We start from the raw sequence: 57,433 nt of genomic DNA on the forward strand, positions 1-57,433 counted from the left end.
ATAGGCCAACATAGAGCTGAATACTCGAAAACAACAAAGCGACCCCAGTCACTAAACTAATCACAAGCATAGCAAGAGCAAGCGGTTTTTTACTCGGTTGAAACAGATAGCTGATGATCCATAAGCCTGCTAGGTTCATCAGAAGGTGCGAGTAGTTGGTATGTGAAAAGTTTCCTGTTAGGATTCGCCACCATTGCCCCTCGGCAATCGCATTGCTATCCCAAACGACCCAAGCTTGTATTGGCTCAAATTGGAATAAGACGCATAAAAGTGAAGTGAAAATTAATACAGGGTACACATTAAATCCATGTCTCGTTATTGCCCCCAATGCAGCAAGGCTTTGAAAGCTTGTATTTGTCAGTGGGTTACACCACTCGAATCAAATGTTGAGCTTATCATTCTTCAACACCCATCAGAAGAGCATCGTCCGATGGGAACTGCGCGTATCCTCTCGTTATCTCTAAATAACAGTGTGACGTTTGTCGGTGAAGACTTTTCTAACAACGAGCAACTGAACATATTGCTGGCCGATGAACATTATCAGCACGTGATTTTATACCCGAGTGAACATTCTGTTCCTGTTAAGTCGGTAACTTATTCAAATAAAAAGCTACGTGTAATTTTATTGGATGGGACGTGGAAGAAGGCGTTCAAAATGTGGCAGGTATCGAGTAACTTGCATGCGTTAAAAACGGTTCACTTGCCGAAAGACCTCAAGGGTAACTATCGAATTCGCAAAGCACCCAGTGAAAACAGTCTATCCACAGTAGAAGCGGGTTATCATCTGTTGCGCTTGTTAGAAAATGACCGAGACTTTAGCCCTCTGTTAACGGCATTTGACCAAATGATTCAGTTTCAAATCAATCAAATGCCACCAGGTGTCTTCGAGAAAAACTATTTAGATTAAGCTGTTCCCCCGATATTTAAGTGATTGAGCACTTAAAACTCTGTATGAGCTGAAAATAATTGCTGATGCATTTTCTGCGCAAGATCATCAGTCATTGACGAAATGTAATCGGCAATCACGCGCATCTTTCTTGAATCGTCTTGATGTTGTAGCCATTGCTTCTTGATTGGCAGTGGTAACAAACGTTCAGGGTCAGCACTGAATGCTTCAAACATATCCATGATGATCTGCTGGCCCTTGTATTCGATGACCTGAACCTGAGGCACTTGAATAACGAACTCGCTGACAAAGTGTTTCAGCTTATCGAGCGTGCCGTCCATGCTTGGTTCAAGCACTGCATTGTAAGCCAAAAGTACGTTCTCAAAGCTTTCATCAACGCGTTTAATCGAAATACTGGTCAACAGTGCGTTGACTATCCCACCAATCGCATCTTTTCTACGATACTGTTCGCCCGAGAATAGCATCTCTGTAATTGAATCTAAGTGCTTACAAATCCAAGGGTCAGCCATTTCTCTGAGCTGAGGGTATGCAGAATCGACCCATTGAGCTTTAGTCACTGAACCTAGCACAATCGCATCTTCCAAATCGTGTACGCCATATGCGATGTCGTCAGCTAACTCCATGATGGAACAGTCGAGCGACTTATATTTAGTCTTGTTGTGCTCAAGTGGCTCGGTGTGCGACTTTCTTTTTTGCTTTATAAGCTGTCGGTCGTTACTCGAAAGTGGCTCAAGTACCCAGTTGAATAACTCTTCATCGTGGTCATAAATACCTTTTGCTGGCATCCAATCTCGCGCTCGGAGCTGTCGTTGGTGTTTAACAGGTTGAGATTGAGTCTTGGCTTGAACTTCGCTAAGCAGTGAAGGGTATTTGATCAACCCCAGCAAAGTGCGTCGAGATAGGTTCATACCGTGATGTTCGGTATAAGGTTCTAACTGAGTGACAATGCGAAACGTTTGGGCATTACCCTCAAAACCACCGTGGTCGCGCATCATGTAGTTGAGTGCGACTTCACCGCCATGCCCATAAGGTGGGTGGCCAATATCGTGCGCCAAACACAGTGAGTCAATCAAACTGTCCGAGGGTAATAGAACTCGAAACTCTGGCTGCTTTTTCTTCAGTTGAGCGACGATACCTGTCCCAAGCTGAGCGGCCTCAAGAGAGTGAGTAAGGCGAGTGCGGTGGAAGTCGTTGACGGTGGTACCGTGTACCTGAGTTTTGGCTTGTAGGCGACGGAAAGCCGCAGAGTGAAGCACCCGCGCACGATCGCGTTGATACGGACTACGATGGTCATCACGTCTTATTTTATGTTCATCGTCGTTTCGATGTTGCCATTCTTGTTCGAGTTCAAATGGTGGTTCGAGTAGAGAAGTCAAAATAGCACCTATCAATTTGATTTGTTTAGCTAATTACACTCAAGTTATACCTAGCTAGCTGATTTCGTCCAGTGATAATTCAAAACTCGGTGCAAAGGTGGTGAGAAAGTAATCCATTTCTGGGCTTTTACGTTGTTCGAGAGTCTCTTCCAATCTACGTTTAGCTTGCTCGTATTCGTGGTTGCCCGCGCTGAGTTCTTCAAGGCATTTTAGATAAGCACAGATGGTGTCTGCTTGCTTGACGATGCTTTGTTCTTCTTTGCTTGCCGTTCCAGAGATTAAGAAAGGGGCGAAGTCATCTTGGAATTCTTCTGGCAACATCGAAAGCAGTCTTTGCTCTGCTGCTGCTTCTATCTTTTTGTACTCTTGGGCGATGTCCGGGTTGTAGTACTTAACCGGCGTGGGCAAATCACCAGTGAGCACTTCACTGGTATCGTGGTACATGCCAAGCAGTGCAATGTGCTCTGCGTTGAGTTGACCATCAAACTTTTTGTTTTTGATCAATGCCAAGGCGTGCGCGACGAACGCAACCTGTAGGCTATGCTCTGAAATGTTTTCGCTTGAGATTGAACGCATGAGAGGCCAACGCTGGATAAGCTTCATGCGTGCTAGATGGGCAAAGAAATGGCTTTGTTTCATAATCGTCCTTTCTAAACTGTGCTCCACTCGCAATAGTTTTCTCACAAATAGTGCGAGACAGCGGGTACAAAAAAGGCTCCTAAACAGGAGCCTCTTAAGCATAGAAGCGAATGAATACAAATTAAAGTCTTTTAAAACAGTAAATTGTAGTCATTTTTCTTTGGGTTCATTAATCACTAGTGATGTCATCTTGGCTGTAAGTCTGCAAGAAGCGCTCTAGACGACCAATCGCGATTTCTAGATCTTCGATGTGCGGTAGAGTCACGATGCGGAAGTGATCCGGTTTCGGCCAGTTGAAGCCAGTACCTTGAACTAATAGCACCTTCTCTTGCTTAAGGAAATCGAGCACGAATTTCTGATCGTCTTTGATGTTGTACATGTTGGTGTCGATCTTAGGGAACAGGTACATCGCGCCTTTTGGTTTCACACAAGAAACGCCAGGGATTTTGTTGATCAGTTCCCATGCACGATCACGCTGTTCAAGCAATCGACCACCCGGAAGAATCAGTTCGTTGATGCTTTGATAGCCACCTAATGCGGTTTGTATTGCATGCTGCATTGGTACGTTGGCACACAAACGCATAGAGGCGAGCATCTCAAGCCCTTCAACGTAGCCTTTCGCGATGTGTTTTGGACCGGTTAAGAACATCCAACCACCACGGAAACCACATACGCGATAAGCTTTAGATAGGCCGTTGAAAGTGACCATTAATACATCTTCAGCAAGTGTAGCCACTGATGTGTGTACAGCACCGTCGTAAAGTACTTTGTCGTAGATTTCGTCGGCAAAAATAATCAAACCGTGTTCACGAGCAATCTCAACAACTTGTAATAAGAAATCACGACTGTATACCGCGCCCGTTGGGTTGTTCGGGTTGATAAGAACGATACCGCGAGTTTTTGGTGAGATCTTCGCACGCATATCATCTAGGTCTGGATACCAATCGGCATCTTCATCACATAGGTAATGAACCGGTGTACCACCAGAAAGCGCAACAGATGCTGTCCATAGTGGGTAGTCCGGAGCGGGAACTAAGATTTCATCACCATTATCAAGTAGCGCCTGCATAGACATAACGATAAGCTCTGACGCGCCGTTACCAATGTAAACGTCCTCTACATCGAGGTTACGCAGACCTTTTTTTTGATAATGCTGAACAACCGCTTTGCGGGCTGAATAGATGCCTTTTGAGTCGCAGTAACCCTGAGATGTCGGCAGGTTGCGGATAACGTCAACAAGGATTTCATCAGGGGCGTCAAAACCAAATGGGGCGGGGTTACCAATATTAAGCTTCAGTATTTTATGCCCTTCTTCTTCCATGCGCTTAGCATGTTTGAGTACAGGCCCCCTGATTTCGTAGCATACGCTGTTGAGTTTTGACGACATCCCGATATTTTGCATTGCCGATTTCCTGAAATTAATTTAAATACTTTATTAAAGTACCGCAAAATGGGGTTTGATAGAATAAAAATCTGATGAATGTCGCATTTCAGTGTCACGTTTGGTCTTTTTTTTGTCGCTATTATCTAAATTTTAATTAATCGCTTTTGTGGTTGTTCGCTAAGATGAATAAATACGCTGAATCGCTTAGAATCACAGGAATGTTCAAAAGATTTTATACATTCTTGATCTAAGTGGGTGCTGCCCATAAAGTATCAAACTAATATAATAATAATTTAGATGTGAACGAGGTCGATTTGTCACATTTCCAGCAAACTATCTCCGCTTTGATTGAGCGAGTACAAAATGCCCAAGCAAGCGAAGTTCGTTGTGTTGAAGTTCTAACGCAAAAACCATCGTTTGCATTCATTGAATGGCTTCATGCTCAACCGCTCTTTCCTAAGTTCTACTGGCAGTCGCGTGACACTCGTGAAGAGGTCGTCGCACTCGGTCAACTGCATACTTTTTCCGATCCCGCTCCGGCATACGCTATTCTTGGCGAAGACCAACGAATTTGGGGCGGACGTTCGTTTGATGGACATACCGCAAAGAACCGTCGTTGTATGGAATCGTTTTTCTTCCTTCCTCAGGTTGAATTGATCCGTTTTGACGATACATGGTCGTTAGCCGTTAATTTGTCTCCTGATCGTGTCGCTGCTATTAATGCTTTGAACAAGCTTTCGGTTGAAGCGGCGATATTGGCTCCTTTATCTGCGCATATCGAACAGATTCAACATGTTCCAGAAAGAGAACAGTGGGACAGCTTGGTCGATAAAGTCCTGAAGGGCATCAGCGATGAAGAGTACAAGAAAGTCGTTTTGGCTCGTAAAACCACGTTGCAGCTTGATGCGCCGATTTGTGCTGCGCAATTACTTAAAGCCAGTTATCTGCAGAATCATCACAGCTTTCACTTTATGTTGGTGTTGGATTCGAAACACAGCTTTATCGGTTCGACGCCAGAGCGTTTATATAGCCGACATGGTACGGAGCTTGATACCGAAGCACTTGCTGGAACTATTGGTCGTGGGGAGAACGCAACCGAGGATATGGAGCTAGCCAATTGGCTTTCTCAAGACAGCAAAAACCTCAATGAAAACCAATATGTAGTCGACGATATCATTGAGCGTTTGACGCCTCATTCCCAAACGGTGCATGTTGAAAAAGATGCCCGTCTTGTGCGTCTGCGTAAGGTGCAGCATTTGAAGCGTAATATTCACGCTCAACTTAATAATGGTATCAACGGTGTGCAGTTGCTTGCTGCATTGCAGCCGACTGCGGCGGTTGCTGGTTTACCACGTAAAGAGGCGATGGACTTCATTCTTGAACATGAACCATTTGCGAGGGGTTGGTATGCGGGTTCAGTTGGTTACATCAGCCATCGACGAGCAGAATTTTGTGTCGCGATTCGAAGTGCTTTGGTTGTAAACGATCAAGTACAACTGTTTGCGGGCGCGGGGATCGTGCCAGGATCGGTTGCCGAACATGAGTGGCAAGAGTTGAACAAGAAGATGTCGACTCTCCTGAGTTTGATTTCAGACCACCCACCCTTGGGTGTGGCGTCATGAATCACGACCAAGCCGTATTAAATAGAGTTTGGTGTAACACGCTACTTGAAGAGCTAGCACGCAACGGTGTTGAACATGTTTGTGTTGCGCCGGGCTCTCGCTCAACACCGTTAACTCTCGAAGCTGAAGCTAATCCTAAGTTAACCTTACACACGCATTTTGATGAACGTGGTCTTGGTTTTCTTGCGCTGGGCTTAGCAAAAGCCAGCGATAAGCCAGTTGCAGTGATTGTTACTTCTGGTACTGCTGTTGCAAACTTGCTGCCAGCGACGGCTGAATCTGGGCTGACACGAGAGAAGCTTATTTTGCTGACTTCTGATCGGCCAATTGATTTAGTCGATTGTGGTGCCAACCAAGCTATTCAACAACAGGGGATTTTTTCTTCCCATGTTGAAACGGCCTTAAATCTCCCAAGCCCAACGACACGAATTTCTTTGAATTGGCTTCTGACATCCGTTGATAAAGCACTCGCTAAACAACGCAGTGTCGGCGGAGCCATTCACATCAACTGCCCGTTTCCAGAGCCACTTTATTCAGCCAACAGTGCTGAGATATATGCTGACTACACAAAGAGTGTAGTGGGGTGGAACACTTCAACAAGCCCTTATTCTAATACTTGTCTGCCAAATCATTTTAATGTTCACCCAGTCGCGCCTGGCGATTATGTGACACGCAAAGGTGTCGTGATTATTGGCTCTATTGACAAAAAAGCGGCGAAGAAAGTACAGCAGTTCGCTTCTACTTTGGGATGGCCGGTATTCTGCGACCCTCAATCAGGTATCACAAGTGATTGGAAGCATTATGATCTGTGGATGCAGATTGACGTAGCGAAAGAACAACTTAACCAATGTGATTTCATCCTTCAGTTCGGTGAGCGCATTGTATCCAAGCGGCTCAACCAATGGCTTAAGTGGCAAGCTGTATTGTTCGATGCATCTCAATACATTGTTGTGTCACCAGATACACACCGTATCAATCAAGATCATCTGCCTCAAACTCACATTGGTGCAGATATAGAATCGTGGGTGTCCGAGCAGCATTTACCTACCTTGTTAGGTCAACATGCAGGTTGGGCGGCACCTTTGGTAGAAATCGCGAATACCGTTCAACAATTGGCGCTGGCACAGATATCTAACAACGACCAACTGACCGAGCTGAGCGTTGCCGTTGATTTGTCGACTAGACTTAAAGACAGAGAGTTGTTTGTGGGAAACAGCTTGATGGTAAGGCTGGTGGATATGCTGTCATCAATATCTGCGAATCAAGTTTACAGTAATCGTGGTGCATCGGGCATTGATGGCTTGGTGGCCACAGCTGCGGGTGTAGTGAAAGCCAACCAGAATCCCTTATTGATGTTGATTGGTGATACTTCTTTGTTGTATGACCTCAACTCACTGGCTCTGTTGACTCACAATGTAACGCCGATGGTTATTGTTGTGACCAATAATAACGGTGGCGCGATCTTTGACTTGTTGCCCGTTCCTGAGCAACAAAAACAATCTCTATATCAAATGCCTCATGGTTTCGGTTTTGAACATGCCGCTGCGCAATTCCAGCTCGGTTATGCTGCGCCTGAAACCTTGAATGGGTATCAAACAATCATCGAACAACATTTCGAACAAGGTCAAGGTACCTTGATCGTGGAAGTTAAGACGCCTCCCGAACAAGCGTCTACTTTACTGAAACAATTCAGTTCAATGCTCACCGAGGCACTAGCCTAAGGACTTTACATGCTTTACTCCAATTATTACCCAGCTTCAAAAGTATCTTCTGATAAACCTTTGCTTGTTTTTTTACATGGTTTACTCGGAAGCGGGGATGATTGGAGCGCATGTCATCCATTCCTAGAGGACTTTCCTCGTCTTTGCATAGATTTGCCCGGGCACGGACAAAGTCGCTTTATCGACCCGGTAGGCTTTGACCATTGCTGCAAGAAAATCGTTCAATGCATTACTTCTCAGCTTGCTCTTAACGATCTTCCTGCTGACTATCCTATCGTGGTTATTGGTTACTCGATGGGAGGTAGGCTCGCTATGTATGGGGTGACAAGCCCTTGCTTTGAAACACTTAACCTAGAAAAAGTTATCATCGAAGGTGGCAATTTTGGTTTGGAGTGTGATGAAGAAAGAGCGCAAAGGTTAGTACATGATACGCAATGGGCGGTTCGCTTTGCACAGCAGTCGATTGAAGATGTTTTAGACGATTGGTATCAACAAAGCGTCTTTTCTTCACTAAATCATGAGCAAAGACAAACTTTGGTCATAAAGCGTAGTGGTAACCTTGGAGTATCCGTAGCAAATATGTTGTTATCGACTTCATTAGCTAAGCAACCAGATTTACGTGCCACATTAAAATCTCATGAGCATCAATTGCATTATGTGTGTGGTGAAAAAGATCGTAAATTCATGGAGCTAGCTGATAATAGTGGCTTTGAATATAGTCAGGTTGATTACGCGGGTCATAATGTTCATTTTGAACAACCAGAGCTGTTTTCGAACCTGATTATTGAATGCATCGCCAGTCGTCGCTAATTTGACTGAGCAATTATCTCGTATAAAGCACTATCAAAAGCAAAGCAACACCGTCACGACTATTCGATAGTCGTGGTCTCTAATAGAACAATGGGAATCACCATGGCTAAAACAGTAGGCATCACAGAAGAAGAACTTTACGCAGCCGTTAACTGGCGCGATGAAAGCAGTCAATTTGAAGATATTCAGTACCACAAATCTGACGATGGTATTGCGAAAATCACGATTGCGCGTCCTCAAGTCCACAATGCGTTCCGTCCACAAACCGTAAAAGAGATGATCAATGCACTGGCTGATGCTCGCTATGACGAGAAGGTTGGCGTAATCATTTTGACAGGTCTTGGTGAGAAAGCGTTCTGTTCTGGTGGTGACCAAAGTATCCGTGGTGATTACGGCGGCTATCAAGATGATTCAGGTACTCACCACTTGAACGTATTGGATTTTCAACGCCAAATTCGTACTTGTCCAAAACCGGTTATCGCAGCGGTATCCGGCTGGGCAGTAGGTGGCGGTCACGTTCTTCACATGATGGCAGACCTTACCATTGCAGCTGAAAACGCACAGTTTGGTCAGACGGGTCCTAAAGTAGGCTCTTTCGACGGCGGCTGGGGTGCTTCTTACATGGCTCGTATCGTTGGCCAGAAGAAAGCGCGTGAAATTTGGTTTTTGTGTCGTTTCTACGATGCTCAAGAAGCATTGGACATGGGCCTAGTAAACACAGTTGTACCTGTTGCTGATCTAGAAAAAGAAACCGTTCGTTGGTGTCGTGAAGTACTTCAACACAGCCCAATGGCGCTGCGTTGTCTAAAAGCGGCACTCAATGCGGACTGTGATGGCCAAGCTGGGCTTCAAGAGCTAGCTGGTAACGCAACAATGATGTTTTACATGACAGAGGAAGGTCAAGAAGGCCGAAACGCATTCAACGAGAAACGTCGACCTGATTTCGACAAATTCCCGCGTAATCCATAGTCTTTTCCTCTTCAGAATGAGTCGCTAATAGCGGCTCGTTTTGTTTAATGCTCTCGTTTTTTAGGAAATCTAATGAACTCAGTAAATTCTCAGCGCCAAGCTAAACTCTATCGTTATCAATTGCCTATGGATAGCGGTGTGATACTTCGTGATAATAAGTTGAGCGAAAGAATGGGTTATATCATCCAACTTGAGTGCGATGGTAAATCGGGTTTTGGCGAAGTTGCTCCGTTACCGGGCTTTAGCCAAGAAGATGTCGAACAAGCTGGCATCCAGCTTCAACACGAATTAGAGCTTTGGAGCCACAATAATCCTCAAACGTCGTTTGAAGAGCTATATCCTTCTGTCGCGTTTGGCCTTTCAATGGCGATGATGGAGTTACGCGGTGATCTCAACGCTGAAGGTAACTATCAAGCTGCGCCTTTGTGCACAGGAGATCCGGATGAGCTGATTCCTGTTCTCAATGGGATGAAAGGCGAGAAGGTTGCCAAGGTAAAAGTGGGCCTTTATGAAGCCATTCGTGATGGCATGCTGGTGAGCTTATTCCTTGAATCAATTCCTGACTTAAGTTTGAGGCTAGATGCTAACCGTGCGTGGAAGCCAGAAAAAGCGAAGCAATTTATTAAGTACATTTCGCCGTCGTTGCGTCAACGCATTAGCTTTATTGAAGAGCCTTGCCTGAAACCTGAAGACAGCTTGGCATTTGCTATCGACCATGGTGTGGCAATTGCGTGGGATGAAACACTACAAGAAGCGGTAAGAAGCCCAGAGTTTGATCTAAGTGACCTAACTGGTGTTAAAGCTGTAGTGATCAAGCCAACTCTTATTGGTTCTGTAGAGCGTTGTGTAGCAATCATTGAGCGAGCACAGCAACTTGGGATTAAACCTATATTGAGTTCAAGTATAGAGTCTAGTCTAGGTCTGACGCAGATTGCTCGTTTGGCCCAGCAGTATCTACCAAACGAAGTACCGGGACTTGATACGATTGGCTTGTATCAGCAGCAACTAGAAGTCTCTTGGCCAGGTTGTGAGCTTCCAGTTTCAACTCTTGAGCAGCAGCAATTGATTTGGTCTTCTTAGACAAAGCTATTGTGCGGTACGTTTTACGAGCTAGTTGAATGGCGATTTAATTAGCTCGGTCGGTTCTTCATTTATTTTTCGGTTATTCTATGATGCGCCCACAATCTATTCATCACCCGTTCTGGGTACAGTGGGCGCAACAGAACCCACATCAAACAGCGTTAGTGACTCCTGACCGAAATTGCACTTGGCTGCAAGTATCAACGTTAGTGAGTGAGTACCAACAACAGTTGTCTCAACAAGGCCTATCTAAAGGTGATGTACTGACGATTGCCGGTAAGAACCAAGCTGAAGTGATTCCAGTGTATCTTGCGGCCTTAAATTTAGGTGTGGTTTGTGCGTTTACCATGCCTCAGCCGAAAGCTCGTTTAACGCAGAAGCTTGAATCCCTTTATGGCCAATCAGATAGGCGATACCTGTGGTTATTAGATAGCTGTGGGCTAGATCATTTTGATGCTGTTGAACTCAAGACTATATTGGTAACGTTGCCTTGCTTGAACGAAGTTAAGGTCGATGATGATGACAAACCAAAAACACCGGAAAACGTACACTTTAGTCCTCAATCTTTAGCGAGCATCGTATTCACTTCTGGCTCTACCGGAAACCCGAAAGCGGTGGCGCACACGTTGCAGCAACACTTATGTTCAGCTCAGGGCTTACTCGACGTTTTCCACTTTGAACAAGCTGATACATGGCTACTTAGCTTGCCGATGTACCACGTATCGGGATTAGCGATTGTCCATCGTTGGTTGGCGGCTGGTGGCTGCATCAAAATAGGGTCAGGTAAGCTTGAGTCAGACATCGAAGGTTGCAGTCATGCCTCATTAGTGGCTACTCAGCTACATCGATTACTGAAGAGTAAACAAGCACTTACTTTAACTCATGTGTTGTTAGGTGGGAGCCATATCCCAGAAGCGCTAGGGCTTGAAGCTCAACAAATGGGTATCGAAACTTGGCTTGGATATGGCATGACAGAAGCGGCTTCGACAGTGACCGCGAAACCCATCGATGGCACCAAAACGGCAGGCTTTGTTCTCGACCAACGCCAATTGAAGATTGAAGATCAACGTATCTATATTGGCGGTAATACACTTGCTTCTGGTTATTACTATCAAGGTGACTTAACGCCACTGGTAGATGACCAAGGTTGGTTCGACAGTAAAGATCTTGGTGAGTGGGTTGGCGAACAAGTGTCGATTATTGGCCGTGCAGATAATCAATTTATTTCTGGAGGTGAGAATATTCACTGTGAAGAAATTGAGCGAGCACTTAATCAATTATCTGCAATCAATCAGGCGTTTATCGTTCCAATTGAGGACGATGAATTCGGATTTCGACCTGTCGCTATTGTAGATTGTACGGATTTACCACCCAAAGAATGGTTTGCCGAGCAATTAAATGGCCGTCTTGAACGGTTCAAATTTCCTGTCGAGTACTACCATATGCCAGAGCAAGAACAGCAAGGTATTAAGGTTTCGCGCACAGTGTTGGCACAGTGGTTACAGCAGATACGTTCTAAATAGAACTGAGAACAATAAAATGAAGCGCAATACACGGTGACTAGTCGTAATTGCGCTTCAGGGGGTTGTGACGGTGGTGAAGCCGTCACAAATTCTTAGTATTTCATCTGGTCATTAAGGTTTTTTATCTTTCCATCTGGTTGCTTAACTTAAGCAAGAGCCTTCTTCATTTGTTCAGCGACCTTATCGACCTTACCTAGGCCAATGATAACTTGTAGGCCACCTTTACCAACAGGTACCACACCTGCCGCACCTAGTTTCTTCAGTTTGTCACTATCAGCTGCCCCTGAGTCTTTTACAGTTAAGCGTAGGCGAGTAATACAGTTATCTACTTCTAGAATGTTGTCTGCACCGCCGACGGCTTCAATGTAGCCATTGGTTAGGTTAGCCAGTGCTTCTGGAGTTTCTAGCTCTTTTTCTGCTTCCATCTCTTCACCACGTCCCGGGGTTCGCAGGTTGAATTTAATGATAGCGAAGCGGAAAATGCAGTAGTAAAGCGCGAAGAATACAACACCTTGAACTAAGAGCATGTACCAGTTAGTTGCTAGTGGGTTTTGGCTTGATAGTACTAGGTCAACGAAACCAGCAGAGAAGCCGAACCCTGCCATCCATTCCATACTTGCTGCAATGTAAAGCGATAGACCTGTCAATACTGCGTGCAATAGGAACAATACTGGTGCTAGGAACATGAAACTGAACTCTAGCGGCTCTGTGATACCGGTGAAGAATGAAGCCATGGCCGCTGCAAGCATGATTGCAAATACTTGGTTCTTGTTTTCCGCATCGGAGCAGTGGTACATCGCTAATGCCGCAGCGGGTAAGCCAAACATCATGATTGGGAAGAAGCCCGCTTGGTACATGCCTGTTTTACCCGGAATGCCCGTACCGTTAGCGATAGATTGTGCGCCGCCTAAGAAGGTTGGAATATCATTAATGCCTACAACGTCGAACCAGAACACAGGATAAAGAGCGTGGTGCATACCAACTGATAGGAACAGACGGTTAAAGAAGCCAAATAGACCAGCTCCCACAGCCCCCATACCTTCGAGTTTAATACCCAAAACGATTAAAGAGTCGTACACAGCTGGCCAGATGTATAACAGAGCAAAAGAGAGAGCCATACCTGCGATTGAAGTCAGGATAGGAACCAAACGTTTACCGCTGAAGAAGGCTAATGCTTGAGGAAGTTCTACGGTTGAATAACGATTATAGATTTCAGCAGAAATGATACCAACAACGATGCCCACGAATTGGTTGCTGATTTTGCCAAATGCCGCAGGCACTTCACTGAGTTCAACATTCATTAATTGAGCAACAGAGCCCGGAGCAAGAAGTGTGGTGACGACAAGGAACATCACAAAACCAGATAATGCGGCAGAGCCATTTTTATCTCGACTTAAGCCAAATGCGACACCTACCGCGAATAAAACCGCCATGTTGTCGATGATAGCACCGCCAGATTTGATCAAGAATGCGGCTAAAATACTTTCTGAACCCCATCCCACAGGATCCAACCAATAGCCGATCCCCATAAGGATTGCTGCAGCTGGCAGTGTGGCGACTGGAACCATTAATGCCTTACCTACTTTTTGCATATACCCGAGTATATTCATATGTACCCCTAAGTTTGTAATTAATTTTTTTAATGTTCCTGATCGTCAAAGCGTGGAACCAAATGTTGATCGAAGCAGGATTTTAAGCAACTGTGGGTATTAGAAACTTATTTCTTGATGCAAACAAACGAAACGGGTAGTAGTATGAATTAAAATTTTTAATGCATGAGTTCGTATGGCTAACCATCAATCTTTACTGAGAAACCTTCATACTTTTAATGTCGCTGCCGAGAACATGAGCTTCACACTGGCGGCGAAAAAATTACATCTCACGCAAGGTGCAGTAAGCCATCGGATTAAAGTATTAGAAGGAGAACTCGGTTTTAATTTGTTTGTGCGAGGAACTCGTAAGCTTGCGTTAACTGAAGAAGGTCAGCGTTTTAAACGAACCTTGTCGAAGTCGTTAAGTTCTATTTTTGGTGAGATTGAAGACATTACTAACACAGACTTGTACGGACAGATCAATATTGGTACGAGCCCTGCATTTGCTAACAGTTGGTTATTGCCAAGACTGGCTGATTTTAAACAGAGATACCCTAAGTTTAATCTCAACATTTTCTCGCAAGAGGAGCAGGATTTTCATCAAAACCACTTAGATGTTGCTATTTATTATGGTGCTGAAGACCTCAAAGATATGCACCGACAACGCTTGTTTGGTGAAAAGTACATACCGGTATGTACACCGAGTTATGCTGCTGAACACAATATTTTTGATGATGGAGTAGAGTCGTTACATAGGATTAATTTTATACATGCATTGGGGTCCGATGTTTGGCAACGATGGATTAAGCACAACGGTTTGGATGTTGATCTGTATGATCAGTTTTATTGCGTGAGTCATCGAGATATGGGTGTAAAGAGTGCACTGTACAATATTGGTGTTGCGATGGGACGCTATCACTTTGTTAAGCAATATATAGAGACGGGTGAACTGATCACGCCTTATCCGAGTATGGATACAGACAAAGGATATGATTTAATCTGTCCGTTAGGCACTGAAAAACGGCCTAAGGTCAGAACTTTTATTAAGTGGTTAGAGGGTCAATCGGACTAGTTTAGTTAATTTAGCAATTAGATAGTTCAAAACAGAATTTATTATCTTTATAACCATCCATCATAATAAGCCCTATAAAGAACGGATTATAGAATAAGGTCTTATTATGAAAATCGCCCTCATTGTTGCGGTCTTACTGCAGATAGGCCAAGCAGTAACATCGTCGGGATTGACTCGATCATTAGCTGAGCTTACCGCATTTGTATTGGTTGTAGTGCTTGTTTTGATGAAAAAAGAGAGCAAAAAGAGTGATAAGCCCCTGTTTGATTAGTGACTGCTTCGAGCACAGATACTTAAGTAACATTAGATCCTTAAGCAACAATGGATGCTTAATTAACAACAGGTGCCTAATTAACAAAAGATGTTTAAGCAACCATAGATACTTAGGAAATAAACGATAAAGGCAAAGCCCATTGGAGCTTTGCCTTTTTATTTTTCTCGTTAGCTTGTTGCAAGCTAACCAATAGATAGCGTTTCCCTTCGCATTAGACGAGTGTTAACCACGCTAATGACCCAGTAGAAATCATTACCCACATCGTAATACCAAACATTAACGGTTTTGGTCCTGCTGCTTTGAGCTTCTCAACTGAGATACCACAACCGATCAAGAACAGGCACACTACGAGTGCACGTTTAGATATATCAAAAATTCCCTGGTAGACCATCTCAAATTGCGGCAATAAGTCGCTAACGGCGATAGCGGCACAATAGAAGAAAATGAAATAAGGGACTGTAATTTTCTTTTGATCGTTCTTAAAAATCATTGCACTGATCAGCGCGATTGGGATGATCCAAAGTGCACGAGCTAGCTTGAGTGTTGTTGCTGTCGTGAGTGCCTCTTCGCCATACGCCGATGCTGCACCGACAACCGAAGAAGTATCATGAATTGCGATTGCCGCCCATGTACCGAAAGTTTGCTGGCTTAGCTCAAGAGCATGGCCAATCATAGGGAATAAGAACAGAGCGACTGAGTTCAATACGAACACAGTGGCTAATGCCAAGCCAATTTGCTCATCGTCTGCTTTGATTGCAGGAGCGACCGCTGCGATAGCGCTACCACCACAAATAGCGGTACCAGAAGAGATAAGGTAGCCCGTGGTGCGATCCAATCCCATACGTTTTGCTAAGAACCACCCAATGACCAACGTGCCAATGATCGTTGTGACAATCAAGCCAATGCCATCACCTGTTACCGCCAGTGCCTTTTCAAACTGGATGCCAAAACCTAAACCAACAATCGAGTAGGCCAATAGCTTCTTCGTTAACTTGCCGACTTCTAAGTGCTCAGGTACCAAGCCTAGACTCGCCAATAGGAAGCCAATAACAAGCGCAGTCGGTGAGCTTACCCAAGGGGTTAAGCAAAATAGAGCAGCAATATAAAATGGAACAGACTTTTTTAAATTCATTATATTTAGGTTGTCATTTATGGTTATGGCAGCGTATTGGAAGACTATACGCTTAACTCAATGGTAAGTAAGTCTAAATGAATTGAACAAACGTTAAGTAAAACTTAACGCTTGTTCATGGATATACTCTTCCATCGATATAGATGCGGCTGGATGTTACTCGGTTGGATGCGGCTTCATAAATGTTGTCTAGAGAACTCGTTATTTAGCGATATTAACTATTTAATCATTCAACTAATCGCTGCTTAGTTTACTTAACTTAGCGGTTTGAGCCTCGAAGATCTGTAACAGCCTGGCGGAGTGTCTCGCAATTTGCATCTTTCGGTAGAATAGGTTCGCCAGCTTCTATCTCTAGCTTCGTCCAAAAACGGGTTGGTAAGCCTTTGCACGCTCTTCCTTTGAAACGGCTGAAGTAGCTGCCCCACAATCCTTTAAGTGCCATTGGAATGACAGGGACTGGAGAGCGTCTGATGATGAGTTCCATACCACGCATGAATTCGGCGACTTCTCCGTCTGAAGTAAGCTTTCCTTCTGGGAAAATACAGACGATATGCCCTTCACGCAGTACATCTTCAACATCTTTGAAGGCATTACGCATCGAACTACGATTTGTTGATGAGATAGGAATAACTCCAGCTCGTCTCAAGAAGCGTCGCAATGGTGGAAGCTTTGCATAGTCTTCTTCCATTACAAAACGGATAAGGCGAGGACAAACGGCACTCAATAATAATGCATCCATATAGCTCACATGGTTACATACGATGAGTGCTCCACCTTTCTCTGGTAGGTGATGTAGGTTCTTATGCTTTACACGGTACATGGTGTGAGTGACTACCCATGTGAAAAAACGGAACGCATAGATAGGTACTTGATAGAAAAGGTAAAACACAACTAACGTGTTAAACAGTGCGAGTAATACAAACAGTTGCGGAATCGAAAGTTCAAGAACAGTTAGGCAGATGATACCGAGAACGGCGCTTCCCACCATGAATAGTGAGTTGTAGATGTTGAGCCCTGCGATCACCTGTGCACGCTCGTTTGGTTTGGCACGCAACTGCATTAAGGAATAAAGCGGAACGATGAAGATACCACCTGATATACCTAATAATAAGAGGTGAAAAAATAGTGGCCACAGCTCAGAATACGTCACGAATTGGTGGAAAGAGCTAAAATCAGGCAGTGATTCGGGAATCGATATTGCCATCAACAAGCCAAATATTGAGATACCAAGGCTGCCTATTGGCACGATACCGATTTCAATTCGATGATTAGATAGTTTATCGCAAGCCAAAGACCCTATCGCAATACCTACCGAAAACAGCGCCAGTAAAAACGCAACGGAGCTTTCTGTGCCATTTAAATGCAGCTTGGTGAAATTGGGGAACTGAGTTAGGTAAGCTGCACCAAGGAACCAAAACCAACTAATAGACATTAATGCTTGGAAAGTAGGGCGATCTTTTTTAGCAATAGCCAGTGTGGTGCGAGTTAGTTTCACTGGCTGCCATTTCACTTTTAGATCTGGAGCATTGCTTGGCGCTTCAGGAATAAAGCAGCTTGATACGTACCCAAGAACAGCAAACAAAACAATACACACAGCGGCAATAAGCTTTGAGCTCTCTTCTGACGCGATAACCCCCGCGCCTAGAGTGCCAATCAGGATCGCTAAGAATGTGCCTGTTTCGACTAACGCATTGCCGGTTACTAGTTCTTTTGTCTCTAACTGTTGAGGAAGCAGGGCATATTTCACCGGGCCAAAGAAAGCACTTTGCGTTCCCATTAGAAACAGAAGCAAAAGCAGTATACCGTAGCTTTCGTAGATAAATCCGACCGCACCCAATGACATTATTAGTACTTCAAGGAGCTTAACTTTACGGATAAACCAAGATTTTTCGTATTTATCAGCCAGTACGCCAGCTAAAGCAGAAAATAAGAAGAAGGGCAGAATAAAAAGGCCAGCAGCTAAGTTAATGAATAAATTACTGGAAATAGGAAGAGTGTCTATGCTCGCAAAGGCAACAAACAACAACAGCACATTTTTGAATATGTTGTCATTAAAGGCTCCTAGAAACTGGGTGATAAAATAGGGTAGGAACCTTTTTTGCGTTAACAGCGAAGAGTGGCTGCTGTTGTTCATTGTCTTTCCTTGGATGATTACCAGTTGGTCAAGTAATTTGAGATTAGGTTATTAATCAACTCTTTACCATCAATAGGCTCTGACGCGAAAAACTTGTCATCAACGCTAAGTAGCGTAATTCCATGCACACCTGACCATAATACACGGCTCGCTTTAACCACTTCGCTTTCTGTGTGCTCTGGTGCGATCGCTATAAGTAATTGTTCTAACATACCAGTCATTCGATCGATTCGGTTCGATTGCCACTCAGGAAGGTTTTCGCCATTCATGTTGTGTTCGAAGATAAGCTGCCAGCGGTGAGGGTGCTTTTGTGCGTAGTCGTGATAACAGTAAGCAAGGTTAAACAATGCTTGTTGAGGATTGCTCGATTGTTCTACGACAGATGCGGATTCGGCAGCGAGTTCGTCTAGGGTTTGCGCAACAACATGCAAGAGCAATAGGTTGTAGTTACCAAATACATTAACTAGGGTACTAGGAACGTAGCCAATCATATTGGCAATTTTACGTAGACTTAACTCGTGGTAGGAGTGCTCAGCTAAGAAGTCGGTCACTGTCTTTAAAGTTAATTGCACTAATTGTTCGCGAGTATGATCGTTTCTTCTTGCCATGAGTACTTTCTATAAATGAACATCGTTCAATATTTTAATGCTGCCCCCGATTGCCGTCAATCCCTTCGCTAATTAAGTAACCAATTAATAGCAGCAATATTATGATACATGTGTAAACGCCGTGAATATTTCATTGTTCTTTGTTAACGAGTATGATTAAGGTGTCGAAAGATAAAGAACCCTATAAAGGATAATAATGAAACGATTTTTCTCACTAGTCGCGATCCTGTTGGTAACAGTCGCGGTGACGCCAATCGCGGAAGCGAAAAAGTTTGGTGGTGGTAAGTCATTTGGCAAAAGCTTCAAAACGGCTCCAGCACCAAAACAACAAAACACTAACTCGATCCGACAAGATCAGACGGGTAAGAACACAGCAGCTAACTCTAGCAAGAAAGGCCTTATGGGCGGTCTACTAGGTGGTTTACTTGCCGGTGGTCTTTTAGCTGCATTCTTTGGCGGCGCATTTGAAGGTATCCAGTTTATGGATATTCTGATTATGGGTCTAATCGCTTTCCTAGCGTTTAAATTCCTGCGTGGAATGTTGGGGGCCAAGCAGGGCTCAATGAATCAGCAGAATGGACGTGGCCAACAGCCAGCATTCGGTGGTATGGGTCAGAACAAGTATGAGCAACCTAAGCAACAGCCAAATGTTCATAACTTCGAGCAAGCACAACCTCAATCTCAACCACAAGGTGCTGCTGGCGGCTTTGGCTTTGGTGCTCAAAGCGATGTTCCGCATAATTACCCACCGGGTTTTGATCAAGCGGCCTTCATCAATGGCTCTCGTGAGCACTACCGTACACTGCAAGGTGCATGGAACCACAACGAGCTTAACACGATTGAAGAGTACGTATCTCCAAGCTTATTTGAAGATCTGAAAGCTGAGCGTAACAAGCTAGAGGGTGATCAGCACACAGACGTAATGTACGTTGATGCTGAAATCGTTCGTGCAGACCACGATGGTAGCAAAGCACAGCTAAGCCTTCAGTTTAGTGGTCGTTACCGTGATACAGCGGATGGCATCGAAGAAGATATCACTGATATCTGGCATTTAGAACGCGATCTAACTACTGACAATGCGCCTTGGCTAATTGTTGGTATTCAAGGTTAATCTCGATAGTTAACTAAAAATGAGTTAACTAGATATTACTTTGATTATTGAAAGCCCCTACGGAGAAATCTGTAGGGGCTTTTTTGCGCCTAATAATATGTATCTGTAAGTTGCGTCTGGGAAATTGGCTTTAAGCTTTTTTTGAGGGGGGGAGAGTTTTAGATTCACGGAGCAATACCAATATGACGAAACATGCGGAACAGAGAAATAACATGAGTAGAGGAAGAGTGTCATCAAGACAAATATAAGAGATGTATCTTATTCAAATATTGGATTAACCTGAGACTAACTAACTAACTAACTAACTGATTTCATCTGGATGTAATGAGTAATGACAAAGTTCTTTAAATCCGTATTGGCGCCTGAGATCACGGTGCATCAGAAACAGGACATTGAGAGTAAATGCAAAGAGCAAGTTTCTACAAACTACTTAGGTTGCGCTGCTTATCTGGTTTGTGAGCGTCATGCTTAAGTATGGGAGCACTGATGTCCGAATGAGTCAGACTGATCAAGTTTTTTGTAGTAGTGGGTTAGTGTTTAGGAAGTTGAGGGCAATGTTTAGAAAGATGCGTTTAGAAAGATATAAAGCTCGGAAACGAAAAAAGCCAACTCAATGAGTTGGCTTTTCGATTTTCCAATTAAGGAGAATATGGTGGAGGGAGACGGATTCGAACCATCGAAGGCAGTGCCGGCAGATTTACAGTCTGCTCCCTTTGGCCACTCGGGAACCCCTCCAGGGTGTGTCTTACTCTTCACAAAGTAAGCCTAAATTGATGTTTTCCCATAAGCCCATCAATCAGGTTGTTCTCTTAACTCTAGAAAGAGGTAAGAAGAATATGGTGGAGGGAGACGGATTCGAACCATCGAAGGCAGTGCCGGCAGATTTACAGTCTGCTCCCTTTGGCCACTCGGGAACCCCTCCAGGGTGTGTCTTACTCTTCACAAAGTAAGCCTAAATTGATGTTTTCCCATAAGCCCATCAACTAGGTTGCTCTCTTAACTCTCGAAAGAGGTAAGAAGAATATGGTGGAGGGAGACGGATTCGAACCATCGAAGGCAGTGCCGGCAGATTTACAGTCTGCTCCCTTTGGCCACTCGGGAACCCCTCCAGGGTGTGTCTTACTTTTCACAAAGTAAGCCTAAATTGATGTTTTCCCATAAGCCCATCAACTAGGTTGTTCTCTTAACTCTCGAAAGAGGTAAGAAGAATATGGTGGAGGGAGACGGATTCGAACCATCGAAGGCAGTGCCGGCAGATTTACAGTCTGCTCCCTTTGGCCACTCGGGAACCCCTCCAGGGTGTGTCTTACTCTTTACAAAGTAAGCCTAAATTGATGTTTTCCCATAAGCCCATCAACTAGGTTGTTCTCTTAACTCTTAAAAGAGGTAAGAAGAATATGGTGGAGGGAGACGGATTCGAACCATCGAAGGCAGTGCCGGCAGATTTACAGTCTGCTCCCTTTGGCCACTCGGGAACCCCTCCAGGGTGTGTCTTACTCTTCACAAAGTAAGCCTAAATTGATGTTTTCCCATAAGCCCATCAATTAGGTTGTTCTCTTAACTCTTAAAAGAGGTAAGAAGAATATGGTGGAGGGAGACGGATTCGAACCATCGAAGGCAGTGCCGGCAGATTTACAGTCTGCTCCCTTTGGCCACTCGGGAACCCCTCCAGGGTATGTCTTACTCTTCACAAAGTAAGCCTAAATTGATGTTTTCCCATAAGCCCATCAACTAGGTTGTTCTCTTAACTCTTAAAAGAGGTAAGAAGAATATGGTGGAGGGAGACGGATTCGAACCATCGAAGGCAGTGCCGGCAGATTTACAGTCTGCTCCCTTTGGCCACTCGGGAACCCCTCCAGGGTGTTTTTTCCTAACTCGTAATGGATAGGCTAAAGAGATGTTTTTCCCAACGCATCTCTCAAGTGCGGAGCGCATCATAGCAAACACGTTAAACCTGTAAAGAGTTTTTCTTATGGTTTTGTGTTAAATGCTGCCTTTTTGGGCAAAGATGGCGAAAAGTACGCATATTGCTCGTGAAGTGAACATCTCTATTAAGGTTTGCGTAGTGATAGGTAACACCTTGAGGTAACTGGCTTTCTGTATTGTGTTTGGTTTGTGTAATTTGCGACGAAACGTAAATGGAATTTGACCTAGATTTACACTTCTTGACGTTACAGCATTCATCAGTTGATAGAATATCGTTAATTTCATTTATAGATCTTAAATCTTACTTGCAGACCATTATTATGAAGCATAAATCTGTTTTAACCCTGCTTAGCTTGTCTATTCTTATGGCGTCTCCAGCCGCACTCGCAAAACGCATGGGCCCAAGTACTGTTACTGTTGTTACTGAACAGGTTGATATTCACCAAGTTAGCCAATCTCTCTCGTTGGTCGGTAAGTTAGAAGCCGAACAATCTGTGATTATTACTTCTGAAGTGGCTGGCAGAGTTGATTCTATTAATTTCAAAGCTAATCAAGATGTCACCAAAGGGCAAATGTTGGTTCAGTTAGATGACGACAAAGCTAAAGCTGCGGTTTCAGAAGCGCAAGCATATCTAAAAGATGAGAAACGTAAGCTAGCGGAATTTGAACGCCTAGTGAAACGTAACGCGATCACACAAACCGAAATCGACGCTCAGAAAACCAATGTAGAAATTGCTAATGCTCGACTGGCTGCCGCAAATGCAAACCTAAAAGATCTTCACATTAGCGCACCTTTCTCTGGCACCGTTGGTTTCATCGACTTTAGCCGCGGAAAAATGGTCACTGCAGGCACTGAACTGGTGACATTAGATGACTTGTCTGTGATGCAGTTAGACCTTCAAATTCCTGAGCGTTATCTTTCTAAGCTATCTAAAGGCATGAAAGTAACGGCTCGCACCAGTGCGTGGGGCGATACTCAATTTACAGGTACTGTGGTCGGTATTGATTCTCGTATCAACGCTGAAACCTTGAACTTACGAGTTCGAATCCATTTCGATAACAACAATGATTATCTGAAGCCAGGCATGTTAGTGGCGGCTGATATGGATTTTCCACCAGTAGAAGCGCCGATTATTCCAGTTCAAGCATTGGAGTATTCGGGCACTAAACGTTTTGTTTACGTAATTGATGAAGATAACAAGGCAACTCGAACAGAAGTGTTCCTAGGTGCACGTATCGATAACGAAGTCGTGATTGAGAAAGGTATCGAGATTGGTCAGAAGATCGTGGTGCAAGGTATCGTGAACATGCGCGACGGTGTTTTGGTTCAAGAGCTAGCCGTTAATCGCCCCGCTAAACTTGAGGCCGATACAGCTAATCTTGATGAAAATGCAGCAACACAAGAAGGCGCTAACTAATGTTGTTATCTGATGTTTCTGTAAAGAGACCAGTAGCGGCTATCGTATTGAGCCTGCTTCTGGTTGTGTTTGGTATTGTCTCATTTAACAAGCTTGCCGTTCGTGAGATGCCAGATATTGAAAGTCCAGTGGTGTCGATCAGTACACGTTATGAGGGTGCGTCTGCCACCATCATTGAAAGCCAAATAACTTCCAATCTTGAAGATCAGTTATCCGGTATTAGTGGTATCGATGAGATCGAATCTACAACGCGTAACGGCATGTCGCGTATCACGATTACTTTTGAGCTTGGTTACGACCTCAATACGGGTGTGAGTGATGTGCGTGATGCGGTCGCTCGTGCTCAGCGATCATTGCCTGATGAAGCCGACGACCCGATTGTTTATAAGAACAACGGTAGTGGCGAAGCATCGGTTTATATCAACCTAAGTTCAACCGAGATGGACCGAACGCAGTTAACTGACTACACAGAACGTGTGTTGATTGACCGCTTTAGTTTGATCTCTGGTGTGAGTTCGGTGGATATCTCGGGTGGCTTGTACAAAGTAATGTACGTGAAGCTGAAACCTGCGCAGATGGCGGGTCGTGGCGTTACTACCTCGGACATCACTTCTGCTCTTAACAGTGAGAACATTGAAAGCCCAGGTGGTGAAGTACGTAACGATGCGATTGTAATGTCGGTGCGTACCGCTCGTTCTTACACTGAAGCGGAAGATTTCGAATACCTAGTCGTTAAACGTGCCTCTGATAATACACCTATCTATTTGAAAGACGTAGCGGATGTGTACATTGGCGCAGAAAACGAGAACTCGACCTTTAAAAGTGACGGCGTTGTTAACGTAAGTATGGGTATCGTGCCTCAGTCAGATGCGAACCCACTTGAGGTTGCTGACTTAGTCCATAAAGAAGTCGAAGCAATTCAAAAGTTCTTGCCAGATGGTACTCGTTTGGCTGTCGATTATGACTCAACAGTCTTCATCGACCGTTCGATATCAGAGGTTTACAGCACACTCTTTATTACGGGTGGCTTAGTTATCCTTGTGCTTTACATCTTTATTGGTCAAGCACGTGCAACACTTATTCCCGCGGTAACCGTGCCGGTATCTCTGATCTCGTCGTTTATTGCCGCGTACTACTTCGGTTTCTCTATCAACCTGATTACCCTGATGGCACTTATCCTGTCGATTGGTTTGGTGGTCGATGATGCGATCGTGGTGGTTGAGAACATTTTCCACCATATTGAACGTGGTGAATCGCCACTGCTTGCTGCGTATAAAGGTACTCGTGAAGTAGGCTTTGCGGTAATCGCAACAACGCTTGTATTGGTAATGGTATTCCTACCAATCTCGTTCATGGACGGCATGGTTGGTCTCTTGTTTACCGAGTTCTCTGTATTGCTCGCTATGTCGGTGATCTTCTCGTCGCTAGTCGCATTAACGTTAACGCCAGTGTTAGGCAGTAAAATCCTACAAGCGAACGTTAAACCAAACCGCTTTAACCTGTTTGTCGAGCGCGTATTTGGCAAACTTGAATCTGGATACCGCTCAGTATTGCGCCGTGCTTTAAACTGGCGTTGGGCTGCTCCAATCATCATTATCGCGTGTATGGGCGGTAGTTATGGTTTGATGCAACAAGTGCCGTCGCAACTGACTCCACAAGAAGACCGTGGTGTTATCTTTGCGTTTGTTCGTGGCGCTGATGCAACCAGCTATAATCGTATGTCTGCCAATATGGACATCGTTGAAGAGCGTCTAATGCCGTTGCTTGGTCAGGGCTTCTTGAAGTCATTCAGCATTCAATCACCAGCGTTTGGTGGTAATGCGGGCGACCAAACGGGCTTCGTTATCATGATCTTAGAAGATTGGGATGAACGTGAAGAGACGGCTCAGGAAGCGTTGAGCGAAGTCCGTAAATCGTTGAATGGTATTCCTGATGTGCGTGTATTCCCGTTCATGCCGGGCTTCAAAGGTGGTTCAAGTGAGCCTGTGCAGTTTGTACTGGGTGGCTCTGATTACTCTGAGCTTCAGAAATGGGGCGAACTGTTAAAGCAAGCGGCTGAAGATTCACCAATGATGGAAGGTGCGGACATCGATTACTCGGAGAAAACACCAGAGTTGTTGGTAACCGTAGATAAGCAACGAGCAGCCGAGTTGGGTGTCAGCGTATCAGATATCTCAGACACGCTAGAAATCATGCTTGGTGGGCGCAGCGAAACCACGTTTGTGGACCGTGGCGAAGAATACGATGTTTACCTTCGTGGTGATGAAAATAGCTTCAATAACGCTAACGACTTAAGTCAAATCTATATGCGTACTCAATCTGGTGAGTTAGTGACACTAGATACGCTGACGCATATTGAAGAAGTCGCTTCATCGATTCGTTTGTCGCACTACAACAAGCAGAAATCGGTGACCATTAAAGCGAACTTAATGGAAGGTTATACGTTGGGTGACGCACTCGACTTCCTTGATGAACAAGCGATTGAGCAACTACCGGGTGATATTTCTGTGAGCTACTCTGGAGAGTCAAAAGACTTCAAAGAGAACCAATCGAGTATTTTAGTGGTGTTTGCGTTAGCGATGCTAGTCGCGTACTTGGTATTGGCTGCGCAGTTTGAAAGCTTCATCAACCCGTTAGTGGTGATGTTCACGGTTCCTATGGGTATCTTCGGTGGCTTCTTAGGCCTCGTACTGATGAACCAAGGTCTTAACGTGTACAGCCAAATAGGTATGATCATGTTGATCGGTATGGTAACTAAAAACGGTATTCTGATCGTAGAGTTTGCTAACCAACTTCGTGACCGTGGCATTGAGTTTGAAAAGGCGATCATTGATGCTTCAGCACGACGTTTGCGTCCAATCTTAATGACGGCGTTTACGACGCTAGCCGGTGCAATTCCATTGATTACCTCAACAGGCGCAGGCTATGAAAGCCGAGTAGCAGTGGGTACAGTTATCTTCTTCGGTATGGGCTTCGCGACGTTGGTTACTCTGTTCGTCATCCCTGCGATGTACCGATTGATTTCAGGCACAACACGTTCACCTGGTCATGTGGAAGCGGTTCTAAATAAAGAGCTGAGCCATGACAACGTTGGAAGAAGCAGTCACGGTTAATGAACACGCACGGCCAATGAACATGGAATAGTGTAACAATATAGAAAAGCCTGCGTTTGCTCCTAGCGAATGGCAGGCTTTTTTTGTATAACAACTACAGCTCAACGAATGAATACAAGAAAACAAATACTAAAGGAAAGTAAAGTGGCTGAATTTAAATACAAAGATCTTTCTCAAGAAGAACAAGATAAACTAGACGCAGCAACCTTTCGTCGCCTGTTAGCACATTTAGATAGCAATAAAGATGTGCAAAACATCGACCTAATGATCTTGGCGGGCTTCTGCCGCAACTGTTTCAGTAAATGGTACAAAGCCGAAGCTGAGCAACAAGGCCTAGATTTGGATATCGATGACGCTCGTGAGCGCGTTTATGGCATGACTTACGATGAGTGGAAACAAAACCATCAGCCAAAAGCGACACCTGAGCAACTAGCGGCGTTTGAAGCAAAGCAGAAGCCAGAATAATTTGTCGCATTAGCAGTAAAGAGATAGGAATAAGCGACACTGACTGCAAACTATCTATAGCAAAAAGAGCCCATCATGGGCTCTTTTTTGTTTTGTATTTAGGGCGTGTTGATCTTTCGAGCTGATTTTTGCAGCGAGTTGCAGGGTATTTATACAAGGCAGAGGCTTTGATGTGTAGCTAGCCTACATGAGAAGCCGATAACGCAGTAGAAATGACCAGCAAACGCTGCCCGGAGGGTTCGAGCTGGGCGCCCCCGCAAAAAGCGTTTTACTCTTTGTTGAGGGAGATTTGCTTAGAATGACTAGGCGACTTCCCCCTCGCCGCGATTAAAACGCTTTTGACTAGGCGTCCCCATCCGAACAAAATTTAACCACGAAAGGTCAGCACGCCCTAGTCTTAGCTATGAATGCTAGTTTCGATCTTAAGCCAGCTCACCCGTTTGCGAGAAAGCTTCTAGCTTCGCCGCGTAAGGTTGTAGGTCACCGATATTCAGATTTACCCACTCGTCATTGAAGTAAGTGTCTAGGTAACGTTCACCGCTGTCACATAGCAAAGTCACGATAGAACCTTTCTCTCCACGCGCTTTCATCTCACTGGCTAGCTGAAGCACACCGTACATGTTAGTACCGGTTGATGCGCCAACTTTGCGGCCAAGAATATCAGACAACCAATGTGTCGTTGCGATGCTTGCTGCGTCTGGGATTTTACGCATTTCGTCAACCACACCAGGAATGAAGCTTGGTTCTGCACGTGGGCGACCAATACCTTCAATCTTGCTGAATGTATTGCCTTTCACGTTCGCATTGCCTGTTTGGAAGTATTCGAGGAATACTGAGTTCTCTGGGTCGACAACACAAAGCTTAGTTTCATGCTGTTGGTAGCGAATGAAACGGCCAATAGTCGCTGAAGTACCGCCAGTACCTGGGCTCATTACTACCCATGCTGGAACTGGGTGATCTTCCATCTGCATTTGATTGAAAATCGAGTTCGCGATGTTGTTGTTACCACGCCAGTCGGTTGCGCGCTCAGCGTAAGTAAATTGGTCCATGTAGTGACCATTCAACTCTTCTGCTAAACGGCGAGACTCATCGTAAATCTCATCTGAGCGATCAACAAGGTGCGCTTGGCCGCCGTAGAATTCAATCTGCTCAATCTTCTTCTTCGCTGTGCATTTTGGCATTACCGCAATAAACGGAAGACCAAGTAGGCGAGCAAAGTACGCTTCAGACACCGCCGTACTGCCCGATGAAGATTCAATGATCGTTGTTTCTGGGCCAACCCAACCGTTACAGATAGCGTATAAGAACAGAGAACGCGCTAAACGATGCTTCAAAGAGCCAGTAGGGTGTGTACTTTCATCTTTAAGATAAATATCAATGCCTTCTACGCTAGGTAAATCGAGCTTGATCAGGTGCGTATCCGCTGAGCGTTGGTAATCAGCTTCAATTTTACGAATCGCGTTGTTAATCCATTGATGGTCAGTACACATAGGCATTCTCTTGATACTAAGTAGGAATTATTTGTAATTGGTATGGTTATAATCTAGCGATATCTAAGGAGAAAAACTTTGCCATATTTCCTTTGTTTTGCTTAAATTGTAGAAAATTATTCTCTTTAAAAGTGGTTTGGTGAAATTGTGATAGATGCCGTAGATAAAAAGATATTAAGGCTGTTACAAGAGGACAGCACGCTGTCGTTGAATGACATATCTGAAGCGGTCAACTTGACGACCACGCCTTGTTGGAAAAGGCTTAAGCGACTTGAAGAGAACGGCATTATTGAGAAAAAAGTCGCGTTGTTGAACCCTGAAAAACTCGACCTTTCCTTTACCGCGTTCGTGTTGATTAAAACCAGCGATCACTCTCATGAGTGGTACGGTCGTTTTGTAAACACCGTGTCTGAATTTCCAGAGGTGATGGAGTTCTACCGTATGGCGGGCGAGTATGATTATATGATGAAGGTTCAAGTGAAAGACATGAAGTGCTTTGATGATTTCTACAAACGCTTAGTGAATAGCATTGATGGTATCTCTAACGTGACATCGACTTTTGCGATGGAACCATTGAAGTACACGACAGCATTGCCGCTTTAAGCAGTGTCTGATAAAACACTCACCATCGTCTCAGTTTAGATGTCGCCTCTGCGATAAAGAAAAGGACTATTCATGTTTGCAAAAGTATCTACTGCTATCCAGCTGGTATTGGCGGTCGCCATTTTTTATTTGGGTTACACCATCTACTCATTTACCAATAAAGTCGGTGAAATCGTTGATACTTACCCGCAGGTGATCGAAGACTTATCGGTACTGACCAAGGAACTCAAAGTTGAAGAGTGGTTGGCATTTGCTGAGCATGTTGATGAACTTGCTCCTCAAGTATTAGAGACGGTTGAAGATGTTAGAAAAACCATCGCTCAAGTCAATAACACAGTTTCATCGGTCGATAGAAAAATCCCCGCCATTCTAGATGAAGTTAAGAGTGTTCGAACAGAAGTCGAACAAGTTAGAACCGATGTGATTCCTCCAACATTGACGGAATTAAAGCGATATCGTGTCGATGTGATGCCACCAATGCTTGCTGAGAGTAAATCTTATCGAGAGCAAACCATTCCAGTGATTATTACTGAATCTGAAATGCTAAGAGCGGAAGTACCGGATATTTTGGTACAAGCGAATTTGTTGGCAGATAAGAGTAGAGAATTAGCTCAGGGCGCAGCAGAAGGAGCGGTGAAAGGAGTGGTGCTATCACCATTTAATTTACTGCGAGACGCGGGAGATGGCATTAAAACGCGCGTACAAAGTGAACTCGAGCCGATGCTTGAGGTTGAATAGAGTTTTATTGATTTTTAAGTGACGAGTTTTCTTAAGCGTCATTAAAGAAAGAGGCTAGGTATTATAAACCTAGCCTCTTTTTGTTTGCTCGTACTTATTTGGGGCTTTTAAAACAGCGCTTGATCGCTATTTAGTAAAGCGCATCACACCTTCTTGTACTGCAGTCGCGACTAATTCACCTTTTTGGTTGTAAATTTCACCACGTACTAGGCCGCGAGTATTAGCCGCGGTCGGGCTTTCAATCGCATAAAGTAGCCATTCATCCATCTTAAACGGGCGGTGGAACCAAATAGAGTGGTCAATCGTAGCGACCTGAAAGTTTGGCGTCATAATGGACACTTCATGAGGATGAAGCGCTGTCACTAAGAAGCCCCAATCGGATGCGTAGGCCAACAAATATTGGTGAATAAGCTGATTATCTGGCAACGCGCCATTTGCTCTTACCCACAGATATTGCTTCGCTTCGGCCTTTTTAGGGTTTAGCGGGTTAACAACCGTGACAGGGCGCATCTCAATCGGTTTTTCTCCACAGAAAGTCTTACGCAGTTTCTCAGGTAAGAATTCAGCAATGTGACTTGCCAGTTCAGTTTCTGATGCAAAGTTCTCCGGACCTGGAATATCAGGCATAGGATTTTGGTGCTCGAAGCCTGGAGCATCGCCATGATAAGAAGCCGTGAGATAGAATATAGGGCGGCCATTTTGAATCGCTTTAACACGGCGTGTGCTAAAGCTGCGTCCATCTCTTAAGTTTTCAACATCATAAATAATGGGCTTTTCGGGATCACCTGGGTACAGAAAGTAACTATGGAACGAGTGAACACTTCGGTCATCTTGAACAGTATAGCGAGCAGCAGAAAGCGCTTGTCCCAATACTTGACCGCCATAAACCTGCGGAAGACCTAGGTTTTCACTTTGCCCTCGGAATAAACCTTCTTCCAGCTTTTCAAGCTGAAGTAAACTGAGTAATTCTTGTAAAGGTTGACTCATCGTCAGTATTCCTCTTCGTAAAATGGGTGTCAGATTAGTGTGCTAATGATTTAGCTTAGTCAAATATCTGTCAATAAATCATAGGGTTTCGAGACAGAATATGAAAGCTCTCTTATAATTAGGCCGTAGATTTGTCGATTCCGACAAACATGTTGAGAGAAATTGAATATGAAAAAGGCTCTAATTTTTATTACGTCTTTATTATCGTTTGGCCTACTTGTTGGTTGCCAAGCAACATCAGAAACGAGCGCTTCTCAAGAAGCCGTTGCAGAGAATACTCAAGTGATTTCAGGCACAGTAAGCTATCGCGAAAGAATTGCATTGCCAGAGAATGCCGTGATTACCGTAACGCTAGAAGATATCTCACTTGCTGACGCATCATCAATCGTGATTGCGACTCAAGAGTTCACTGCTGATGGTAAACAAGTCCCTTTCGCATTCGAATTGAGCTACGACAACAACAAAATTCAAGCTAACCACCGTTACAACATGCGTGCAACGATTCATGTAGACGGTAAGTTACGCTTCACGACAGATACAGTTAAGTCTGTGATTACTGATGTAGAAAACACGCAACAAGCAGACCTGCGCTTGGTTGGTGTTCGTTAATTAGAAATGGATGGCAGCCCTAGGGCTGCCATTTGTATATTCTGAGTTTGATCTTTCCTGCATCACTCACTTCAATCCCTTCTTCGACCAGATGCTTCTTTTGGCGATCCAATGAATCCCCTTTCAAAGAGATCTCACCTTTACTGTTAATCACCCTATACCAAGGTAGTTTACTTCCTTCTGGTAAGTTACCTAACGCTTTACCTACATGGCGTGCATAGCCCGGAAAACCTGCAAAACGTGCTATATCTCCATAAGTTGTTACTTTTCCATATGGAATTTGGTGAATCACAGCAAAGATTTGGGCTAAAAATTGGTCCATACTAAAAGTTCCTAGTTCATTAATACCACGGATCGGTAGAAGGAGAGGGCTATGGTATTTTCAACATTTCAGTTCTTGATCACCACATTATTAGCGGTTGTTTGTGCGAGAGCAATCAGTTTAAGTGAAGGTGACATTCCAGTGCTTGCAATGGTCATTCCTGCATTGTGGATATTACCGCAGGGCGGCATTGCAGGATTAGCTTTGCTTGTTTCTATGACCACTTATGGTTTAACGCTTCCTTTACAGCCTATCACGCTATCGGTCAGTGCATGGGTTTTGTTCCCATTGCTGATGGTTGTCTTTTCAAAACGCAGCAGTTTATCCGTTGTCATTATTTCCGGACTGATCGTTACCACTTTACAGGTGGGAATCATGGTTACGCAATCGGCAGGTAAGCTTGATGGTGTTCCATGGGTTACCACACTACAAACATTGTCAATCATCGTTATTTGGTGGGCGGCAAATCACCTTAAGCCAGCCAGCCGACACAGCTGGTGGTCATTGGGTTTGATATTGCCATTATGGATAGCCGACTTGCCATATGCCGCTTTGGTTGCTTTGTGTGTAACGGGCATCATGGCGTCGATGGAAACGCTGACACGCTTGAAGACCTTCCGTTGGAACAAGCTATTATGTTGGACACTGCCTACGGTAGGCTTTGCTGCTCTGGTGATCACGCCAAGCATTGAAGTTCCAAATCCGGTATTTGTGGTTTGGTTGTGCTTGCTAGGCACAGCATGGATGACTGATTACATCATTCGTACCGAAGATAACGAAGACATCGATATCTAGCCTTAAAGATGCTCAAATCCTTCGAACGTAGGTAAATGGTGAATTTACCTACGATTTTCTAGTGGTTTGAATAAAGGATAAGCACTTAGACCGCAATTGTTCAAAAATAGGGTCGAAGAGCTTGCAATGGTTGCTGCGATGCTTAATAATCCAATCACTCTTTGAGGCAAGCCTCTTAGAAAAAGAATCTATGGAGGCTCTGGTCCTCCCGCAACACTAACTTGTGAACTCGGTCAGGCCTGGAAGGGAGCAGCCGCAGCAGGCGACGTGTGTGCCGGGATGTGGCTGGGGCTTCCACCCATAAAAAAAGCCGCTCTTAATGAGCGGCTTTTTGCTATCTGTAGCTTTAAAAAAGTGAACAATACTTGTAAGTAGTGAAGTTCACTTTTTACTCTAGTCTATTCGTAAATGCTGTACGAAAAGTATTTGCTCGCAATTTTTTGGTGCTGACCATTGTCAATCAGCCTTTGTAGCCCGCTATCGATAAGATCTTTCAATTCGTTATCTTGTTTTCTAACAGCGACGCCAATACCTCGACCAAACCACTTCTCTTCTGTAAATTTAGGGCCGGTAAAATGGTAGTCCTTGCCTTGTTCCGTTTCAAGGAAGCCTGTGTTGAGTCCCATTGAGCCACCAAACACAGTATCAAGGCGACCGTTCAGTAAATCAGTAAAGGCTTCATCGAATGAGCCATAACGTTTAATGTCTACATCTGGGTATATCTCAGAAAGATATTTATCACCAATCGTTGCCCGCTGAACCCCAATAGTCAGGTTATTCAAGCTGTCATCATCCATGTTGATCTCTCTGCCTTTTTTCATCACAAAGCGAGTAGGTACTTTGGCATATGGGATGGTGAAGTTAACTTTCTTTTCACGTTCTTCGGTGATTGTCATTGCTGCGATTATCGCATCATTCTTACGACTTAAGAGTGACGGGATAATACCGTCCCAATCTGTTTTTGAGATAATACATTTGACACCCAACTCAATACACAACGCGTTGGCTAAATCGACCTCGAACCCTTCAAGCTGACCATCTTGTGTTGTCCAACTAAATGGTGGGTAAGCCCCTTCAACAGTAAAACGAATCTGTTTCCAATCTTTTGCGTATGTGAACACAGAGAAAACACTGACGAATGCAACTAATATCCATTTCATTTTCATTTCCTTATAGTAGTAATGGATATCGATAGTTAACTACTTGTTAATATTTATCAATATAAATGTGGGTAAATTTGTAATAAGGCTCAAATATGCAGATGAGTTGGTATAAGTACAGTGTGTAACTTCGTTGAATCGCCTTTTAATATGCAACTGATTTTATTTATCCTAATTAGCTGGCAGCACAACAGCAGAAGCTTCTTCCACTGAATCTTCTTTGTGTTCTATTTGCCCCGCAAACCAATCTACTGTCTTTGTGAAATACAGTTTGTTGGTTTCGGTATCGCACCAATTTTTTGACAACCCTCTTCGATTAAACTCGCTGCCAATTGCGGCGAGTGTTTGGTTACTTGAGCGCCCGTAATATAAAGTATCGCACAGTTGAAAGTTGGACATCGACTGTGGGTAGGTATTGACTGATTGTGCGTGCATCCTGTCAGGTTTAACAGAAATAAAATAATCAAGGTTGGTGTTGGTTTCATGGCTTTTTAAGAGAACTAACGGAGTTTGGTGTCGATTATGAGGATGGATGACGTTAAAAATTGTCAATTTTAATTCAATCCATGACGCAATGAGATCTTTGTACCAACTAAGTGGTAGGTTGTTGTGTTCTGTTGTTTCTTGACCTTCTTGTTAAACGACCAAATGCGCAATTTTGTACAAAAGTTGCGAGAGCCTATAGAGTAGACTGATAAGTCGCTCGATAATTAACAGGCTTGGGGATGGTTATGGATAACAAAAAGCGTTCTAAAGAGAAAGCCGAATACAAGATCACAGAAGAGCTCGGTGGCCTTGAAATCCTCAATGCAGAATATGAAAAGCAGAACTTCTCACGTCATAGCCATGAAGGTTACACACTCGGTGTGATTGAGCAGGGGGCTCAGCGCTTCTATCGAACCGGAGGGCATCATGTCGCGCCTCAAGATGCGATCATTCTGGTCAATGCTGATGAAGTTCATAGCGGTCATTCTGCTACCGAAGGTGGCTGGGCGTATCGTGCAATGTATCCACTGCCAGAACAACTTGCCAAAATCACGCAGGAACTCAATCTGCCGAATTATGGGGCTCCTTACTTTCCTAGAGCGGTGGTTGAAGACCCTGAACTCGCCAATCAACTCAGATTAGTTTTCAACACGATTGATGAATCAGATAATCGCCTGCTAAGAGAAACCTTGATGTACGGGATGTTGGTTAAACTGATTAGCCGACATGGGAAGTCGAGCCTTAAGCCTCTGTTAGATGGAAAAACTCAACGCCAACTTGTTCTAGTGAAAGAGTTTTTAGACGATTTTCCACAAGCAGATGTGTCATTGGAAGAATTGTCGAAGCTTGCGGCTTTAAGTCCATTTCACTTGGTGCGCTCCTTTCAAAAAGAATTTGGTCTTCCGCCACATGCATATCAAATTCAATCCCGACTCAGGCTTTCGCGTAAATTGTTAAAGCAAGGGCATTCGATCTCGGATACCGCGCAAGAGTGTGGTTTTCACGATCAAAGTCATTTTCATAGGCACTTTAAGAAAGCCAACGGTTACACTCCAGGTCAGTACATTAAGATGCGTTGATTTAATTTGATTGCTTTGACTTGGTACCTTAGCTTTTGTGACAAAGCAACTTTGTACAATCGAATAAGTGAGCGCTCTTTTACAGTGGAAAACCAATGTAACGAGAACTAAGAGAATATGGATAACAACACAATGGATAAACGTACGCAGTTATGGAAAGGCGTTATGGCAGCGATGCCGTTAAGTATTGCCGTCATACCGTGGGGCATATTAGCAGGCTCGTATGCGATAGATGCTGGACTGAATCAGCTTCAAGCTCAGGCTATGTCTGCCATTTTATTTGCGGGCTCAGCTCAGCTAGTGGCTGCGGGTATGTTTAAAGCGGGTATTGGTTTAGGGACTATGTTGTTAACTACGCTGTTTATTACGTCAAGACACTTTCTTTATAGTGTCTCTATGCGTGACAAAATTAGTCACCTTCCTGCACGTTGGCGTTTACTGCTTGGTTTTTGGCTCACTGATGAACTGTTCGCGATTTGCAGTGGGCAATCCCAACAAGAGTTTAATCGTTGGTATGCCGCGGGCGTGGGTGGCGGATTTTACCTCGTTTGGAATATTGCCAGCTTTGTCGGCATTGTCGCAGGTAGTCAAATTCCATCACTTAACGAAATTGGCCTCGATTTCGCGGTCGCCGCAACTTTCATTGCTTTGGTTTTTCCTTTGATTCGAACACTGCCAACGGTGGTGTGTGTTGTGGTGTCATTGGTGACCTCTGTGGCAATGGCGGTCAATCAGGTTGAAGGGGGGCTGATGATTGCTGCGATTTCAGGTATGTTGGCGGGCTTCATTAGTGAATCATTTGTTGAACGACACAATGGTCAGAAACAAGCGAATGAAGGAGAATCAGCGTGATTTGGTTATCGATATTGCTCATGACAGCGATTGTTTTTTTTAGTCGGTATGTGTTTCTAGAGCCTTCAATTCCTCTTCGGCTGAATAGTACGGCAAGGCGCCTACTGCGATATTCAAGCCCCGCTGTATTAACGGCTATTTGGGGGCCGATTGTATTCGCTCCTGAGCAATCATTCTGGCCAAGCCTCGAAAACCCATATTTAATCGGCGCTCTTGTGACTGGGTTACTGATATGGAAAACAGGAAATGTGCTGTTAACGATTGGAGTCAGTATGGCCGTGTTTTTGTTCTATAACTTAGTCGCAGTTGAGTTTCTTTTCCTTTAATTTCCTGCTTAAAAGACATGGTATGTCTAAAACACAGTGATCTTTTGAAACGAGCTGCTTTCAGTGATGTCCTTCGTATATTTTCGTAATGGTGCGGTTTAAGATTAGATGCATTTGATTACATATGCTTTCGTGTGGTTTAATCTGTTTTAATTATGAATTGCAAGTAAGTAAATTTATAGTTAATTCAAAAGGTTGATATGTAATTTGTGTTGAGCCACACAATCACTTAGTGATAAATCGAACGAATCTTTTCTCTAATATAAATCGCCCAAAGGACTTAATAATGCACAAACTTCTCGCCATTTTCTTTCTGCTAGTTCCGCTACAATTGTCAGCTGCACAGGACACGAAGCAAGCGTTAGTAAAAGAGCTTCTTCAGATCATGGATGTCGATTCCACGTTGGACGCGGTATTCCTTCAAATGGATAGCATGATGGCTGATATGTCTAAAGAACTCGAGGTTTCAGACTCAGAACGAGATATTTTTGATGAATACTATCACAGCATGAATGACTTGATGAAAGAAGAGATGAGTTGGAAAAAGCTAGAGCCAACAATTGTAACGATCTACAGTGAGCAGTTCACTGAAGCTGAGGTCGAGGCTATGATCGATTTCTACAAAACAGAACATGGTAAGAGTATTCTGAAAAAGATGCCAACTGTGACAACAGAGTCAATGATTATGACTCAGTCGGTAATGCAGCAAGTTATACCTAAGATTCAAACTTTAACTTCCAAATTAAAACAGGATCTTAAGGAACATAGAGGCTCCTAATTAGATGGATGCTTTCAGGTTGTGATTAAAATTAGCGCTCTATACTTGATTGACAACGCATCTATTCTCACAACACAGTGTGCCTTCTATGTAATGATTTATGTGTTGCGAACATAATCAGGCATAATAATATCCCCACAGCAGAATCATTTTGGTGTGGGGATCGTGTTTTAAGGTTCTGGTAAGGAGTTAGTTTGGCTAAGAAATATTATGTGGTTTGGAAAGGTCGTACACCGGGTATTTTTACCACTTGGAATGAATGTAAATCGCAAGTTGATGGTTTTGCCGGTGCGAGATACAAATCGTTTCCCACATTAGGTGAAGCTGAATCTGCTTTCGGTGGTAAAAAGTCGTCTGTGTCTGCTCCAACTTATAATTTTACATCCGTAAAACCAAGTGCTACAAGTAAGGCGAGCAAAGCTAAAACTCCGCCGCTTTCGGAGCAGCAAATCACTGATATGCCTTTTGACATCAAGATCTTTACTGATGGTGCTTGTGAGCCAAACCCTGGAGAGGCCGGTACAGGTTTAGCGGTTTATCTAAATAATGAGTTAACGGAATTGTGGTATGGCTTGTACCAAGCTACGGGCACCAACAATACCGCAGAGCTACAAGGTTTGAAGCAAGCATTTATACTCGCCAAAGAAAAACTGCAAGCTGGATTGTCTGTTGCGATTTATTGTGACTCAAAATACTCAATTGACTGCATTACCAAGTGGGCTTCAGGTTGGGAGAAAAAGGGCTGGACGAAGTCGGGTGGTGAGATTAAAAACCTCGATATCATCATGCCAGCCTATGCAATGTACCAAGAGATCGCTTCTCAAATCACTATCTATCATGTTAACGGTCACGTTGGTATTGAAGGTAATGAACTTGCAGACCGAATGTCTATCGTTGCGATTGCATCGAAAGAACAAGGCCTGAGTCAATATACAGAGACGGACGATCTTACTGAGATTTTAGCGTTGCGAGCGGGTTAAGAGCACACGACAAACTGTTTTAGTCAAAGGAATCATTATAGCCCAGCGTTATTGGGCTACTTCTATTCAGACTCATGGTGTATAGAACTAAAGCGTTACAGTGTGTATCAATGTGACGCTATGGTTTTTTGTTTAGCTTCTAATCCATTGCACACCTATTTGCGTGTTTATAGACAATCTTAAACTGGATTCTCTATCCAGTGAGACAGCTGCTGAGCTTGTTTAAGAGAGTTGAAGCGTTTCTCTACTCTTGTTCTTGCCATCATGCCCATCTCTATTTTGTCATTACTACTTAATTGCGCAAAACGCTCAATGCTTTCTCTTAACTCGTCGACGTTTTTTTCATTCACTAAAAAGCCAGTATCAGGTGTGACAATCTCCTTACAGCCCATAATGTTGGTTGTAATCACGGGGGTTCCGACAGCCATAGCTTCTTTTAGTACTAACGGCCCAGTATCAACACAACCTGTTTCTGAAAAACAGAAAGGAGCGACTAAACAATCGTAATGCGGAAGGTTTTCTTTTACCCATTCATGAGGCTTTGAGCCCAGAAAGGTGACATTTCGAGTTAACCCTTGTTGCTCTACTTGCATTTTTAACTGCGACTCTAAATCTCCAGTGCCAACGATATCGAGATGAATGTCGAGAGGCTCGGCTATCGGTGCTAAAGCGTCAATGAGAAAGTGGATACCTTTTTGTTCAACTAGTCTTCCCAGGAAAACAAAACGAAGCTGCTTGGTTTCAGTCTTTGGGTGTAACCGGAATTGCTTGGTATTTACACCGCAATGTAGGAGCTTTATGTTTCCTTTGGCCATGTGATTAAAGTCTGTGAGCATGTCTTTACAGACTGCGACCACAAAATCACTCGATGTAATTTTACGTTCAATATCGTAAGCGAATTCGTAAACATCATGACCATGGGCGACAAACGAACACGTTATATTGAGAAGCTTAGCGGCGACTATAGCGTGGGCGGTGGTGTGTTGGCAGAAATGAGCATGAACATGGTTGACGTCTTTTTCTGCAAGTTGTAAAGCCAGCTTAAACCCATAAGCAAAAAGTGACTTCTTCGGCATGCTAGTCTGCTTAGAGACAAACGAAAGTGCTTTGACAAAACCCACCCAATTGATGCTAGTTATCTTGCCCGCCCGAACATCCTTGCCAATTTTGACAATGTCATAGTCGAAAGCTTTTTTACTTTTTTCTACTTCGAATGCCATTACGCATACCTGATGCCCACACGCTTTCACGGAGTCGACCTCTGTTTGAATGAAGGTCTCACTGAGCACAGGATAGGTTGGCGCTATAAATGCTACTTTTTTCATTTTCTTCTCCTTGTGTATCGGCCACTACAATGGTTTAAGCAAAATACGAACCAAGATGAGAGGGTACTGAAGAGGTGCTTTTTAACGGTTTTTTGCTGTTATCGTCAGATCGCTTTTGATTTTCTCAAATTGGTAGTCAAATTGGATATTTGAATTTCTGTGTCGACAGTGCTTGTTCGTCATTTTGCGAACAGATACGTAGGGTGCTGATATAAGGCCAGTTTAATAGTGAGGAATACTCGGCACAGGATATGCAGACATGCTGTGTAAGATATAAATCTGAGATCGTCACTATGGCTAAAGTTAGTATTGTTATTCCTACTTATAATTGTTTGGGCTACCTGCCGAAGGCAATCGGCAGCGTACTCAAGCAGACTCATCAAGACCTTGAGCTGATCATTATTGACGATAACAGCAATGACGGGACGTCAACTTATCTTTCTTCGATACACGATGAGCGAATTATAAAGTTATCGACGTTGGGCGTAGGTGCTCCTCAAGCCAGAAACTTAGGGATCGAAAAAGCGTCCGGTGAATTCATCGCTTTTTTAGACGCTGACGACTTTTGGTTCCCTGAAAAAATTGAACGACAACTTGAATTCCATCAGCGGAACCCCGATCTGGCGATGAGTTTTACTAACTACGAGCATCTCACTGAAGACTACCAAGTGATTGTCGACTGCTTCAGTTATTGGTCGCAGTTTCAAGATCATGACGAGTTATTCTTTAATATTGAAAACCCACTAGAGTTTATTATTGAAAATAACGTGATTGGCACATCGACAGTGATGGTGAAAGCCGATGTCTTTTCGCAAACAGACACTTTTAACGCGGACATTACTTACGGAGAAGATTGGGAGCTTTGGCTTCGCGTGAGTGAGAATCATCAGATTGGCGTATTGAATTCAGTGCAAGTTGGTTACTTGATGAGAGCGAATTCTGTTACTCAAACGGAAAGCTTCAAGCTGAGGAATTTGCAGTCTATAGAATCTATTCTTCAGCATTACCAAAATGACAGTGAACGTTGGAACCTACCTTCTTCTAGTTTCAAGATCGCAAAGGCGAGAATACTTGAAGGTTACGCTGACTATTACCGAAGCCTACAACACAACCGACAGGCGGCCGCTTACAGTTTTAGATCTTTGGTTTTGGCTCCTCAAAAACGAACGTTACTACACCTAATCAGAGACTGTAAAAGTTTCCTAACGCCAGCAGGGTAAAGGATAGGTGACCGCTATGGGTTCATTAAAACAGTCAGCCTATTACGCTATTGGTATTGTGATGATGAAAGGGATATCACTTGTGATGATTCCTTACATTACTCACAAAATGACACTAGCAGAATATGGTTCTTTAGAAGCGATTGTCTTGTTAGCAGACATTGGAACGATATTGTTTAGCTTTGGTATCGTTGAGGCAATGTATCGTTATGTGGGCGTGTCCGATGGCGATGAAAAGCGGGAACTCGTTTCTAACTGCTTTACGCTAAGTGTTTTGGTGTGCGTGCTAGGAGGGTTATTAATTGCGCTCAGCATGCCGCTATTGATTTTAATGTTACCCGTCGAATTTCAACCCTACCAAATTTTTATCCTACTCATTCCTACAATGCTTGATGGGGCAATCTCTATTCCTCTGACCTTAATGCGAATGAACGCGATGGCGAAACAATTTTGCCTGCTTAATGTATTGAAAGCCGGTGTTCAAGCCGTGATGACTTTTGCATTGCTTGAGGCCGGATATGGTATTGATGGTGTGTTGATTTCGGCAGCGGTATCGAGTTTGCTGCTAATGATCTGTTTAGTGCGCTATCAATGGCAAGAGATGGGAACATTTGGTTGTTTTAAATACTCAACCAAGATCCTGAAGTTTGGGTTACCCGCTTTGGTGGGAGGGGCATCAATGTATATGATCATGGGGTTAGATCGTTGGGTAATGGCAAGTTTCGTTGGAGTCGAAGAACTGGCGATTTATGCAGTCAGTGGTAAATTTGCGTTGATCCTTGGATTGTTATTGCAACCCTATGCACTGTGGTGGTTCCCAAACCGTGTCGCCATTCTTCAGCAATCAGGAGGTAGTAAGGATTGTGCAGACAAAGCCTTAGTTGGCGTCAATTTCGCCATCGTATTGGGTGCTTTGATGATTTTAACTGTTCCAGGCTTTATCGCTTTAATTCTGCCAAGCAGCTATCAATATTCGGGTACGATTGTTGTCGCATTGCTTGCCATTAGTGTTATCAAGAACGCAGGTGATTATTTGAATCTTGGTTGTTTCAGTGGGAAATCAAGTCAATCGCAAATGTGGATTCAAGGTGGATGCGCGATCTTGGCCGCTATTGGTTATGTCACCGTGACGCCCAGTTATGGCGTATGGGGGGTTATTGTTGTCCTCTGCGGAACTTACATATTGCGATTACTACTTTTATATTTCGTCAGCCAAACAATGGAACCGTTACCTTATCAGCACAGTAAATGGATAGTTGCGCTCAGTATTGCCGTAGTTGCGGTCGCTTGTGATCGATTGCTCGGGTTGGTGCTCGTTGATGTTCATGACTTTGTTTTAGGCTGCTTTGTGGCAGTGGTGACATTAGTGGCCTTCGTAAAATATTCGGTCATCATTATTCCGCCTGTGTTGCTTGATAAGTTCACGTTACGCAAGCACTCCCAGATAAGTTGAAATTACGGCATTTATCTTTAAGCTTTTTCCGGGGTAGACAATGAAAATCTAAGTTTATCAAAATAAAACACTGTTCATAATGTTTGTGATTAGATAGTATTTATAAGTTTGATGAATATTAACTATGGAATGAATTATGAATAAGTGGATTGTATTTTCAGCTATGTTTTCGACCTTATCACATGCTTCCTTAGAGCTTTCTAGTTCTGATTTATCGGCTGGAGATTTTGATATCCCCGAGGCTATCTCGTTAGAACAACAAAGCATCGTATGTGAAAGTGTTGTTTGTAATACGGTATCAGAACCTAAATCTGTCCCGGTTGTTGGTGAAGTGCCGGAGCGTGAGCCTAATCAAACGATAGAAACTTTCGCCAGTGCGATTTATATCGTTGGTGAGATTGGAGCTGCGGAAAACTTATCAACTCCAGAATATGAACAATTTTTCGAAAACTGATTCAAAGGTTTTGACAGAGGGAGGGACAGTTTTCAAGTGTCACTATAAAAGATTTCAAATGCTGTTATAAAAGGTAATCTTGCGTTAAACGATTCAATAACCTTGGTATATTGTAGCTAGGAAGCCCTCAATGGAAATATGGAAGTACTGCTATTCATCCCAGCCTGCTTTGCGCTCAATATGCCTAAACAGGTAAAAACTCACTCAAGTTAACAGCACGATACCATGCATCAACACAACGCTAGAAGTTAGTCGAGTTCTCATTTCAAAATACCCATCAGGCCCTTCGCTTTTATTCTGTTCCTTCATCGACCTCTCTGCTCGCCAAACCGAAATGTAACCGACCAAGAGAATAAGTGTGGTTATGAATTCCTTTTGCTCACCGAGTAGTACCGCTAGCCACGCTGCTAACACAATAACATTGCTTAGAATTAGAGCATTGTTACTTGATTGGATTTTGAAATTCTCTATGCCATTTCCCCATAAAATACCAGACAAGAAACTTAAGATAACCACGCTGTAAGTGATGAAGAGTGTTTCTCCGCTCAAGTTAAAAAACTGACTGTCGGTGAGCGATAACAATAGGCCGAATAAAAAGGGGACTAAACCCATATAGCCGAGCTTAGCCATGGTGTTACGTGTTTGAGTTGTTTCCATGTAATCTGACTTCATAGCTGCTGCTCGATAGCATTTTTGAGGGTACTACTGGTTGGCGACGTAGAACTCGGGAAGGTTGCTATCACTTTGCCTTCTTTGCTGACCAAGAACTTGTAGAAATTCCATTTCGGTTTGATACCAGCTTGTTGTTGGATTTCGGCAAAGACTGGATTTGCGTTCGGCCCAGAGAGTGAAGCACGCGCCATCATTGGAAACGTGACGCCGTAATCCAGATAACAGATTTTGGCAGACTTCTCCTCGCTTCCTCTGTCTTGACGAAAATCATTGCTTGGGAAACCAACAACCGTGAATCCTTGATCTTTATATGTTTGATGCAGTTGCTCAAGTTGCTCGAACTGTGGCGTGAAACCGCATTGACTTGCTGTATTCACGATCAATAAAGTTTTACCTTGAAACTCTTCACACAGCTCAATCTCTTCGTTTGAATTTAACAGCCTTTGTTTGCCGTTGAGTATCTCAGGACAGCTTGCTGAAAAAGCGAATGAACTTGTTAGGCTCGCGATTAGGGCGGTGGAGCACAGCAGCGAATGCTTCATTAGTCTGACTCATTTTAGTTGGCGTAACTGTTACTACTGTTCAACGACTTGAAATGATCACTTTAAAGACCAGAATGGCTTTAGTATCAGCTGTCGCTTAGCAAATAGGGTTCTACCAAGCGCCTGATGTTCACCTTGGCCCCAAGGCGAGATGCCAGCAGATACATGCCTCCAATCTTTCGGTGGAGGAATAGGGCATCGGCTGGTGGTGTGTGCCAATACTCTTGCTCCATGCTGAGTATGGTTCCTGCCTCACGAAGCCTTTGTGCTAAACCACTAGCTTTGAAGTCGTAATCTTCATCGACAAGCATGGGTTCACATGCCATTGTCACTAGGTTGAGAATCGCTTGGCGCTGGTCAGGGAGGATGGTCTCGCTAAAAAATCCAATTTGCTCTAACGCCTTGTTGAGTCCTTGTTCATTGTGATTAATCACAGAGGTAAAGGCTGAACGATAACCATCACTGAAGCGATCACTGTATTCACGGGTGGCACCAAAATCCAACAAGCCAATTTGACGTGTTTGTTCTACATACAAGTAATTAGCGAAATTGGGGTCGGTTTGCACCATCTTGAAGTCAAACAGCTCTTTGAACATTAACTCGATTAGGCTGTGCATCACGAAGTCACGGGTGCTTTGGTCGTAACCTTCTATTTGCTCTATCGAGACACCTTCAATGAAGTCCATGGCGAGGACGGAGTCTGAAGAGACTTGCGGGTGAATTTTAGGTACGACGAAGTGAGAGTGCTCTTTTAATGCATCATGGTAACGAATCGCGTAGTCAGCCTCGCGAGCATAGTCCGCTTCATCATGGAGCTGTTTCTTTGCCTCTTCTAGTAAGCTTTTGTAGTCGACCGACTTTGGTATCAACCCAACAATGTTGAGCAGTGTGCCTACGTTGTCTACATCGCTGTCGATACTTTTTCGAATGCCTGGATATTGGACTTTGATAGCAAGTTTGTCTCCTGCATCACTGTAAGCTTGGTGGACCTGGCCGATAGACGCACTAGCTAAAGGCTTAAAGTTGAAGGTAATAAATTCCACCTTCCAATTTATTCCAAGTGAATTTTCTAATACTTGGTTAAGCTGCTTAGCGGGTAATGGGTCGGCGTCTGAGCGCAAGCGAGCGAGTATATTGGCTAACTCCGGTTCTAGGATATCACCGGCATCCATCGACAGCATCTGACCTAGCTTCATTGCAGCGCCTCGCAAATGTGCCAACTTATCTGTAAGGCGAGCGATATTTTGAGGTGTTAATACCAAGTCTTTTGCTTTGGGTCTGTTTCCCTGCGCGAGCTGTTTCGTGCCTTCAGTTATGACACTTCCCGCTACTCGAGTTGCGAGAGACGCGAATTTACTGAATCTTGAAATACGATGGGTAGGTAGATTTCTTTCTTTTGCCGACATAAAAGTTCTCTCTGGGAATCAAGGTTCTCTACAAAGTTCTATAAATCATTACCCAACCGAATGTTTTGTTGTGGTAACTTATCTCGCGAAATAGTAAACAGAATTTAAAGGACAAAACATGAAATTTATTTGGTTAAAAGTCGCGGTTACCGTTTTAGTTTTTGCTGCGCTGTTTGGTGTGGTGTATTACAAAGTCGCGAGTGGTATGTCTTAACCAAGCACTATTTAGTGCAGCTGTTTCCATTGCAGCGTGACTTTCCTGTTAGCCAGAAAGAAACTTTGTATCTGTTCTTGGCAAATCGTAGATAACACCAGTCGGCCATTGGCTTGAATATGGCCCAGCGCAATGGGGCGTATAGCCAACCTTTTCCTACTAAGCGCCACGCTTGGTAGGTCACGTCTAAACCTAGCAAAAGTTTTCCATTCTCATCCAGTGCATGCAAAATGGTGTTGGCTGCGTCCGCATCAATCTGAGGGTAGTCTGAAAAGGCTTCACTGTAGATATCGATGGTTTGAATCTTATTTTCAGTGTCATGCTTGGCAAGTGCCGCCATCTCTTTTGCACACAATGGACATGTCCCATCATAAAATATCGTTAATGCCGTCATCATTTTCCTTACTATTCTATTCCTATTAATTTGTACGGTGTTATTTCTTCAGTGGATCATTTTGCGGAGTTAACCGACACTGTCATTGTGACAACTATTTTACGGTATTATTCCAAGATAAAATCCGTGCCTTGCAATGACATATTAAGAGTTTAACCGCAATGACAATAAAGTTAATCAACCGCTTCATTATCGCTTTTTCTGCCCTGATGCTAGGTGGTTGTGTGAGCTACAGTATTACTGAACAAGACATGACGAAATACCTACAAGATTCAGTGATGTTAGAACAAGAAGTTGGTGTTCAAAGTGTTATGTATGCGCAAGTGGCTGTTGATGATTTAGAAGTGAAAATTGGACGAACAGACAATCAACGAGTCTCGGTTATAGCTAATACTAATGCAAAAGTTGAGATATTTAATATGCCAAATATGGGATTGGATTTGGATATTGAGTTCAGTGCTATCCCTGAATATGACAAAGAAAGTGGTGAAGTGTATTTGAAATCGTTACGACTAGAGCGTTTTCAGGAAAAAGGACAACAACTCTCCCCTGAGGTTGAGAGGTTGCTTAAGCCTGCGGTATCCATGATTGGCTTTGCTTTGTCTCAGTCACCGGTTTATAAATTGGATAGCAACAAGGTGCAAGAGTCATTGATTAAGTCATCGGAGCCTAATCTAGTGATTAAAGATAACAAACTGGTTATTGAGTTGTTTGATTAGTTTTTTAAATTCTGAACGGCATTATGGTTATCTTTCAGGTAGCCATTTTTTATTAGCTTCAGTTAATTTGCACCTCACTACTTTATTGCCAATTACCTAGTTCCTAATTACTTCGCCGCGAGTCGGTTTATTAAAAATCATATCGTTATCATAAAAATAGTAATCGCTTAGCTCGTTGGTGTTGGTATTCAAAGTTCTGCTCTCTTTACTGGTGATGGAGGCAAGCTGTGGTTACTATTAAGTTAAAGTGAACTTTATCTATTTGTGAGCACCAAGGACAAGGTAATAATGAGGAACATCGTATATTTGACGATAGGACAGTTATCAGAGCGCAGTGGTGTTGCTCCTTCGGCACTCCGCTTTTATGAAACCAAAGGGTTGATTGCTTCGATTCGTACCAATGGCAACCAACGTCGTTACCAATCAGCTATGTTGCGACGAATTGCTTTGATACAAGTAGCGCAGTCGATAGGTTTTACGCTGGAAGAGATTACGGAAGAGTTATCTACCTTACCTATGAACCAGACCGCAACTAAGCGAGATTGGGAGCGAGTTGCGAAGAAGTGGCAAGGTCAGTTAGACAGCAAAATGTCGCAGATCCGTTCGTTACAAGAGAACCTGACAGGTTGTATTGGCTGTGGCTGCTTGAGTATGCAGAAGTGCCACTTGTTGAACCCTGAAGATATTTTGCATGATCAAGGGCAAGGTGCACAACGCATTGTTGATTAGTCTTTATTGCGTTAAATAGCTAGCCAAACTCTATGCTTTCATTCAATGAGTTAAGCAACAACTATGACCGAATAGCGTGCCTGGACAAACGCAAATTATAGGTCTAGCTTGGGAGGTTCTTTCAATCAAAAGAGGTGAGTTATGTTTAGTCATGTTTTTCTCGGAACCGAAAATATTGAACGCGCGAAGTCATTCTATGATCCAATTATGCAAGAGCTTGGTTACAGCGAAGGGACAATCGATCCCAAGGGGCGTTGTATATACGTTAGTAAAACGGGCGTACTAGGTTTAACTAAGCCGATTGACGGTCAGCCCGCGACTTATGGTAATGGGATGACCGTCGGGTTCTTGGCAAGCTCAACAGAAATAGTCGATGAATGGCATCGTCTTGGTGTTGAAAATGGTGGTACCAGTATTGAAAATGGTCCAGGTGCCAGAGGAACAGATGAACGTCGACTCTATATGGCCTATTTACGAGACCCTGATGGAAACAAGATTTGTGCAACTCACTTTATGCCATAGTTAATTTTATGCCATAGTGGCGTATAATTAGCTGATGTTGATAGTTTTGAGCCAATTTATCGCTGCTCTTAACCTCCCTCATGATTCTAAAGACTGGCTGATTATTGCAAAGGAATTGCTAGATGAAACCGAATGAACTGTTTTATGAAAGCTTTGAGCGTTGCCGGATTGATCAAGAATTCTTGGAAAGCTTTCTGGCAGACTTCTGCGAGCATAACCCAAGGTTTTCAGAACGTTTTGAAAAGATAGGGTTAGAGCAGCAAACTAAGATGCTTAAGGCCTCGATCATTCTTATTTATAATTCCTCTGGTCTGCCAAGTGTGCGGAACTCGGTCAAGAAACTGGGTAAAAGGCACAAAGATTTGGGGTTGGACATTTCAGAAATTGAATTAAACGAATGGTTTAATTCGCTGCTCAATACGGTTAAAAAGTACGATCCTCATTATGATGAGAACGTAGAACGAGCTTGGGCAGAAACGCTGGATGCTGGTCTAACGATCATGAAAAAAGAGTGTGTTGAAAAATAAAATAAACTTCGCATAACAACACGAGGTTTATCTTATTTTTAAAATGATGGCTTTTAATTCATTACCCTAAATGGTTTTTATTCAGGGTAATGAATATGTTGGCTTAAAAGGTAAAGCCAGTTTGAATACCTAAAGTTGTTTCCTTGGTATACCAATCATTTGAACCTCCGAGCTCATACCAATCAAACCCTAAACGAGTCAACAGCTTGGAGTTGCCAAACAATGGTTTTGATGACTTGTACTCTGCGCCGATACCGTAAGTTAAGCCAAAATTACCATGAGAACCTTTATGAATTTCATTTCCTTTGCTAGAGCTTCATTTAGATTGAATTAGAGAACAATTTAATAGAGATTAAATACTCTGGCTGACTAGTCATTCCGCTTGTGCTTAATGGTAAAACAACCAGTGGCTTAAAAGTGAGCAGCCCAACCAATCAAAAACCCTTGCGATGCGGTATCGTATTCAAAGGTTCCCTTGTTTTCGTAATCAACCCAAGTGGATTTATACGCCAGATTTAAATCCGACCAATCGTTAATTTGATAGCGAGCGCCGGTTAGTATGGAGCTAGTAAAATCGGTGTCAGCACCAAGGCCGATATCTAAACTGGTGTGAACTGTCCAATCTTTGTTGAGTTCTTTAGTCCAGCGAACGCCGACAAGGTAATCGATCCAATCTTCATTTAAAGACCGAGAGTTGATTGTTGTACCATCGTTTTTATAAAGCCTTGAGTCAATATCATTGTCCCACCAACGTATACCGACCATATAATCAATCATGCCGATATCGTATTGAAAGCGTTTAAACCCTTTTGCTTCCAAAACACCCTGTCTTATATCGAGTTTACCATTAAGAATTCCTGTATTACCTATTATGGAGTCAGATTTGCCACTCAGTTTCATGTAGCTGTAGTCTAAATAGTAGCCCCATTGATTGTCGTAAATCCCCTCTAATCGCAGCATCGCACCCATATCCAGATGATCCATGATAAACGCTGGGTCAACATCAACACCTGTAGATATCTTGCCGATTGTACTATCACCACGGATATTCAAAGCGAGCGCATAAATTTCTATACTGTGCTGCCATTTTTTTGTGTCCGAGTGCGAGCTTGTTTCTTGTGCATTTATGGTTGAACTTGCAGCCAACACTGATGCGATGAGGTAATGCCATTTAGCCATGTTGATATCCCTATCCCAAGATTGAAGAGTACATACCATAAATGTATGTATTAATTATCCATTTTCCGTGTATGCAACTTGTACATTGCTGATTGTAGACTATGTTTTTAGAAAAGAGCCAAATTACAAAGAGGAAATAAATGAAGCAACAGAGTGTGTTTTTGTTGGTCGCCGTTCTGGGTTTAACGCCCATAGCTTTGTCTTATGGTTATGCACCAGTTATTTCTCTGGACTACCTTTTCGGGATAGATGCTCGTCCTGTTAACGTTACCCACATCTTTCGTGCGGTAACGGGTTTATATTTGGCACTTGCTCTGTTTTGGGTGAGTGGCGCATTGACTAAAAAGTATCGACTGCCAGCGCTTTATAGCTTGGTGGTCTTCATGTTGGGTTTGGCTGCAGGCCGAGTCGTCAGCTTAGTCTTAGATGGCATGCCTCACTGGCTGCTTTTTGTCTATCTAATCTTGGAGCTTGGCTTTGGTTTAGTCGGAATAAAAATGATTCAAAAAGAGCAATCTGAAACAATATAAGGATATTCTATGAAAGGGATTTTTCACCTTCTCACCTTAAGTGTGCTGAGTAGCTTTTCGCTATCGGCATGGTCTGCACAAGAACAACCTAATATATTTGTTATTTTTACTGATGATATTGGGATCTCAAACTTGAGTGCTTATCACAATGGCGTGATGAGTAGCCAAACACCAAACATTGATAGTATTGCTGAGAAGGGAATGCTTCTGACAGACTACTATGCGCAGCCATCTTGTACCGCGGGTCGTTCAGCTTTCTTAACCGGGCAATTACCAGTTAGAACCGGAATGCATACGGTTGGATTACCGGGTGGTCCAGTGGGTTTAAGCGCAGATACACCAACACTTCCCGAGGTATTAAAAACCATGGGCTACGTGACTGGGCAATTTGGCAAAAATCATTTGGGTGACCGAGATGAGTATTTGCCAACGATGCATGGTTTTGATGAATATTGGGGTTGGTTATATCATTTGAATGCCATGGAATACACCGAAGATCCAGATTGGCCGAAAGATGGATCGTTAGATGCCTTTGCTCCTCGAAACGTGATTTACTCTAAATCTGATGGTAAAGGTGGCCAAAGCATTGAAGACGATGGTGCGCTGAATATCGAGCGTATGAGAACACTAGATGATGAAGTAAACAAACATGCGATTAACTTCATTGAACGAGCCGTAGAAGCGGATAAGCCGTTCTTTACTTGGTACTGTCCATCTAGAGGGCATGTGTGGACGCACCTTTCTCCTGAATATGAGGCAATGCTTGGCCAAAATGGTTGGGGGCTTCAAGAAGTCGTGATGAAAGATCTGGATGATCATGTCGGTGAAATGTTGGCGAAGATAGATGAACTTGGCATCGCCGATAACACGATTATTATTTTCACGTCCGACAACGGCCCTGAAATTATGACGTGGCCAGATGGTGGTATGACACCATTCCACGGTGAGAAAGGGACAACATGGGAAGGGGGAGTTAGAGCTCCTGCACTGGTTAGCTGGCCGGGTAAAATCCCTGCGGGTAGTGTCGGTAATGGCATCTTCGATGGTATGGATTGGTTACCAACATTGGTTGCAGCCGCAGGTGGTCCAACAGATTTAAAAGAGAAAATGCTCAAGGGCCACGATGGCTTTAAAGCACACCTAGATGGTTACAATCAAGTCGATATGCTGACGGAAAAAGGCGAATCTAATCGTAACGAAATTTACTATTATGAACGAGATAAACTACAAGCTGTTCGCGTAGGCGATTGGAAGGCTCACTTCATTGTACAAAATCGCGGATGGGGTGGTCCGAAAGATGAATTGAATGCGCCGTTACTCTTCAATCTACGTCGTGACCCTTATGAAAGAGCGGCAGAAGAGTCAGGTATGTACTTGAAATGGATGGGCGAAAAAATGTGGGCATTTGGTCCTGCACAAGCTGCTATTCAACAACACTTAGCGACATTCCAAGAATGGCCTCCAATAACGCCTGAAACACCAGCAGAGAAAGTAGGTGGTGTGGGTAATTAGTTGGCAACTAATAAAAAACATCTAGAGACAAAATAAAAACTAGTAGAAAAAATCCCGTTAGACATCTTATATACTCTTGATATAAGGCGCCGAACGGGATTTTTGTATTTTGGTCGTTTAAAGGCGTATTTTAATCATTCAAAAAAGGCTGAAGAACAACACTATTTCGCTTTCAACGTGGTGTTTCTTTCAATGAACTTCACTGGCACCATCAACTTGACCAAGCTCGTGTCTTGCTCTTGAATCTGACTAACCACAATTTTCACAGATTCACGTGCAAGGCGTCTGAAATCTTGCTTAAAGGTAGTGAGTTGATAGTTCAACCACTGAGTTTGTGGAATATCATCAAAACCAATCACTTGAAGATCTTCAGGAATACGCAGATTGAACTCTAAGCGCGCCACATCCATGACGGCCATCGCTAGGTTATCTGTCGCGCAGAAAATAGCTTGAGGATGTGTGGGTTCAGAAAACAGAGTCCTAATGGTTTCTAGTGCATCAAGGTAGTCATAGTCGGCTTCAATAACTCGAGCTTGTTCACCGGTAAGTTCTTCAAATTCTGAGCAGAACCCTGCTTCACGTTCGCCGTTAGTGTAGGTTGGAACATTACCTGTCAGGTAAACCGCCGACTTTGTCCCTACGCTATGCAAATGCTGAGCGGCAACTTGGCCAGCGGCGTAGTTGTCGCTCACCACATGGCTACTCTTAGTCCCTTCAACAACACGTGCGAACTGAACGATAGGAATGTCGAATTCTTCACACTCTTCATAAAGCGACTTGTTAAAGGTCGCAGAAGCAGCAATCACGCCATCAACTCGGTATTGGAAGATATTGGGAATTGAGTGGTTATCGTTGCCATCAACTTGCCAAGGGATCAATACCGCAGAATATCCCTGTTTTTGTAGTTCAGTGGAGATAAGCTGCAGCGTTTTCATGTGAATAGGGTAGTCGGCATCAGGGAAAACTAAGCCAATCAATTTTGATTCATTTGTCGTAAGGCTACGGGCAAAAGCATTGGGACGATAATTCAACGATTTCGCGGCATCGAACACTTTCTGCTTGGTCTTTTCAGACACTGAACTTCCCGGTACAAATACGCGAGATACAGTTGATTGAGAAACGCCAGCAAGTCTAGCGACATCTTTAGATGTTACGGTTGTTTTGGACAGCGAAGAGTGTTTTGGAGAGTTCATAGACCATACTTTTGAACCAAATTGATTGTGCATAGAGTAACATAATTAGGTACGTACTCAAAAATACAATATGCCATGATAGGATGAAAATAAGGGGTAATAGAGAATGTTGGATATTATTCTGGGTACGACCCAAAAAGCTCTGCATTAATAGCAGAGCTTTGTTTAGCGAATTTATGACTCGATTAACTGGGCGTTAGAAGTAGTAACGGATACCCGCAGCGAATTGGTCATCGCTATTTTCATAATGGTTACCAACAGATTTGTCGTTGCCATTATCAAATTGGTATTCAGTCCATACTAAGAACTTGTTCTTCTTAAAGTGGTATTCAAGGCCAGGGATAATCAACTGACGATCGTAGCCATTAGCGTTGTCGTCTGTGTCCATTAAGTAGTTAACGTTAAAGGTTGGACGCAAACCATTTTCAAAGTGGTAGTAAGTGAAGAATTCAGCACCACGGTGGTCGTAAAATTCTGCTTTGCTGGTGGTTTCCCAATTTGAGCCTTGGCTGTAAGTGAAACCAACGAATAGGCTATTATTGGTGTAGTTCACACCCAATAAACCAATACGTTGTGTATCACCATCTTTGATGTTTTTAACGCCCGCATCGACATCATCAAACTCATTCTGGTGGTAAGCTAAACCAATTGTTAGGCCATCCATAACCGTGTACAGCGTTGATGCGCCCATACCGTTTTTCAGCGTTGCTGTTAAACCGTCAGCAAGGCCAACATCTTCACGGGTAGTTTGGTAAGTGAAGCCGTATTTCCAGCTGTCGTTAATGCTGTTGCGGTAAGTAATCGAATTCTCAGCTCGGCCTGTACCAGACGCAATACCCCAGTCAGATAAATTGTAGTAGCCTGAACCACGCGAACCAAATACACGACCCATATCGGTAAACCAAGCCACATCGTAGAAGGTAGACCACTGCTTAGTGCCGGCAGCAATCTTGCCATATTTGTCGTGCTCTACGCCTGCGTATAGAAGTCGGTCGTAAATATTGTCGCCGTTAGCACCCGAGTTGTAACCCCATTCAGCATGGCCAAAGCCAGTCCAGCCGTTATCAAATCCCATTTGGCCTTTTAGGCCGAAACGAGAGCTACCGCTGTTCCACTCACCGTTGTGGTCGCCGCCTTTATCTTGGTAACGAACGTCGAAACGACCGTCTAAAGTAAGGCTATCGCCCGCGTCATTGGTGAAAGTGTGTGCAGCAAAAGCAGAACCCGAGGTAAGTGCTGTCAGGATCACTGCAGAAAGAATCGACTTTTTCATTGTAATTCTCTTTATTCAGGCCGTAGAAAGCCACCGTGCTTTCAAGCCCGTTATATTGGTAATGGTTTGGCAGGGTGTACCCCATCCATGAGGCACTAGTAGATTCAGTTATTAGTGGAGCAATAATGAATTGGTTGGAGCACCTACTAGGAGCGAGAAGGATCTCCCAGCAAGCGTGGAAACCTAAATCAGATGTCTATTTAGGTTGCCACTATTTCGTTTCAATCTTTTGGATTAAAGCGTTTCGATTACAGTGTTGGGTTCATGATGGTTGAAGTGCGTTCGAACACGTCTAGACCTTGCTGTTGTAGCCAGTAAGGAAGGTCGATAAGAACCCAGTTCTCAGATAGCTTGTCACCGTCACGGTAGTACACGTCAACCACTTGCATGTTTGCGCGTACTTCGCCGCCAGTCATACCTAGGAAGCCACCCGTTGGTGTGTTTGATAGGTTTGGCCAACCGAAGAAACAAGAGAAGTTACCTTCAGCGAAACGACAAACATGGCCGTTAAATTTCTTGTCTTTCAAGTTGTTACGGAAAGGAAGTTGGTGCTGTTGTTGGTAACGAGGAATCGTGTAAGACGCGCCGATACCACAAGGACCGTACCAAATCATGTCTTTTGACCAGCTCTTCGCGAGTACTTCTGGTGGGCAACCCATTGCGCCGCTGTCGTTAAGTGCAGAAAGGTCATCAACCATCTTGTTCACTAGAGCAAGTGTCGCAACGCCTTCTTCTGGAGCTGCATCTTCAAACAACAGGCCATCGTGATTACGTGGGCCAGGGTAAACGAAGTGCTTACCGGTTGATGGTGGAAGTGGGTAGCAACCCGCTTGGTCCATCATGCCTAGTAGATCTAGGAACAGTCCAGTTTTTGTGATTTTGCCATCAACTACGCAGTTAAACTCTGCGTAGCGAACGTTCATGATCTTGCCAGTAGGGCGAATGCCTAGGTATTCAGCGTCGAACAGACCCATGAAGTGACCCATGCTCATTACCCAAATTTCATCTGGGTTAACTTCGTTGTTACCACCGATGAAGATATCTTGACGACGCTGCATGCGTGTCATTGATTTCATCATTGGTGCCCAGAATACGTCAGCCGCTGCTTGTGCGCCTTCTTGCTCACGGAATGGGTAAACACCACGCCACAAGTAATCTTCAGAAGTGTGTGCTTTTAAAACTTCAGCAACGTTTTCGTGGGTAGCGTTTTCCATTGCGTCAAAGTAGTCACGAACAATGCGTTTAGCTTCTTGATATTTAGACATAGTAAATTCTCTTTTGTGTTGTCGAGCCAACATTCGGAACAGGACTCGATTTGGATTTTGTTACCGGCTGACTTCTCAGCCGGATTGATGTTTATTTCGTGCCTTTAGAGGTTTCAACTTTTAGAGGTTTTAACTAAAGGGGATTAAGCTTTTGCTGTTTCCGCTTTTTTACTCTTGTCGAAAATGCCGCCTTTCAATGTTTCTGGTAGAGATAGCCACAGTAGACCAGCCAGAATCCATACGATTGGTGAACCCCACATTGCTGTTGCAAGGTCGCTGCGCTCTTGGATGAATACCAACACCATTGGTGCCCACATACCGATGATACGACCGCCGTGGAATAGTGCTGCACCGAAGCTACGTAGGTGAGCAGGGAACAACTCAGAGAAGTAACCACCCCATACCGCAGAAGCAGAGAGGCCGAAGTTGTAGATAAGGCCTAGGATAGCCAGCATGTTTAGGCTGCCGATCATCACGTCGCTTGGTGCCACGAAGAATACTGAAGCCATGACACCTGCAAGGATGAAACCAAACGCGTTTACTTTACGGCCGTATTTGTCGGCGATTGCACCCCATACCCAAGCACCGAATAGAGAACCGAATGCTGAGATAGAGAAGATGATACCGATAGTTGAACCGTCAAATTGGCGAACTTCTTTCAGGTACGTTGTCACGAAGCCTGAGAAGAATTGGTAGCCGTAGAAGTTAAGGCCAGCCAGTAATAGACAAGTGATGGTGAGTTTGCGGTAAGGCGCGCTTAGCATTTCACCCCAAGAACCTTTCTTTGCTGGTGCGTTAGATGCTTCAGCCGCGGCTTGATCTTCTTCCCCGTAGGCGATCACTTTTTTGTCGCTAGGCAGGATAAAGATCATCAGTGCAGCAGCGACTAGAGGAGGAATACCACCTACCCACATTAGGCTCTGCCAAGGTGCATCGATGCTAGAAATGAACGCTGCGTATGCACCCATTGCCATTAGGGCAACCGAGAACATAGAAGAAGCGAATGCGGTTAACTTACCGCGAACGCTTGGTGTGAAGAGACCGATCATCAGGCTTACCGCTACTGTGAAGTAACCACCCAAAGATATACCGATAATGAAACGCATCGCTGCCCACATTGCGTAGTCAGTAAACATCATATTGATGATGGTTGCGCCGCCGTTCAGTGCCGTGATGACAATAAGAGTTGATTTCTTACCAAAGTTTGATGCCACCCATGCACAGCTTAGAGCACCAATAAGTGCACCAACCGACTGCCATGTATAGAACTGAGCGGTATCCGCCAAGTTAATACCATCATACGCATCAACGATATATGGGCGTACGTAGTCAATAATTACAAAGTTATAACAATAGAAAAAGTAGCCAACTAGAATTGCAAGATAAGCAGCTACCCTTTGAATCATAGGAACTTCGCTCATGTGTTTTTTAGTAGTCATGACCGATAAACCTTTATTTTTTATAGGGTGTTTGTAGTTTTGATTTTTGTGTGGTGATTATCAATCTTCATCACACAGTCTTCATTTCGGGAGAGATGATAGAATTTTTGTGGTTATTAGATCCGTGATCAAAGTCAACTTTAAAATGAGTGCGTACCCATTTTGTGTGTTTTAGTGATCTTGATCTCATTAGATCGTATTTTTGCGCTTTTGAAAGCGTTTTGAGCGTTTAATCATCTATATTAGTGACAATACTCACACTTACTATGGGTTTTTGAGGGAAGTTATCCATTTTTGAGTAATATTAGCGGCGAATTGATTGCACAATATAATAAACGGAATCTAGAAATGGTTACGTACTCAAGTTTTTTGGTTATTGCTCTTTATGTGCTAACTACCCTATTTATCAGCTACTTAGTTAATAGACGCTATAGCGTTGGTGGCGACTTTTCGACTGGTGGTAAACAGTTTGGTTGGTTTACGGCAGGTGTGTCGATTCTTGCGACCTACATCAGTGCAATGACGTTCGTGGGCATGCCGGGTTGGGTTTACAGCTCGGGCATGGAAGCGATGAGTGTTCACCTGAACTACCCAGTTGTGATCTTTTTCACTGTGATTTTCTTTGTTCCGGTGTTTTACAAGCTCGGCTTAACTTCGATCTATGAATACTTGGAGCACCGCTTTGGCGTTGTTGCTCGCACGATCAATTCCATCGTGTTTATTGTGGTTCAGTGTATTTCGGCAGGAGTTATTTTGTATGCGGTTGCTCTGATCTTAGTGCAAG

The 57,433-nt window shown here is 43.7% G+C and carries 55 protein-coding genes, 7 tRNA genes, 1 other RNA gene and 1 pseudogene (1 of these 64 running past the window's edge); 33 read left to right on the top strand and 31 right to left on the bottom strand.

The window, feature by feature from the left end:
* Positions 1-298: rhomboid family intramembrane serine protease (locus tag IQO02_RS22305; RefSeq protein WP_322626537.1), on the bottom strand; the 298-nt coding region annotated here is incomplete at its 3' end.
* A 9-nt stretch (positions 299-307) separates the two neighbouring features.
* On the opposite strand from IQO02_RS22305, the gene IQO02_RS20740 reads away from it, so the two are divergent.
* Complete coding sequence (locus tag IQO02_RS20740) at positions 308-907, top strand: tRNA-uridine aminocarboxypropyltransferase (protein ID WP_010439531.1); 600 nt, start codon at positions 308-310, stop codon at positions 905-907.
* Between the two features lie 32 nt (positions 908-939).
* On the opposite strand, the gene IQO02_RS20745 is transcribed toward IQO02_RS20740, so the two are convergent.
* The 3 genes from IQO02_RS20745 to IQO02_RS20755 all read right to left on the bottom strand — a co-directional run bounded on the left by IQO02_RS20745 (position 940) and on the right by IQO02_RS20755 (position 4,324).
* Positions 940-2,283: an anti-phage deoxyguanosine triphosphatase gene (locus IQO02_RS20745; RefSeq protein ID WP_010439534.1), complete on the bottom strand. Its 1,344-nt coding sequence runs from the start codon at positions 2,281-2,283 to the stop codon at positions 940-942.
* Between the two features lie 54 nt (positions 2,284-2,337).
* Positions 2,338-2,922, bottom strand: coding sequence for a 5'-deoxynucleotidase (gene yfbR, locus IQO02_RS20750; RefSeq protein WP_010439536.1), 585 nt, complete (start codon positions 2,920-2,922; stop codon positions 2,338-2,340).
* A 169-nt stretch (positions 2,923-3,091) separates the two neighbouring features.
* Entirely contained in the window at positions 3,092-4,324 is a 1,233-nt protein-coding gene (locus tag IQO02_RS20755) for a pyridoxal phosphate-dependent aminotransferase (RefSeq protein ID WP_016767085.1), read from the bottom strand.
* A gap of 296 nt (positions 4,325-4,620) precedes the next feature.
* Between IQO02_RS20755 and IQO02_RS20760 the strand changes: the two genes are divergently transcribed.
* From IQO02_RS20760 to menE, 6 genes are all read left to right on the top strand, one after another.
* Complete coding sequence (locus tag IQO02_RS20760; protein ID WP_016767086.1) at positions 4,621-5,928, top strand: isochorismate synthase; 1,308 nt, start codon at positions 4,621-4,623, stop codon at positions 5,926-5,928.
* Positions 5,925-7,649: a 2-succinyl-5-enolpyruvyl-6-hydroxy-3-cyclohexene-1-carboxylic-acid synthase gene (gene menD, locus IQO02_RS20765; protein WP_016767087.1), complete on the top strand. Its 1,725-nt coding sequence runs from the start codon at positions 5,925-5,927 to the stop codon at positions 7,647-7,649. Before IQO02_RS20760 ends, menD begins: the two co-directional genes overlap by 4 nt.
* A 9-nt stretch (positions 7,650-7,658) precedes the next feature.
* A complete protein-coding gene (menH, locus tag IQO02_RS20770; protein ID WP_010439545.1) occupies positions 7,659-8,459 on the top strand; it encodes a 2-succinyl-6-hydroxy-2,4-cyclohexadiene-1-carboxylate synthase in 801 nt (266 codons plus the stop codon).
* A gap of 102 nt (positions 8,460-8,561) precedes the next feature.
* Positions 8,562-9,428 (top strand): 1,4-dihydroxy-2-naphthoyl-CoA synthase, encoded by an 867-nt coding sequence (menB, locus tag IQO02_RS20775; protein ID WP_010439547.1) that lies wholly within the window; start codon positions 8,562-8,564, stop codon positions 9,426-9,428.
* Positions 9,429-9,500: 72 nt separating this feature from the next.
* Positions 9,501-10,508, top strand: coding sequence for an o-succinylbenzoate synthase (gene menC, locus IQO02_RS20780; protein ID WP_016788631.1), 1,008 nt, complete (start codon positions 9,501-9,503; stop codon positions 10,506-10,508).
* An 89-nt stretch (positions 10,509-10,597) separates the two neighbouring features.
* Positions 10,598-12,031, top strand: coding sequence for an o-succinylbenzoate--CoA ligase (menE, locus tag IQO02_RS20785; RefSeq protein WP_016796177.1), 1,434 nt, complete (start codon positions 10,598-10,600; stop codon positions 12,029-12,031).
* 146 nt (positions 12,032-12,177) lie between these two features.
* On the opposite strand, the gene nagE is transcribed toward menE, so the two are convergent.
* The gene (gene nagE / locus IQO02_RS20790; RefSeq protein WP_016788994.1) at positions 12,178-13,623 is read right to left on the bottom strand and encodes an N-acetylglucosamine-specific PTS transporter subunit IIBC; all 1,446 of its coding nucleotides are present in this window, start codon (positions 13,621-13,623) and stop codon (positions 12,178-12,180) included.
* A 193-nt stretch (positions 13,624-13,816) separates the two neighbouring features.
* Between nagE and IQO02_RS20795 the strand changes: the two genes are divergently transcribed.
* Both IQO02_RS20795 and IQO02_RS20800 read left to right on the top strand, forming a co-directional pair.
* Entirely contained in the window at positions 13,817-14,695 is an 879-nt protein-coding gene (locus IQO02_RS20795) for a LysR substrate-binding domain-containing protein (RefSeq protein ID WP_010439555.1), read from the top strand.
* 106 nt (positions 14,696-14,801) lie between these two features.
* On the top strand, positions 14,802-14,966 hold the full coding sequence (locus tag IQO02_RS20800) for a hypothetical protein (protein ID WP_010439557.1): 165 nt from the start codon (positions 14,802-14,804) through the stop codon (positions 14,964-14,966).
* Between the two features lie 214 nt (positions 14,967-15,180).
* Here the strand turns inward: IQO02_RS20800 and IQO02_RS20805 are convergent, their stop codons facing one another.
* From IQO02_RS20805 to IQO02_RS20815, 3 genes are all read right to left on the bottom strand, one after another.
* Positions 15,181-16,101 carry a YeiH family protein gene (locus IQO02_RS20805; RefSeq protein ID WP_010439560.1) on the bottom strand — a complete coding sequence of 307 codons (921 nt, stop codon included), beginning with the start codon at positions 16,099-16,101 and terminating at the stop codon, positions 15,181-15,183.
* 259 nt (positions 16,102-16,360) lie between these two features.
* On the bottom strand, positions 16,361-18,235 hold the full coding sequence (locus IQO02_RS20810; RefSeq protein ID WP_102282546.1) for an MFS transporter: 1,875 nt from the start codon (positions 18,233-18,235) through the stop codon (positions 16,361-16,363).
* A gap of 17 nt (positions 18,236-18,252) precedes the next feature.
* Positions 18,253-18,843, bottom strand: a complete 591-nt coding sequence (locus IQO02_RS20815; RefSeq protein WP_010439565.1) for a TetR/AcrR family transcriptional regulator — start codon at positions 18,841-18,843, stop codon at positions 18,253-18,255.
* 196 nt (positions 18,844-19,039) lie between these two features.
* On the opposite strand from IQO02_RS20815, the gene IQO02_RS20820 reads away from it, so the two are divergent.
* A complete protein-coding gene (locus IQO02_RS20820) occupies positions 19,040-19,954 on the top strand; it encodes a Tim44 domain-containing protein (RefSeq protein WP_010439568.1) in 915 nt (304 codons plus the stop codon).
* 650 nt (positions 19,955-20,604) lie between these two features.
* On the opposite strand, the gene IQO02_RS20825 is transcribed toward IQO02_RS20820, so the two are convergent.
* The 7 genes from IQO02_RS20825 to IQO02_RS20855 form a co-directional block, all read right to left on the bottom strand.
* Positions 20,605-20,689, bottom strand: a tRNA-Tyr gene (locus tag IQO02_RS20825).
* A 102-nt stretch (positions 20,690-20,791) separates the two neighbouring features.
* A tRNA-Tyr gene (locus IQO02_RS20830) sits at positions 20,792-20,876 on the bottom strand.
* Between the two features lie 102 nt (positions 20,877-20,978).
* Positions 20,979-21,063: transfer RNA gene (locus IQO02_RS20835), tRNA-Tyr, on the bottom strand.
* 102 nt (positions 21,064-21,165) lie between these two features.
* A tRNA-Tyr gene (locus IQO02_RS20840) sits at positions 21,166-21,250 on the bottom strand.
* A gap of 102 nt (positions 21,251-21,352) precedes the next feature.
* Positions 21,353-21,437, bottom strand: a tRNA-Tyr gene (locus tag IQO02_RS20845).
* Between the two features lie 102 nt (positions 21,438-21,539).
* Positions 21,540-21,624, bottom strand: a tRNA-Tyr gene (locus IQO02_RS20850).
* Between the two features lie 102 nt (positions 21,625-21,726).
* A tRNA-Tyr gene (locus IQO02_RS20855) sits at positions 21,727-21,811 on the bottom strand.
* Positions 21,812-22,200: 389 nt separating this feature from the next.
* Between IQO02_RS20855 and IQO02_RS20860 the strand changes: the two genes are divergently transcribed.
* From IQO02_RS20860 to IQO02_RS20870, 3 genes are all read left to right on the top strand, one after another.
* Complete coding sequence (locus IQO02_RS20860; protein ID WP_022570816.1) at positions 22,201-23,298, top strand: efflux RND transporter periplasmic adaptor subunit; 1,098 nt, start codon at positions 22,201-22,203, stop codon at positions 23,296-23,298.
* Positions 23,298-26,411 (top strand): vibriobactin export RND transporter permease subunit VexH, encoded by a 3,114-nt coding sequence (gene vexH, locus IQO02_RS20865; protein ID WP_016790812.1) that lies wholly within the window; start codon positions 23,298-23,300, stop codon positions 26,409-26,411. The genes IQO02_RS20860 and vexH overlap by 1 nt, the downstream gene beginning before the upstream one ends.
* Before the next feature lie 144 nt (positions 26,412-26,555).
* On the top strand, positions 26,556-26,876 hold the full coding sequence (locus tag IQO02_RS20870; protein WP_010439576.1) for a DUF1244 domain-containing protein: 321 nt from the start codon (positions 26,556-26,558) through the stop codon (positions 26,874-26,876).
* Positions 26,877-27,298: 422 nt separating this feature from the next.
* On the opposite strand, the gene IQO02_RS20875 is transcribed toward IQO02_RS20870, so the two are convergent.
* Positions 27,299-28,366 carry a PLP-dependent cysteine synthase family protein gene (locus IQO02_RS20875; RefSeq protein WP_010439578.1) on the bottom strand — a complete coding sequence of 356 codons (1,068 nt, stop codon included), beginning with the start codon at positions 28,364-28,366 and terminating at the stop codon, positions 27,299-27,301.
* A 147-nt stretch (positions 28,367-28,513) separates the two neighbouring features.
* On the opposite strand from IQO02_RS20875, the gene IQO02_RS20880 reads away from it, so the two are divergent.
* A complete protein-coding gene (locus IQO02_RS20880; RefSeq protein WP_010439581.1) occupies positions 28,514-28,969 on the top strand; it encodes an Lrp/AsnC family transcriptional regulator in 456 nt (151 codons plus the stop codon).
* A 72-nt stretch (positions 28,970-29,041) separates the two neighbouring features.
* The gene (locus IQO02_RS20885) at positions 29,042-29,707 is read left to right on the top strand and encodes a hypothetical protein (protein WP_010439584.1); all 666 of its coding nucleotides are present in this window, start codon (positions 29,042-29,044) and stop codon (positions 29,705-29,707) included.
* A 126-nt stretch (positions 29,708-29,833) separates the two neighbouring features.
* Here IQO02_RS20885 and tesB read toward each other — a convergent pair whose 3' ends face one another.
* A complete protein-coding gene (tesB, locus tag IQO02_RS20890) occupies positions 29,834-30,694 on the bottom strand; it encodes an acyl-CoA thioesterase II (protein ID WP_010439587.1) in 861 nt (286 codons plus the stop codon).
* A 168-nt stretch (positions 30,695-30,862) separates the two neighbouring features.
* Here tesB and IQO02_RS20895 point away from each other — a divergent pair, with 168 nt between their 5' ends.
* Positions 30,863-31,303, top strand: a complete 441-nt coding sequence (locus IQO02_RS20895; protein ID WP_016768483.1) for a YbaY family lipoprotein — start codon at positions 30,863-30,865, stop codon at positions 31,301-31,303.
* A gap of 19 nt (positions 31,304-31,322) precedes the next feature.
* Here IQO02_RS20895 and IQO02_RS20900 read toward each other — a convergent pair whose 3' ends face one another.
* Positions 31,323-31,625 carry a DNA base-flipping protein gene (locus tag IQO02_RS20900; protein ID WP_010439592.1) on the bottom strand — a complete coding sequence of 101 codons (303 nt, stop codon included), beginning with the start codon at positions 31,623-31,625 and terminating at the stop codon, positions 31,323-31,325.
* A 51-nt stretch (positions 31,626-31,676) separates the two neighbouring features.
* On the opposite strand from IQO02_RS20900, the gene IQO02_RS20905 reads away from it, so the two are divergent.
* Together IQO02_RS20905 and ffs are read left to right on the top strand one after the other, a co-directional pair.
* Positions 31,677-32,420: a hypothetical protein gene (locus IQO02_RS20905; RefSeq protein ID WP_016768484.1), complete on the top strand. Its 744-nt coding sequence runs from the start codon at positions 31,677-31,679 to the stop codon at positions 32,418-32,420.
* A 197-nt stretch (positions 32,421-32,617) separates the two neighbouring features.
* Positions 32,618-32,714: signal recognition particle sRNA small type (gene ffs / locus IQO02_RS20910), an RNA gene on the top strand.
* A gap of 104 nt (positions 32,715-32,818) precedes the next feature.
* Here the strand turns inward: ffs and IQO02_RS20915 are convergent.
* Both IQO02_RS20915 and IQO02_RS20920 read right to left on the bottom strand, forming a co-directional pair.
* Entirely contained in the window at positions 32,819-33,580 is a 762-nt protein-coding gene (locus IQO02_RS20915; protein ID WP_010439644.1) for a transporter substrate-binding domain-containing protein, read from the bottom strand.
* Between the two features lie 171 nt (positions 33,581-33,751).
* The gene (locus IQO02_RS20920; protein WP_102282723.1) at positions 33,752-33,979 is read right to left on the bottom strand and encodes a hypothetical protein; all 228 of its coding nucleotides are present in this window, start codon (positions 33,977-33,979) and stop codon (positions 33,752-33,754) included.
* Positions 33,980-34,311: 332 nt separating this feature from the next.
* On the opposite strand from IQO02_RS20920, the gene IQO02_RS20925 reads away from it, so the two are divergent.
* The 5 genes from IQO02_RS20925 (at position 34,312) to IQO02_RS20945 (ending at position 38,081) form a co-directional block, all read left to right on the top strand.
* The gene (locus IQO02_RS20925) at positions 34,312-35,145 is read left to right on the top strand and encodes an AraC family transcriptional regulator (protein ID WP_010439648.1); all 834 of its coding nucleotides are present in this window, start codon (positions 34,312-34,314) and stop codon (positions 35,143-35,145) included.
* A gap of 117 nt (positions 35,146-35,262) precedes the next feature.
* The gene (locus IQO02_RS20930; protein WP_016787962.1) at positions 35,263-35,997 is read left to right on the top strand and encodes an AzlC family ABC transporter permease; all 735 of its coding nucleotides are present in this window, start codon (positions 35,263-35,265) and stop codon (positions 35,995-35,997) included.
* Positions 35,994-36,323: an AzlD domain-containing protein gene (locus tag IQO02_RS20935; protein ID WP_010439654.1), complete on the top strand. Its 330-nt coding sequence runs from the start codon at positions 35,994-35,996 to the stop codon at positions 36,321-36,323. The genes IQO02_RS20930 and IQO02_RS20935 overlap by 4 nt, the downstream gene beginning before the upstream one ends.
* Before the next feature lie 286 nt (positions 36,324-36,609).
* A complete protein-coding gene (locus IQO02_RS20940) occupies positions 36,610-37,101 on the top strand; it encodes a DUF2059 domain-containing protein (protein ID WP_010439656.1) in 492 nt (163 codons plus the stop codon).
* Between the two features lie 194 nt (positions 37,102-37,295).
* A complete protein-coding gene (locus IQO02_RS20945) occupies positions 37,296-38,081 on the top strand; it encodes a ribonuclease H family protein (RefSeq protein ID WP_010439658.1) in 786 nt (261 codons plus the stop codon).
* A gap of 179 nt (positions 38,082-38,260) precedes the next feature.
* Here the strand turns inward: IQO02_RS20945 and IQO02_RS20950 are convergent, their stop codons facing one another.
* Complete coding sequence (locus IQO02_RS20950; RefSeq protein ID WP_010439660.1) at positions 38,261-39,406, bottom strand: glycosyltransferase; 1,146 nt, start codon at positions 39,404-39,406, stop codon at positions 38,261-38,263.
* Positions 39,407-39,699: 293 nt separating this feature from the next.
* Between IQO02_RS20950 and IQO02_RS20955 the strand changes: the two genes are divergently transcribed.
* From IQO02_RS20955 to IQO02_RS20965, 3 genes are all read left to right on the top strand, one after another.
* Positions 39,700-40,626 carry a glycosyltransferase family 2 protein gene (locus tag IQO02_RS20955; RefSeq protein WP_010439661.1) on the top strand — a complete coding sequence of 309 codons (927 nt, stop codon included), beginning with the start codon at positions 39,700-39,702 and terminating at the stop codon, positions 40,624-40,626.
* A gap of 16 nt (positions 40,627-40,642) precedes the next feature.
* Positions 40,643-42,079 (top strand): lipopolysaccharide biosynthesis protein, encoded by a 1,437-nt coding sequence (locus tag IQO02_RS20960; protein ID WP_010439664.1) that lies wholly within the window; start codon positions 40,643-40,645, stop codon positions 42,077-42,079.
* Positions 42,080-42,215: 136 nt separating this feature from the next.
* On the top strand, positions 42,216-42,533 hold the full coding sequence (locus tag IQO02_RS20965) for a hypothetical protein (protein ID WP_010439666.1): 318 nt from the start codon (positions 42,216-42,218) through the stop codon (positions 42,531-42,533).
* A 204-nt stretch (positions 42,534-42,737) separates the two neighbouring features.
* Here IQO02_RS20965 and IQO02_RS20970 read toward each other — a convergent pair whose 3' ends face one another.
* The 4 genes from IQO02_RS20970 to IQO02_RS20985 all read right to left on the bottom strand — a co-directional run bounded on the left by IQO02_RS20970 (position 42,738) and on the right by IQO02_RS20985 (position 45,761).
* A complete protein-coding gene (locus IQO02_RS20970) occupies positions 42,738-43,205 on the bottom strand; it encodes a DUF3429 domain-containing protein (RefSeq protein ID WP_016784683.1) in 468 nt (155 codons plus the stop codon).
* A complete protein-coding gene (locus IQO02_RS20975; protein ID WP_016784682.1) occupies positions 43,202-43,747 on the bottom strand; it encodes a glutathione peroxidase in 546 nt (181 codons plus the stop codon). The genes IQO02_RS20970 and IQO02_RS20975 overlap by 4 nt, the downstream gene beginning before the upstream one ends.
* Before the next feature lie 86 nt (positions 43,748-43,833).
* Positions 43,834-45,153 carry an ABC1 kinase family protein gene (locus IQO02_RS20980; protein WP_102282721.1) on the bottom strand — a complete coding sequence of 440 codons (1,320 nt, stop codon included), beginning with the start codon at positions 45,151-45,153 and terminating at the stop codon, positions 43,834-43,836.
* Between the two features lie 221 nt (positions 45,154-45,374).
* On the bottom strand, positions 45,375-45,761 hold the full coding sequence (locus tag IQO02_RS20985) for a thiol-disulfide oxidoreductase DCC family protein (RefSeq protein WP_010439678.1): 387 nt from the start codon (positions 45,759-45,761) through the stop codon (positions 45,375-45,377).
* A 161-nt stretch (positions 45,762-45,922) separates the two neighbouring features.
* Between IQO02_RS20985 and IQO02_RS20990 the strand changes: the two genes are divergently transcribed.
* The 4 genes from IQO02_RS20990 (at position 45,923) to IQO02_RS21005 (ending at position 48,258) form a co-directional block, all read left to right on the top strand.
* Entirely contained in the window at positions 45,923-46,480 is a 558-nt protein-coding gene (locus tag IQO02_RS20990; protein ID WP_016784680.1) for a DUF1439 domain-containing protein, read from the top strand.
* A gap of 288 nt (positions 46,481-46,768) precedes the next feature.
* The gene (gene soxR / locus IQO02_RS20995; protein WP_016784679.1) at positions 46,769-47,209 is read left to right on the top strand and encodes a redox-sensitive transcriptional activator SoxR; all 441 of its coding nucleotides are present in this window, start codon (positions 46,769-46,771) and stop codon (positions 47,207-47,209) included.
* A gap of 141 nt (positions 47,210-47,350) precedes the next feature.
* Positions 47,351-47,731: a VOC family protein gene (locus IQO02_RS21000; protein WP_010439683.1), complete on the top strand. Its 381-nt coding sequence runs from the start codon at positions 47,351-47,353 to the stop codon at positions 47,729-47,731.
* Between the two features lie 122 nt (positions 47,732-47,853).
* Positions 47,854-48,258: a globin gene (locus IQO02_RS21005; RefSeq protein ID WP_010439685.1), complete on the top strand. Its 405-nt coding sequence runs from the start codon at positions 47,854-47,856 to the stop codon at positions 48,256-48,258.
* A 103-nt stretch (positions 48,259-48,361) separates the two neighbouring features.
* Here the strand turns inward: IQO02_RS21005 and IQO02_RS22510 are convergent.
* Together IQO02_RS22510 and IQO02_RS21010 are read right to left on the bottom strand one after the other, a co-directional pair.
* Positions 48,362-48,571, bottom strand: a pseudogene (locus tag IQO02_RS22510) (hypothetical protein); the annotation flags it as partial.
* A 98-nt stretch (positions 48,572-48,669) separates the two neighbouring features.
* Positions 48,670-49,437, bottom strand: coding sequence for a hypothetical protein (locus tag IQO02_RS21010; protein ID WP_010439687.1), 768 nt, complete (start codon positions 49,435-49,437; stop codon positions 48,670-48,672).
* Between the two features lie 140 nt (positions 49,438-49,577).
* Between IQO02_RS21010 and IQO02_RS21015 the strand changes: the two genes are divergently transcribed.
* Positions 49,578-49,967, top strand: coding sequence for a DUF4345 domain-containing protein (locus IQO02_RS21015; protein WP_010439689.1), 390 nt, complete (start codon positions 49,578-49,580; stop codon positions 49,965-49,967).
* A gap of 9 nt (positions 49,968-49,976) precedes the next feature.
* The gene (locus tag IQO02_RS21020) at positions 49,977-51,479 is read left to right on the top strand and encodes an arylsulfatase (protein WP_010439691.1); all 1,503 of its coding nucleotides are present in this window, start codon (positions 49,977-49,979) and stop codon (positions 51,477-51,479) included.
* 161 nt (positions 51,480-51,640) lie between these two features.
* Here the strand turns inward: IQO02_RS21020 and IQO02_RS21025 are convergent, their stop codons facing one another.
* The 4 genes from IQO02_RS21025 to IQO02_RS21040 all read right to left on the bottom strand — a co-directional run bounded on the left by IQO02_RS21025 (position 51,641) and on the right by IQO02_RS21040 (position 56,649).
* Positions 51,641-52,672: a LacI family DNA-binding transcriptional regulator gene (locus tag IQO02_RS21025; protein ID WP_010439694.1), complete on the bottom strand. Its 1,032-nt coding sequence runs from the start codon at positions 52,670-52,672 to the stop codon at positions 51,641-51,643.
* Between the two features lie 196 nt (positions 52,673-52,868).
* Entirely contained in the window at positions 52,869-53,945 is a 1,077-nt protein-coding gene (locus tag IQO02_RS21030; RefSeq protein WP_010439695.1) for a porin, read from the bottom strand.
* Between the two features lie 248 nt (positions 53,946-54,193).
* Positions 54,194-55,210, bottom strand: a complete 1,017-nt coding sequence (locus IQO02_RS21035) for a nuclear transport factor 2 family protein (protein ID WP_010439697.1) — start codon at positions 55,208-55,210, stop codon at positions 54,194-54,196.
* A 143-nt stretch (positions 55,211-55,353) separates the two neighbouring features.
* Positions 55,354-56,649 carry an MFS transporter gene (locus tag IQO02_RS21040; RefSeq protein WP_010439698.1) on the bottom strand — a complete coding sequence of 432 codons (1,296 nt, stop codon included), beginning with the start codon at positions 56,647-56,649 and terminating at the stop codon, positions 55,354-55,356.
* Positions 56,650-56,997: 348 nt separating this feature from the next.
* Between IQO02_RS21040 and IQO02_RS21045 the strand changes: the two genes are divergently transcribed.
* Positions 56,998-57,433: the beginning of a sodium:solute symporter family transporter gene (locus IQO02_RS21045; RefSeq protein WP_016791396.1), read on the top strand. 1,106 nt of this gene lie beyond the right edge of the window; only the first 436 of its 1,542 coding nucleotides appear in the window; its start codon is at positions 56,998-57,000; its stop codon lies off the right edge, out of view.

Origin of the sequence: Vibrio sp. OPT24, assembly GCF_015163545.1 — a bacterium.
Lineage (GTDB): Bacteria > Pseudomonadota > Gammaproteobacteria > Enterobacterales > Vibrionaceae > Vibrio > Vibrio cyclitrophicus.

Coding starts and splice junctions, on each gene's coding strand:
- IQO02_RS20740 (WP_010439531.1), top strand. CDS start 308: ATGTCTCGTTATTGCCCCCAATGCAGCAAGGCTTTGAAAGCTTGTATT.
- yfbR (WP_010439536.1), bottom strand. CDS start 2,922: ATGAAACAAAGCCATTTCTTTGCCCATCTAGCACGCATGAAGCTTATC.
- IQO02_RS20755 (WP_016767085.1), bottom strand. CDS start 4,324: ATGCAAAATATCGGGATGTCGTCAAAACTCAACAGCGTATGCTACGAA.
- menD (WP_016767087.1), top strand. CDS start 5,925: ATGAATCACGACCAAGCCGTATTAAATAGAGTTTGGTGTAACACGCTA.
- menH (WP_010439545.1), top strand. CDS start 7,659: ATGCTTTACTCCAATTATTACCCAGCTTCAAAAGTATCTTCTGATAAA.
- menB (WP_010439547.1), top strand. CDS start 8,562: ATGGCTAAAACAGTAGGCATCACAGAAGAAGAACTTTACGCAGCCGTT.
- menC (WP_016788631.1), top strand. CDS start 9,501: ATGAACTCAGTAAATTCTCAGCGCCAAGCTAAACTCTATCGTTATCAA.
- menE (WP_016796177.1), top strand. CDS start 10,598: ATGATGCGCCCACAATCTATTCATCACCCGTTCTGGGTACAGTGGGCG.
- nagE (WP_016788994.1), bottom strand. CDS start 13,623: ATGCAAAAAGTAGGTAAGGCATTAATGGTTCCAGTCGCCACACTGCCA.
- IQO02_RS20795 (WP_010439555.1), top strand. CDS start 13,817: ATGGCTAACCATCAATCTTTACTGAGAAACCTTCATACTTTTAATGTC.
- IQO02_RS20800 (WP_010439557.1), top strand. CDS start 14,802: ATGAAAATCGCCCTCATTGTTGCGGTCTTACTGCAGATAGGCCAAGCA.
- IQO02_RS20805 (WP_010439560.1), bottom strand. CDS start 16,101: ATGAATTTAAAAAAGTCTGTTCCATTTTATATTGCTGCTCTATTTTGC.
- IQO02_RS20810 (WP_102282546.1), bottom strand. CDS start 18,235: ATGAACAACAGCAGCCACTCTTCGCTGTTAACGCAAAAAAGGTTCCTA.
- IQO02_RS20815 (WP_010439565.1), bottom strand. CDS start 18,843: ATGGCAAGAAGAAACGATCATACTCGCGAACAATTAGTGCAATTAACT.
- IQO02_RS20820 (WP_010439568.1), top strand. CDS start 19,040: ATGAAACGATTTTTCTCACTAGTCGCGATCCTGTTGGTAACAGTCGCG.
- IQO02_RS20860 (WP_022570816.1), top strand. CDS start 22,201: ATGAAGCATAAATCTGTTTTAACCCTGCTTAGCTTGTCTATTCTTATG.
- vexH (WP_016790812.1), top strand. CDS start 23,298: ATGTTGTTATCTGATGTTTCTGTAAAGAGACCAGTAGCGGCTATCGTA.
- IQO02_RS20875 (WP_010439578.1), bottom strand. CDS start 28,366: ATGTGTACTGACCATCAATGGATTAACAACGCGATTCGTAAAATTGAA.
- IQO02_RS20885 (WP_010439584.1), top strand. CDS start 29,042: ATGTTTGCAAAAGTATCTACTGCTATCCAGCTGGTATTGGCGGTCGCC.
- tesB (WP_010439587.1), bottom strand. CDS start 30,694: ATGAGTCAACCTTTACAAGAATTACTCAGTTTACTTCAGCTTGAAAAG.
- IQO02_RS20895 (WP_016768483.1), top strand. CDS start 30,863: ATGAAAAAGGCTCTAATTTTTATTACGTCTTTATTATCGTTTGGCCTA.
- IQO02_RS20900 (WP_010439592.1), bottom strand. CDS start 31,625: ATGGACCAATTTTTAGCCCAAATCTTTGCTGTGATTCACCAAATTCCA.
- IQO02_RS20905 (WP_016768484.1), top strand. CDS start 31,677: ATGGTATTTTCAACATTTCAGTTCTTGATCACCACATTATTAGCGGTT.
- IQO02_RS20915 (WP_010439644.1), bottom strand. CDS start 33,580: ATGAAATGGATATTAGTTGCATTCGTCAGTGTTTTCTCTGTGTTCACA.
- IQO02_RS20920 (WP_102282723.1), bottom strand. CDS start 33,979: ATGTCCAACTTTCAACTGTGCGATACTTTATATTACGGGCGCTCAAGT.
- IQO02_RS20925 (WP_010439648.1), top strand. CDS start 34,312: ATGGATAACAAAAAGCGTTCTAAAGAGAAAGCCGAATACAAGATCACA.
- IQO02_RS20930 (WP_016787962.1), top strand. CDS start 35,263: ATGGATAACAACACAATGGATAAACGTACGCAGTTATGGAAAGGCGTT.
- IQO02_RS20940 (WP_010439656.1), top strand. CDS start 36,610: ATGCACAAACTTCTCGCCATTTTCTTTCTGCTAGTTCCGCTACAATTG.
- IQO02_RS20950 (WP_010439660.1), bottom strand. CDS start 39,406: ATGAAAAAAGTAGCATTTATAGCGCCAACCTATCCTGTGCTCAGTGAG.
- IQO02_RS20955 (WP_010439661.1), top strand. CDS start 39,700: ATGGCTAAAGTTAGTATTGTTATTCCTACTTATAATTGTTTGGGCTAC.
- IQO02_RS20960 (WP_010439664.1), top strand. CDS start 40,643: ATGGGTTCATTAAAACAGTCAGCCTATTACGCTATTGGTATTGTGATG.
- IQO02_RS20965 (WP_010439666.1), top strand. CDS start 42,216: ATGAATAAGTGGATTGTATTTTCAGCTATGTTTTCGACCTTATCACAT.
- IQO02_RS20970 (WP_016784683.1), bottom strand. CDS start 43,205: ATGAAGTCAGATTACATGGAAACAACTCAAACACGTAACACCATGGCT.
- IQO02_RS20975 (WP_016784682.1), bottom strand. CDS start 43,747: ATGAAGCATTCGCTGCTGTGCTCCACCGCCCTAATCGCGAGCCTAACA.
- IQO02_RS20980 (WP_102282721.1), bottom strand. CDS start 45,153: ATGTCGGCAAAAGAAAGAAATCTACCTACCCATCGTATTTCAAGATTC.
- IQO02_RS20985 (WP_010439678.1), bottom strand. CDS start 45,761: ATGACGGCATTAACGATATTTTATGATGGGACATGTCCATTGTGTGCA.
- IQO02_RS20990 (WP_016784680.1), top strand. CDS start 45,923: ATGACAATAAAGTTAATCAACCGCTTCATTATCGCTTTTTCTGCCCTG.
- soxR (WP_016784679.1), top strand. CDS start 46,769: ATGAGGAACATCGTATATTTGACGATAGGACAGTTATCAGAGCGCAGT.
- IQO02_RS21000 (WP_010439683.1), top strand. CDS start 47,351: ATGTTTAGTCATGTTTTTCTCGGAACCGAAAATATTGAACGCGCGAAG.
- IQO02_RS21005 (WP_010439685.1), top strand. CDS start 47,854: ATGAAACCGAATGAACTGTTTTATGAAAGCTTTGAGCGTTGCCGGATT.
- IQO02_RS21010 (WP_010439687.1), bottom strand. CDS start 49,437: ATGGCTAAATGGCATTACCTCATCGCATCAGTGTTGGCTGCAAGTTCA.
- IQO02_RS21015 (WP_010439689.1), top strand. CDS start 49,578: ATGAAGCAACAGAGTGTGTTTTTGTTGGTCGCCGTTCTGGGTTTAACG.
- IQO02_RS21020 (WP_010439691.1), top strand. CDS start 49,977: ATGAAAGGGATTTTTCACCTTCTCACCTTAAGTGTGCTGAGTAGCTTT.
- IQO02_RS21025 (WP_010439694.1), bottom strand. CDS start 52,672: ATGAACTCTCCAAAACACTCTTCGCTGTCCAAAACAACCGTAACATCT.
- IQO02_RS21030 (WP_010439695.1), bottom strand. CDS start 53,945: ATGAAAAAGTCGATTCTTTCTGCAGTGATCCTGACAGCACTTACCTCG.
- IQO02_RS21035 (WP_010439697.1), bottom strand. CDS start 55,210: ATGTCTAAATATCAAGAAGCTAAACGCATTGTTCGTGACTACTTTGAC.
- IQO02_RS21040 (WP_010439698.1), bottom strand. CDS start 56,649: ATGACTACTAAAAAACACATGAGCGAAGTTCCTATGATTCAAAGGGTA.